We start from the raw sequence: 56,739 nt of genomic DNA, 5'->3' as shown, positions 1-56,739 counted from the left end.
CGCGCTCGGGCTACACGCTGACCGACTTCAAGCTGACCCAGTACGGCACCGACGGCCTGCCCAGTTTCCTGATCCAGGCGCCGCAGCTGGAGCGGCGCGAGGGCGACGAGTCGCTTTATATCAACGCCCCCGAGTTCCGCCTGCCTTCCAATCAGCCGGCCGTGCCCGACTGGCTCGGCCACTCGCTGTACGGCTGGGTCAACAACGAAGGGAGCCTGCTCAAACTGCAGGGCCCGGTGCATCTGGAACGTGCGGCGTTCGACGATACGCCAAGGACCACGATCGACACCGCCGAAGTCACCGCCTGGCCCAAGCAGAACCGCCTCGAGACCGCCGCCCCGGCGCAGCTGGTGCAGGGCGGCACTAGAATCCACGGCGTCGGCATGCGTGCCGACCTCAACGACAAACACCTGGAGCTGCTCGATGACGTCCATGCCACGTTCCCGCCCCGCCAGCATGCGCGCTAGCGCGGCGTTGGTCCTGCTGGGCCTGACGGTGCTGGCACCGGTGCAGGCCAAGCGCACCGACCGCGACCAGCCGATGGACGTGCAGGCCTCGCACTTCGATGGCTTCCGCAAGCCCAACAGCACCACCACGCTCAAGGGCAACGTGGTGATCACCCAGGGCTCGCTGAAAGCCACCGGCGACCTGGCCAAGGTGCACTTCGACGCCAACGCCGAGATCGACAGCGTGGTGCTGACCGGCAGCCCTGCGCACCTCCAGCAGCTGGACGACAACGGCAACCTGATGCAGGGCGACGCGGCCACCATCGACTACAAGGTGGCCAAGGACTACGCCGTGCTGCAGGGCCATGCCTCGATCACCCAGCAGGGCCGCGGCGAGGCGCACGGCGATCGACTCACGTACAACACGCAGACCAGCGAAATGACCGGCGACAGCGGCGGCGACGGTCGCGTGCACATGATCTTCAAGCCCCAGCCCAAGTCGGGAACCGCCGCGCCTGCCGCGGCGCCGGCACCGGCACCGGCACCGGCCACCAGTGCACCCGCGCCCGCCACCAGCAGCGGGCAGCCCTGACCGATGCTCGCTGCCGAAGGCCTGCAGAAACGCTACCGCTCGCGCCAGGTCGTGCGCGATTTCGGTTTTTCGATCCGCCAGGGTGAAGTGGTCGGCCTGCTCGGCCCCAACGGCGCCGGCAAGACCACCTGCTTCTACATGGTGGTGGGCCTGGTCGAAGCCGACGGCGGCACCATCCGGCTGGACCGCCAGGACATCACCGGCCTGCCCATGCACTCGCGCGCACGACTGGGCATCGGTTACCTGCCGCAGGAAGCCTCGGTATTCCGCCGGCTGTCGGTGGCCGACAACATCATGGCCGTGCTGGAGCTGCGCGAGGGCCTCACCGCCCGCCAGCGCAACGAACAGCTCGAAGGGCTGATGGACGAGCTCAAGATCGCCCATATCGCCGGCCAGAAAGGCATCAGCCTCTCCGGTGGCGAGCGCCGCCGCGTCGAAATCGCCCGCGCGCTGGCCGCGCAGCCGCGCTACATGTTGCTGGACGAGCCGTTCGCCGGCGTCGACCCGATTTCGGTGGGCGAGATCCAGCGCATCGTGCGGCACCTGAAGGAACGCGGCATCGGCGTCCTGATCACCGACCACAACGTGCGCGAGACGCTGGGCATCTGCGATCGCGCCTACATCCTGAACGACGGCGAGGTGCTCTCGCGCGGCACGCCGGCGCACATCCTCGCCGACGAAAAGGTGCGCGAGGTCTACCTGGGACGCGAATTCAAGCTCTGAAGCGGTGATGTGACGCACGGCCCGTCGAAGCCTGCCATCGCTATGGTCGCGTCACACCCACCGGGGTAGGATGACCGCAAGTCTCTCCGCAACGGCTGGCATGAAACCCGGGCTCCAGTTCCGACTCAACCAACAGCTCACCCTGACGCCGCAGTTGCAGCAGGCGATCCGGCTGTTGCAGCTGTCGCAGCTGGAGCTGGAAGCGGAACTGCGCCAGATCGCCGAGGGCAACCCGCTGCTGGAGTTCGAGGAGGAATCGGCGCCGGGCGAAACCGAGGAAGAGAGTTTCTCCGCCGCCCCGGCCGAAGCGCCGACCGTCGACCACAACGCGGACGACGTCGCGGACTGGGGCGAAACCGACACGCCAGCCGAGGCGCCGATCGATTTCTCGCTCGGCAGCAGCGCGCCCTCCGGCAGCCGCGGCGATGAGGATTTCGAACCGCAGAACGCCGCGCCCGAGACCTTGCAGGAACACCTGCTGTGGCAGTTGAACCTCTCGCCGTTCAACACGCGCCAGCGGCTGATCGCGACGGTCATCATCGATGCGCTCAACGCCGACGGCTACCTTGCCGAAGGCATCGAAGGCGTGCTCGCCGCGCTGCCGGCGGACCTCGACGCGACGATCGATGAAATCGAGACGGTGCGTCGCCAGTTGCAGCGTTTCGATCCCACCGGGATCGCCAGCCTGGACCTGCGCGACTGCCTGCGCGTGCAGCTGGAGCAGTTCGATGCCGATACGCCGCATCGCGGGCTCGCTCTGCAGATCGTCGCCGGCGAGCTCGAACTGCTCGCACGCAACGACGTCGCCAAGCTCGCGCGCAAGCTGCGCGCGAGCGAGGAAGACGTCGCAGCCGCGGCGCTGCTGATCCGCAGCCTGGACCCGCGTCCCGGCGCCGCGCTGGACGCGACGCCGGTCGAGTACGTGGCGCCGGACGTCTACGCCTACAAGGAAGGCAACCGCTGGAAGGTCAGCCTCAATCCCGACTGCCAGCCGCGGCTGGGCCTCAACCAGCACTACTGCAGCCTGATCGCGCAGGCGCGCGGCGAGGACGCCAGCTGGATGCGCGGCCAATTGCAGGAGGCGCGCTGGCTGATCAAGAGCCTGGAGTCGCGCGCCGAAACGTTGCTGAAGGTTGCCGATGCGATCGTGCGCCGCCAGAGCGCCTTCCTCGACTACGGCCCGGAAGCGATGCACCCGCTGGTCCTGCGCGAAGTCGCTGAAGAGGTCGGCATGCACGAATCGACCATCTCGCGCGTGACCACGCGCAAGTACATCCACACGCCGCGCGGCACTTTCGAACTGAAGTACTTCTTCTCCAGTGGCGTCTCCACCGAAGATGGCGGCGGCGCTTCGGCCACGGCCATCCAGGCGATGATCAAGAAGCTCATCGACGGCGAGGACACACGCAAGCCCTTGTCCGACCAGGCCCTGGCCGAGGAGCTCAACCGCAAGGGCATCCAGGTCGCGCGTCGCACCGTGGCCAAGTACCGCGAGGCTCTGCGCATCCCCAGCTCGAGCGAGCGACAACGCGCCGGCTGACCGGCGCCTGAAACCCACCACTTGGAACCGGCCCGAACGATCCCATACCGAATGAAGACCGGCATGCCGGCACCAATCACCGGCATGCGAACCCGCCGCCCCACGGCGGCCTGTACCAGAGGAGGCGCCCCATGCAGTTCCAACTCACCGGCCAGCAGATCGAAGTCACCCCCGCCCTGCGTGCGCATGCCGAATCCCGGCTCGATCGCCTGACCCGCCTCGACGAAAGGTGCCTGGGCCTGAGCATGGTGCTGTCGATCGACAAGCTGCAGCACTGCGCCGACGCCACTCTCAGCACCACGGGCGCCGCCCTGCATGCGGCGGCCTGCGGCGCCGACATGTATGCCTCCATCGACATGGTGTTCGACAAACTCGCCGCGCAACTGCGCCGCCACCGCGACAAGGTGACCGACAAGCATCAGCAGGAAGCGCGCGAAGCGCGCCAGATCGGCTGATTCGTCCGGCTCCTGCGAAAGAGACCCGCCCCGGTGGCGGGTCTTTTTTTGCTCGAAGCTTGATGCCGCAAGCCGAGCCTTCCCCGCGAGCGCGGGGAAGATACCAAGCCACGGGCGGATGGCCGGCCTCGCGACACCCTCCCGGCCCGCCCTCCCCGGCATAGCTGGCACAATGGCGCCCATTGCCACCCGGCAGGGACACTCCTTGGAACGCCTGACTGCACGACAACTCTTCGACGGCGTCCACGAGCGCATGGGCCTGCGCTGGGTGGCGGGCATGCGTGGCGAGGGGCGCGTGCTCGAACCCGGCGCCACCGCCACGCGCCGCCCGTCGCTGATCGGCTACCTCAACGTGATCTACCCGAACAAGGTGCAGATCATCGGTACCGAGGAGCTCAACTGGCTGGACAGCCTGGATTCGCGCCAGCGCTGGGAAGCGATGCACAAGATCGCTGCCTACCAGCCGGTGGCGCTGATCGTGACCAAGGACCAGACCATCCCATCGGACCTGCGCGAGGTGGCCGAGGAAACCCACACCCCGCTGTGGATCAGCGCCAAGCGCGGCCACGAGCTCCTGACCTGGATGCAGTACCACCTCGCGCGCCTGCTCGCGCCGCGGATCACCCTGCACGGCGTGTTCCTGGAGGTGTTTTCGATCGGCGTGCTGATTACCGGCGAGTCCGGTTCGGGCAAGAGCGAGCTGGCGCTGGAACTGATCAGCCGCGGCCACCGCCTGGTCGCCGACGACGCCACCGAGTTCACCCTGATCGCCCCTGACGTGATCGACGGCACGTGTCCGGAACTGTTGCAGGATCTTCTGGAAGTGCGCGGCCTGGGCGTGCTCAACGTGCGCGAGATGTTCGGCCACACCGCGGTCAAGCATTCGAAATACCTGCGCCTGGTGGTGCACCTCAAGCCCCTGCGCGAGGGCGAAGACATCGACGCGGCGACGCGCCTGACCGGCGACACCAGCCACCGCGAGATCCTGGAGGTCTCCGTGCCGATGATCACCATCCCGGTGGCCCCCGGCCGCAACCTGGCGGTACTGGTGGAAGCGGCGGTGCGCCACCATATGCTCAAGAGCAAGGGCATCGATCCCGCGCAGACATTCATCGACCGCCAGGCGCACCAGATGCGCCGGCTTCCGCCGTGGTGAACCCATGAGTACGAACGATCCCGCGCCCTCGAACGGCCTCAACGATCCCAACGCCGTGCACCTGGTGGTGCTGACCGGCATGTCCGGCGGCGGCAAGACGGTCGCGCTGCGCGCGCTGGAGGACCTGGAGTTCTACTGCGTCGACAACCTGCCCAGCGGGCTGCTGCCGCAACTGGTGCAGTCGGTGCGCCGCGATGGCGGCGGCCGCCGCCGGCGCATCGCCGTGGGCGTGGACGTGCGCAACCGCGGCGAGGATTTCGAGCACATGCCTCTGGTGCTCTCCGAACTGGCGGCCGCCGGCGTGCACGTCCACCTGGTTTTCATCGACTGCAGCGACGAAGTACTGATCAAGCGGTACTCGGAAACCCGCCGCCGCCATCCGCTGGCCATCCGCGGCGTGTCGCTGGCCGACGCGATCGCCGAGGAACGCCGCCTGTTGCGGCCGCTGATCGGTATTGCCGAAAAGGTGATCGATTCGAGCGACCTCAACGTCCACCAGCTGCGCCGGCTGATCGCCACCGGCTACGCGGCGGCCACCGAAGGCCTGACGCTGATGTTCCAGTCGTTCGCCTTCCGCCGCGGCCTGCCACTGGACTCGGATTTCGTCTTCGACGCCCGCTGCCTGCCCAATCCGCATTGGCAGCCCAAGCTGCGCCCACTCTCGGGCAAGGACGCGCCGGTGCGCGAATTCCTCGAGGCCGATCCGATGGTCGGCGAATACTTCGCCGACACCGCGCGCTGGCTCGACGCCTGGCTGCCGCGCTTCGAGCAGGACGACCGCAGCTACGTCACCATTTCCGTCGGCTGCACTGGCGGGCGGCATCGATCGGTCTACCTGGTCGAGTGCCTGGCCGCGCATTACCGTGCGAAGCGCGAAGGCGTTCTCACCTTTCACCGTGAACTCGAATGAACGCGCCCGCATCCCCGCGCGCACGAAACACTCGCTGCAGGAGCGCACTACGATGATCACCGGCCATGCGGCAGGAGCAGGCCCATGAGCGTCGGCGTCCTCCTGATGACGCACGAGGCAGTCGGCAGAGCGCTGATCTCCGCCGCGCATCACGTCATGCCCAAGCTGCCGCTGAAGGTCGATGCGGTCGAGGTGCCGGCGCACGCCGATCCGGACGTGATGCGTACGCTCACCGCCCACCACGCCCGCGAGCTCGACCAGGGCGACGGCGTGCTGGTGCTGGCCGACCTGTACGGCGCCACGCCGTGCAACATCGGCCTTTCGCTCACGTCGCTAGGCGTACGGTTGCGTTGTGTGTCCGGGCTCAACCTACCGATGCTGCTGCGCGTGCTCAACTACGCCGAGAAACCGCTGGACGAACTGGCACAGGTGGCAGCCCATGGCGGCCGCGGGGGAATTTTCATCGATCATGCTTGAACAGGATCTCGTCGTTTCCAACAAGCTCGGACTGCACGCGCGCGCCTCGGCAAAGCTGGTGCAACTGGTGCAGGGCTTCAAATCCACGGTGTGGCTGGTCAGCAAGGGCCGCGAGGTCAATGCGCAAAGCATCATGGGCGTGATGATGCTCTCGGCCGGCCTGGGCACCCCGCTCACCGTGCGTGCCGACGGCCCCGACGAGGCGCAGGCCCTCGCCGGCGTCGTGGCGCTGTTCGAGCGCAAGTTCGACGAGGGCGCATGAGGCAGTTGCTGCCCGGCACCGCCGCCTCCAAGGGCATGGCCCTGGGTCGCGCGCGCCTCGTGCAGCCGAGCCGCTACCTGGTCGACACCCGCCCGCTGGCGGAGGACGAAGTCGAGGGCGAGCTGGAAAACCTGCATCGCGCGCTCGACACCGCGCGGCAGGAACTGCACGAATTGCGCGGTCGCCTGCACGGCGCGCTGGCGCGCGAAGTCAACGAGTTCATCGACGCGCACAGCCTCCTGCTCGACGACAAGGAACTGCTGCGCGGCCTCGACGACCTGGTCCGCGTCGGCCACTACCGCGCCGGCGTGGCGCTCAAGAAGCAGCGCGACCGCCTGGCCAAGGTGTTCGAGGCCATGGACGATCCGTACCTGCGCAGCCGCCGCGAGGACGTCGACCAGGTCATCAACCGGGTGATCTCCGCCCTGCAGCGCCAAACCAGCCGCGAGGAGCGCAAGCTCGCCGCGCGCGTGGGCGAGATCCTGGTCGCCGACACCATCGCACCGGCCGACATGGCGCACCTGGTCGGCAACGGCCTGCTCGGCGTGGTGGCAAGCTCTGGCAGCGTCTACTCGCACAGCGCGATCCTGGCGCGCAGCCTGGATCTGCCGATGCTGGTGGGCACGCGCGACGCGCTGGCCACCATTCACGATGACGATCTGATCCTGCTCGACGCCGAGCGCAGCGAGACCATTGTCCACCCCACCGCGCAGGACCTGGCCCGCTACCGCGCCTGGCAGCGCGAAGCGGCAGCCGAAGGGCGACGCCTGGCCAAGCTCGCGAACGCACCCACGCGCACCCGCGACGGCGTGGCGTTGAAGCTGTTCGCCAACGCGGAAACCGCCACCGACATCGCCATGGCGCGCGCCCGCGGCGCCGACGGCGTGGGCCTTTACCGCACCGAATTCCTGTTCCTCAAGCACAAGGGCCTGCCCTCCGAAGACGAGCAGTTCAACGCCTACCGCGACCTGGTGCTGGGCATGGGCGGCCTGCCGGTCACCATCCGCACACTGGACCTTGGCGCCGACAAGGCCGACGCCGCCGGCCTGGCATTGCGCGGCGAGGACAACCCGGCGCTGGGCGTGCGCGGCGTGCGCCTTTCGCTGCGCTACCCGGCCGTGTTCACCACGCAGATCCGCGCGATCCTGCGCGCCGCCTGCTACGGCCCGGTGCGCGTGCTGGTGCCGATGATCACCCAGCCTGACGAACTGATCGCCGTGCGCACGCTGTTCAAGCTCGCGCGCCAGGACCTCAAGCGCGAGAACATCGACCTGCCGGAAAAACTGCCGTTGGGGGCCATGGTCGAAGTCCCCGCCGCCGCGCTCAACGTGCGCGCGCTGCTGGAGCATGCCGACTTCCTCGCCATAGGCACCAACGACCTGGCGCAATACGTGCTCGCCGCCGACCGCGGCAACGACGGCCTGGAAAACATCTACAACCCGCTGCAACCGGCGCTGCTGCGCCTGATCGCCTACGTCATCTCCGCCGGCCGCCGCGCCAACAAGCCGGTGAGCCTGTGCGGCGAGATCGGCGGCGACGTGAGCTTCACCGCCCTGCTGCTGGCGCTGGGCCTATGCGAATACAGCATGCACCCCAGCCAGATCCTGCACGTCCGCGACCGCCTGGCCACCCTCGACCACGCTGCCATGCGCCGCGAGGCGCCGCGCCTGCTTCGCGCGCACACCCACGAAGATGTCGAGGCGCTCCTCGCGCAACTTGCCGGTTGAGGGCTGTCCCAACGAAAGAGGCCCGCATCGCTGCGGGCCTCTTCCGGACGCGACATAGCGCTCAGAACGGAATGTCGTCGTCGTCGAAGCCGCTGCTGCTTTCGGCCGGCGCCGGCGCGTTCTGGCGCGGGGCGTTGCCGTAGTCGTTGCCGCCGCGGGACTGGCCACCGCCGTAGTTGCCGCCTCCCTGGCGCTGGCCGCCGCCCTGCGGACGCTCGCGGAAGCCGCCACCGCCGCCGCCGCCACCACCTTCACCACCCATGCCGCCGAGCATCTGCATGTCGTTGGCGATGATGTCGGTGGAATACTTCTCCACGCCGCTCTTGTCGGTGTACTTGTCGGTGCGCAGCGAACCCTCGATGTAGACCTGGCGGCCCTTCTTCAGGTACTCGCCGGCGATCTCGGCGAGCTTGCCGAACAGCTTCACGCGGTGCCACTCGGTGCGTTCCTGCTTTTCGCCGGACTGCTTGTCGGTCCACTGCTCGGAGGTGGCCACGCTGAGGCTGCACACCGCGGTGCCGCCGCCGGTGTAACGCACCTCCGGATCGGCGCCCAGGTTGCCGACGATGATGACCTTGTTGATGCCGCGTGCCATGGGTTTTCCTCGCTTTGCTGGCGGCCGGCGCGCGCGCCCGCCTCGTCAAGAGATTCCACCGGCGGGGCCGGCGGGTCAGTCCCTATCATACCGACCCGCCCCCCCTCCGCGCGCCGGGGCCGCGTGCGCTTTTGCCGGCCGGTGCGGAAAGGGCATCCCCATCCGCCTGTCGGCTCCTTCCCTGCGTTCGCGCGGAAGCCCGGCGCCGATTGCCAGGGCACATGGGCCGCGTGTGCCTTCACACCGCCGGCGACGCCCTGGAGGGGGCCGGCGAGGCGACGTGCGCGCGTTCGACCGCATGGCCGGCCGCCGCCCAGGCATCCAGTCCGCCGCGCAACGGGCGGACCTGGCGGTAACCCTGCGCCTTCAGCAATTGCGCGGCGCGGGCGGCAGAAAACTCGTTGGGGCAATTGCAGTAGAGGACCAGTTCACGCTCGCGCGGCACGCCAGCCAGCAGCGCGTCGAGGGCGAGCGGGTCGAAATCGAGCGCGCCGGGGATCGCGCGATCGTCGAGCTCGCGCGAACCGGCGGCGCGCACGTCGAACACCAGCGGCGGGCGCGCCGATCGCAACGCCTGCGCCAGCTCATCCACTTCGATCCGGGCCATGCGAAGCGCCACCAGCAGTCGCCGGCGCTGCCACCATTTGTAGAGGATGTAGAGCGCCAGCAGCGCGCCCAGCAGTTGGACTGCGACGGTACCCGTGCCCTCGAACGCCGCCAGCGCACGCTCCACCCCGTCGGCGAAGACGTAGCCCAATGCCACCGCCACCCCGGCCCACAGCAGCGAGCCGAGCGCGTCGAACAGCAGGAACGACCGCGCTTCGAGCCCCATGGCGCCGACCAGCGGCGGCGCCACGGTCGACAGGCCCGGCACGAACTTGGCCACCAGCAGCACCGGTGCCCGCCAGCGCTGGAAGCGCAGTTCCGACTGCTTGACGCAGGAATCGGGCGAAAGCGAGATGCGGCAAAGCGTGCGCATCACTCCCGCGCCATAGCGACGCCCGGCGGCGTACCAGGCGAAATCACTGAGCAGGCAACCGGCCAGCGCCACCAGCAGCACGCCCCACAAGGGCAGCTGGCCACCGGCGGACAACGCGCCGGCCACCACCAGCGTGGGCACGGCCGGCAGCGGCAGCCCGGCCTGCTCGACCAGCACGTTGAGGAAGACCAGCAGCAGGCCGTATTCGGCGATCAGCGCGACGATCTGGTGGGCCACGGGCAGGCTCTCGTGGGGTGATGCCGCCGCAGATGGGGGCGGCAGCCGCGCAACGCAATCCCGTCAGGCCGCCTGTTCTGCCACGGCGCGCGCGGCGATGCGCCGGGCACCGAACGCCACCAGCGGCAGCCACAGCAGCGTGGTCGCCGCCGCGCACAGGAACACCCCGCTCACGCCCAGACGGCCCAACGCGATGCCGCCGATGGCGCCGCCGACGAAGGCGCCGATGAACTGGCTGGTCGAGTACGCGCCCATCGCAGCGCCACGCAGGTGCGCCGGCGCGAGCCGGGACACCAGGCTGGGAAGCGCGGCCTCCAGCAGGTTGAAGGCCGAGAAGAACGCCGCCGCCGACACGCCCAGCCAGGCCAGGTGGCCGCCCGACTGCGCGAAACCTAGCAACGCCAGCCCGATCGCCGCCACGCACACCAGCACGATGCGCAGGCTCTGGCCAATCTCCTTCATGCGATGCAGCGAAGCCCCCATCACCAATGCGGCGATCGTCATCACCGGCAGGTAGAGCTCCCAGTGGCGCTCCACCGGCAGGTGCAGCCGCTCGGCCAGCAGCAGCGGCAGGCCGACGAAGCTCGCCGTCAGCAGCAGGTGCAGGAAGAACACCGACCCGTTGAGGACCAGCAACCGGCCATCGCGCAGCATCGCCATCACACCGCCGAAACTCGCCGCGGCCGGCGCCTTCGCCCGCTCGGGCGTGGGCACGATCAGCCACAACAGCACCAGCGAGGCGAGCGCCAGCAGCGAGGTGGCGCCGAACAGGCCGGGCAACCCGGCCACCGCTTCCAGCGGCGGCCCCAGGATCAGCGCCAGCAGGAACGCCACGCCGATCGACACGCCGATGACGCCCATCACCTTGCTGCGCTGGTCCTCGCGGGTGAGGTCGGCGGCCAGCGCGGTGCCGGCGCCGGCCACCGCGCCCATGCCCTGCAGCGCGCGGCCTGCCACGATCCCCATCAGCGTGTGCGACATCGCCGCCACCAGGCCGCCGACGGCAAAGATCAGCAGCCCGATGGTGATCGCCGGCTTGCGCCCGATCCGGTCGGACAACAGGCCCAGCGGGATCTGCAGCAGCACCTGGCCCAGCCCGTACACGCCCAGCGCCAGGCCGATCAGCAGGCCGCTGGCGTCGGGCATCTGCTTCGCGTACAGCGAGAACACCGGCATGATCAGGAACAGCCCGAACAGGCGCAGGCTGATGACGCAGGCCAGGGTCAGCGCGCTACGGCGCTCGAGGGGCGAGAGCTTGCTCACCGGGAGGGGCACGGACGGGAAGTCATCCGTCCATTATAGGGAGCGCCTCCGGAACCCGATTGCGGCGCCATGTCGCGCCGCCGCACATGGCAGAGCTGGCCCTATAATCGCCCGTCTTGCCACCCGGACACCCATGCAACCGATGCCCGCCGACGCCAGCCGAACCGCCGACTTCGCCGCCGTGCGCGAGCTGGCCGCCGCCGACATGCAGCGCGTGGACGCGCTGATCCGCGCGCGGCTGGCCTCCGACGTGGTGCTGATCAACCAGATCGCCGACCACATCATCGCCAGCGGCGGCAAGCGCCTGCGCCCGATGTTGCACGTGCTGGCCGCCGGCGCCGCCGGGTACGCGGGCGCGCAGCACATCAAGCTGGCCGCGGTGATCGAATTCATCCACACCTCGACCCTGCTGCACGACGACGTGGTCGACGAGTCCGACCTGCGTCGTGGCCGCAAGACCGCCAACGCGCTGTGGGGCAACGCCGCCAGCGTGCTGGTCGGCGACTTCCTGTACTCGCGCTCGTTCCAGCTGATGGTCGAGCTGGACGACATGCGCGTGATGCGCATCCTGGCCGACACCACCAACACCATCGCCGAGGGCGAGGTGCTGCAATTGCTCAACATCGGCAACGCCGACGTGGACGAGGCGGCCTACCTGGCGGTGATCGAGCGCAAGACCGCGGTACTGTTCGCCGCCGCCACCGAGCTGGGCGGTTTGCTTGGCGGGTTGCCCGATACCCAGGTCGCGGCGCTGCGCCGCTACGGCATGGAGCTGGGCTACGCCTTCCAGATCGCCGACGACCTGCTGGACTACACCAGCGACGCCGACACGCTGGGGAAGAACATCGGCGACGACCTGGCCGAGGGCAAGCCGACCCTGCCGGTGATCTACGCGCTGCAGCAGGCCACGGCGGACGAGACCCAGGCGATGCGCCAGGCCATCGAGCATGGCGATCTCACATCGCTGGATCGCGTGCTGGCGACGATCCGCCGCAGCGGCGCGCTGGAGCGCACGCATGCCCGCGCCGTGGCGCACGCGGACGCGGCCCGAGCCGCGCTCGCCGTCCTGCCCGCCTCGCCCTATCGCGAGGCGCTGGACGCGCTGGCCGCCTACGCAGTCGAGCGCAGCGCCTGAGACGCATGCACCGCGCGCGGCCGACCGTTTCACCGGACCGCGCCCGATGCCTTCGGTCAAGCTGTTCGCACATCGGCCGATGACGGGCCGGATGCGCTCCTTCCCATCCATCCGTTGGCTGGCCCTGGTACTGCTGGGGCTGGCGTTGCTGCTGCCCTCGACGACCGTTGCCGCCGCGCCCGCCATCGACTGGTCGCGCTGGGACCACCTGGCCTTCGAGCACCTGACCGTGCGCGCCGGCCTGCCGCACGCCACGACCACTGCCTTCGCGCAGGATCGCGATGGATTGATGTGGATCGGCACCTTCGGCGGGCTGGTGCGTTATGACGGCTACCGCGTGCAGGTGTTCCGCCAGGCCGACGGTTTGCCCGACAACTACATCCGCGCGCTGCAGGCGGCCCCCGACGGCAGCCTGATCGTCGGCACGTCGGCCGGCGGGCTGGCCCGCTTCGATCCGCGCGACAACCGGTTCTCGACCTACGACGCCTCGCCCGACCACGGCACGGGCCCGCACATCCTTGCCTTGGCGCCCGACGGTGCCGGCGGCTTCTGGGTCGGCGGGCAGAACGGGCTCAGCCACCTGCGTGCCGGCCTGCGAACGATCGAGCGCCCGGTCGGCACCGGGCTGCCCGCAAACCTGGCCGTATTCGCCGTGCGCGCGGACCGGCACGGCAACCTGTGGGTCGGCAGCGGCGAAGGCCTTTACCTGCGCCGCGCCGGAGCCGCACGGTTCGTCCGCTTCCATGGTGACGATGCCGCCGCCGGACCCGTGCTGGATGAGGACGTCTGGGCCTTGCGCGAGGACGCGGCCGGCAACCTCTGGGTCGGCAGTGGCACGCGCGGCGTGGCGGTGATCGATCGACAGGGCCATGCGCGCGTGCCGCCCGGGCTGGACGGCGACGCGCCTGCAATCCAGCACCGCACCGTCCGCGACGTGCTGGCAAGTCCCGATGGCCGGCTGTGGATCGCCACCGACGGCGTGGGCGTCGCGATATACGACCCCAAGGTCCGCACGCTTGAAACCCTGCGGCACGACAACGCCCGCGCCACCTCGCTCGGCGGCAACATCGTGCGTGCGTTGTTCCTGGACCGCTCCAGCGGCCTGTGGGCCGCCACCGAGATCGACGCCTCGCGCTGCGACACGCGCCCGACGATCGTGCACACGCTGGACGCACTGGTGCTGTCCGACCGCCACGACGCCACGTTCGACGAGAACGTGCGCAGTGTTTACACCGACCGCCACGGCACGATCTGGCTGGGCTTCAACCGTGGTCGCCTTGCCCGCGTCGAGCCGGCCAGCGGCCAGATCCGGCTGCTGACGCTCGGCGGCGCGCAGCAGGACCAGGACGTGCGCGCGATCGACGCGCTGCCCGACGGGCGCATCGTGGCCGGCGCGCGCGGTCTGGTCACGATCGACCCGGTGTCGCTGGCGATCCGCCCCTGGTCGGTCGACGGCCTCGACGCGCGCCCGATCCTGGCCCTGCGTGCCTGGCGCGACGAACTGCTGGTCGGGACTTACGACGGCGTTTATCGCATCGATGGCGCCGGTCATGTCACGCATGACCGGCACGATCCGGACGATCCGCGCAGCCTGGTCGATGACCAGGTGCGCAACATCGCCGAGCTGTCCGACGGCAGCGTGTGGATCGCTACCAGTGGTGGCATCAGCATCCTTCGCCCGGGTGCGCGTGGCTTCGAAAACCTCGTGCACGAGGACGGCGACCCGGGCAGCCTGCCGCAGAACTACGCCGGCTCCGTGGTCGAGCTCGGCGGGCGTATCTGGGTCGGCACCTATGGCGGGCTGGCCTCCACGCCGGCGGTACCGCCCGGCCCGCACGGCTACCGCTTCACCGTGCTGCGCGGCCACGACGGCCTGGGCAGCGACAACGTCGCCAGCGTGCTGGCCGACCGCCTGGGCCGGCTATGGATCGCGACCGCGAGCGGGCTGGCGGTGTACGAGCCGGCGTCCGGCCGCATCCGCTCGCTGGGCGAGCGCGACGGACTCGGCGCGCGCTTCTACAACCATCGCACCGCGGCGCTGGGCCCTTCCGGCGAACTGCTGTTCGGCGGGCTCACCGGCCTGACCGTGATCGAACCCGCGCCACAGGCGCGCCCGCGCCAGCCGGATGCCCCACTGGCAGTGACCATGGCGGCACGCGACGGCACGCCGCTACCCTATGCCGCGCTGCCAACCGCGCGACGGTCGCTGTTGCTGGACGACGTGCACGCGCTGCGGCTGGGCTTCTCCCTGCTCGACTACACCGCCACCGATGACGTGCGCTACCGCTACCGGCTGGAGGGTTTCGACGCGCAGTGGACCGAGCTCGACCCCGGCGTGCCGCCCGCCGCCGCCTTCACCAATTTGCCCGGCGGCAGCTACCGCCTGTGGTTGCAGGCGGACATCCCCGGCCTGCACGCGCGCACGGTGCGGAGCGTGATTCCACTGGAAGTCCGCGGACGCTGGTACGAACGGGCCTGGGTGCGCACGGGACTGGCACTGCTGGCCGCCGCCCTGGTCTATTTGCTGGTGCGCCTGCGCACCCGCTACCTGCTCGCCCGCGCCGACCGTCTGACACAACTCGTGCGCGAGCGCACGCGCGAGCTGCAGGAGGCCAACGAGCGGTTGAACCGGCTGGCCAGCGTCGACGAGTTGACCGGCCTGCTCAACCGGCGCGAGCTGATGCACCAGCTCGAACTCGCGCACGACGCCGCGCAGCGCACCGGTGCGCCGCTGTCGATCCTGATGCTCGACCTGGACGCGTTCAAGGCACTCAACGACACCCACGGCCACCAGGCCGGCGACGCGGTACTCCGCAGCGCGGCGCAGCAGGTTGCGTCCCTGTGCCGCAAGGACGACCGGCTCGGACGCTACGGCGGCGAGGAATTGATGGTGGTGATGCCGGGTGCCGACCTCGCCACGGCCGCGCAACGCGCCGAGGTGATCCGCTCGGCGATCGAAGCCATGGAAGTCGGCCATGGCGAACATTGCCTGCGGCTGACCGCCAGCTTCGGCGCCGCTCAGCTCAAGTCGGGCGAACGCACGCACGAGCTGATCGCGCGTGCCGATGCGCGGCTGTACCGAGCCAAGCGCGACGGCCGCAACCGGGTCGCGGCCTCCTAGGCCGGGTGGAACATCGCAGGGTGGATCCAGCCCACCCTGCGGGGCGGCTCCGGCGACCCGGCTACGGCCGACCGGCGAATGCCGCGTCCAGCCAGTCGTGCATCATGCGGTAGCTGCGCGCCGCGGCACGGGCGTCGTACTTGCAGCCGGGCGAGTCCTCGCCGGTCTCGGTGAAGCAATGCACCGCGTTGCCGAGCACCACGAACTGCCAATCCGCGTCGCTGGCGCGCATCTCGTCCATGAACGCGTCCGCGTCGGGCATGGTGCCCTTGTCGTCGGCGCCGTTGAGCGCCAGTACGCGCGCCTTGAAGTGATCGGGCAACGCCGGCTTGCCGGCCGCCAGGGCGCCATGGAAGGACACCACCGCGGCCACGTCCGCGCCGCTGCGGGCCAGGTCCAGCACCGCCGAGCCGCCGAAGCAGAAACCGATCGCGGCGAGCTTGCCGGTATCCAGCGGCGCGGCGCCGGCCTGCGCTTTCAGTTGCGCCAGCGCCGTGTTCACGCGATGGCGCATCAAAGCGCGATCGGCGTATAGCGGCTGGACCGCGGCCTTGGCTTCGTCGTTGCTGGTCGGGCGCACGTTCTGGCCGTACATGTCGGTCAGCAGGATCACGTACTGCTTGCCGGCGATCATCTCGGCCTTCTTGATGGCCGCGTCATTCACGCCGTACCAGTTGGGCACCATCACCAGGCCGGGCCGCTTGGCGGCGCCGGCATCGTCGTAGACCAGCACGCTGTGGAAGCGGGTGCCGCCATCGGTCCACTCGACCGACCGGTGGACCATCTTCGCCGAGGCGGCGAAGGCCAGGGGGAGCGAGAGCAGGGCAAACAGGATGCGACGCATGGCGACGACTCCGGTGGTGGGATGGCGCTCCGCGCCGGGTTCCGCGGCGTCCGGCCGCGGCGTGGGATCAGCGGCCCGCGGCGTGCGCGGCGAGGCGGCGCTTGAGCGGCGCCAACCGGTCGACCAGGCGCACGCCCAGCGCCCGCGCCGCCACCAGCGGCGGCGCCTGCCATGCGTAGATGCGACCCAGCGCATCGAAGCTCCACGCATCCAGCGTGTCGGCGCTGCGCCGGCGTCGCGCGTAGCGGCGCAGCACGTGCGGCGCGGCGATGTCGCGTCCTGCCTCGCGGGCAGCCACCAGCGTGTCGCGCAGCTCGGCGACGTCGCGCAAGCCCAGGTTCACGCCCTGCCCTGCCAGCGGATGCACCGCGTGCGCCGCATCGCCCAGCAGCACCAGGCGCTCGGCCTGATAGTGATCGGCCAGCTGCAACTTGAGGGGGAAGGCCGCGCGGCGGGTGGTCGCGAGCACCGGACCGAGGCGGAAATCGCTGGCCACGCCGAGTTCGGCGCAGAATGCCGCGTCGTCCAGCGCCAGCACGCGTTGCGCTTCGGACTCGGGCAACGACCACACGATCGAACTGCGCCCGTCGGCCAGCGGCAGCAGCGCCAGCGGGCCACCGGGCAGGAAACGCTGCCACGCGGTGTGCTGGTGCGGGCGCTCGGTGGTGACGTGCGCGACTACGCCGCGCTGGCCGTAGTCATGGCCATGCGTGTCCAGCCCGGCCAGTCGGCGCAGTGGCGACCCAGCACCGTCGGCCGCGACCAGCAGACGTGCGGACAACGTCCCCGCATCCTCATGTCCCGGAGCAGGAGCATCGCCCACAAGGTGACTCCTGCGGACATCGAGCGTGATGCGGTCGGCCTGCGCCTGGAAGCCGGTCACTTCCGCGGGGCAAAGCCGCTGCACGCCTGCCGATTCGAGCGCCTGCCACAGCGTCCATTGCACCAGGCTGTTCTCGACGATCCAGCCCAGCCAGGCGCGCCCCTCGGTGGTGGCGTCGAAGTCGACCGCGGCTCCGGTGCGCGCATCCCACACGTGCATCCGTGCGTAGGACGCCGCGCGATGGTCGCGTATGGACGTCCAGACGCCGATGTCGCCAAGCAGCGCGATCGACGAGGAGGCCAACCCGACCACGCGAAGGTCGACCTCGTCCTCCGCGCGCCATGGCGCCGGCGGGCGGGCTTCCAGCAGGGCAGTGGCGAAACCCGCACGCGCCAGCGCCAGCGCGGCCGCGGCGCCGACCATGCCGCCGCCGACCACCGCCACGTCGAGCAGCGGCGCGCGACGGCGCGATTCGGAACGGAGCGTGCTCACGGCGCGCGCTCCAGCACCGCCCGCGGCGGTTGCCCGCGGAAGCCCATGCCGCGGCGGAGCACTGCATGCTTCAGTGGTGGCACGCGGTCGCAGGCGAGCAGCGCCAGCGAACGCAGCGGGGCGAGCCAGGGCTGCGGCAGGCAGGCCAGTTGCACCAGTCCATGGCTCATCGCCATGGTCCCTTCGCGGTCGGGCGCGCGCCGGGCCGCGTAGGTGGCGAGCAGGCGCTCGGCCCCCGGGTCGGCCGCGGCGGCGACGAGTTCGGCCAGCGTCAGCGCGTCGCGCAGGCCCAGGTTGAAGCCCTGCGCGCCGATCGGGTGCACCGTCTGCGCGGCGTTGCCGACCAGCACCGCGCGCGGTGCGATCAGGCGGTTGGCCGCCACGCGCTGGATCGCGTACGGAAAGCGCTTGCCGGGCCGCGCCAGTCGTCCCAGCCGCCAGCCGAAGCGACGCTGGGCCAGAGCGAGGTACTGCGCATCGTCCATCGCCGCCACCGCCTCGGCCTGCGACCCCGGCACCGTGAGCACCAGGCCGCAACGACGGCCGGCCAGCGGCAACAGGGCGACCGGACCCTCGTCGCTGAAGCGCTCGTACGCGCGATGGCCGTGCTCGCGTTCGGGGGTGACGGTGCAGACGAACAGCGTCTGCCCGTAATCGAAAGTTTCAGCGCCGATGCCCAGTCGCCCGCGCACGAAGGAACCGGTGCCGTCGGCGCCGACCAGCAGCGGCGTGTCGATTTGGCGCACGCCTTCGCCGGTACGCACCTGCGCGCGCCAGCCTTCTGCGAACGGCTCGATTGCCTCCAGGGTCGCGGGCGCCAGCCGCTGCAGGCGGGTGCATTCGTCCAGGCGGCGCAGCAAGGCCGCGCCCAGTTCGCGCGCGGGCAAGGTCCAGCCCAGTGCATCCACGCCGGCCTCGCGCGCCTGCAGCCGCACGCTGCCGAATTCGCCGGCACGGCTGACGTGGATGCGCTCGATCGCGGTGGCGCCCTCGCGCGCGTGGGTCCACACGCCGATCGCCTCCAGCCCGTTGACGGTGGCGCGGGCCAGCGCCAGGTTGCGCTCGTCGTAGCTGGGCTGCGCATCGGTGCGCGGCGCGGCAGCCTCGACCAGCATCGTGTCGACGCCGGCCACGTCCAGCGCGATCGCCAGGCTGGCGCCGACCAGGCCGCCGCCGACGATCAGCACGGGCCCGCGTGGGGAAGGGGGAACAGTCATGCGGCGGATGATACGGCCGAACACGCAGGCGTCGCATGAGCCGGACGGGCTTCGGCTAAACTAGCCGTCTACCTTCTCCCTTCACGCCGCCTGCTTACGGAGCACCTCATGGCTATGACGCGAAACCAGCGCCTCGGCATCTTCCTGGCACTTGCCCTGGTGATGGCCATTACCCGTGGCGCCGTGCACACCCATCATTTCGAGGCGTTCCCGGACGCGTCCTGGGGCGTGTTCTTCCTCGCCGGCTTCTGGCTGCGCGGCGCCGGGCGCTGGGCGTTCCCGCTGCTGATGGCCGAGGCCGTGCTGGTCGACTACCTGGTGATCAGCGGCCAGGGCCTGAACTTCTGGAGCCACTACTGCGTCTCGCCGGCCTACTGGTTCCTGGTCGCCGCCTACGGCGCGCTGTGGCTGGGTGGCAGCTGGCTGGCCCGCCGCCAGGCCGGCCTGAAGCTTTCCACCGCGGGCCTTGCCGTGGCCGCGCTGCTGGTCAGCGAGGCGGTCTGTTTCGTGGTTTCCAACGGCAGCTTCTACTGGCTAAGCGACAGCGTGCCGGCGCCGCGCAGCATGGCTGCCTGGTTCCAGAACATGGGCGACTGGTATCTGCCGTTCCTGCAGGTGACCGCGCTGTACGTCGGACTGGGCGCGGCGGTGCACGTGCTGGCGACCCAACTGACCCGCGCTCTCGCGCACGAAGGCCAGACGCGCTGATGGGCAACCGCCTGTCGAAGATCTACACGCGCACGGGCGACGATGGCAGCACCGGCCTGGGCGATGGTTCACGCGTGCCGAAGGACTCGGCCCGCGTGGCCGCCTACGGCACAGTGGACGAACTCAACAGCACGATCGGGATGGTGCTCGCCTGCCCGGACGTGCCGGCCGAGGTGCACGAGGCGCTGACCCAGGTCCAGCACGAGCTGTTCGACCTTGGCGGCGAGCTGTGCATCCCCGGCATGGCCATGGTCCAGGACGCCGACATCACGCGGCTGGAATCGGTACTGGACGGCTTCAACGAACCGCTGCCGCCGCTGAAGGAGTTCATCCTGCCCGGCGGCGGCATGGCGGCGGCCTGTTGCCATCTGGCGCGCACGGTGTGCCGCCGCGCCGAGCGCGAGGTGATCTCGCTCGCGCGCAACGAAGGAGTGCGGCCGCAGGCACAGCGCTACCTCAATCGGCTGTCGGACCTGCTGTTCGTGATCTGCCGCGTGCTGGCGCGTGCCGGCGGCCACGGCGAGGTGATCTGGCAGCACGAGCGCCGCCCGCGCGGCTGACCCACCCCGATGCTGCGGCTCTATACCCATCCTGCCTGCCTGCAGCACGACCCCGGTCCTGGCCATCCCGAATCTCCCGCGCGCCTGCACGCCATCCTGGCGGCGCTCGACCGCGACCGTTTTGCCACGCTGGACCGCATCGAGGCGCCACGCGCCAGCATCGATGCGCTCGAGCGCGTGCACGATCCGGCGTACGTGGCGCGCATCCTCGCCAGCGCGCCGGTCGATGGCGTCGTGCGGCTGGACGAAGACACGCTGATGTCGCCCGCCTCGGCCGAAGCCGCGCTGCGCGCTGCCGGCGCCGTGGCCGCCGCGGTCGATGCCGTGCTCAACGAACGTGCCAGCCGAGCGTTCTGCGCTGTGCGCCCGCCCGGCCATCACGCCACGGCCGACCAGGCGATGGGCTTCTGCCTGTTCAACAACGTCGCGGTCGGCGCCGCGCACGCGTTGGCGGAACATGGCCTGGAGCGCGTGGCGATCGCCGACTTCGACGTGCACCACGGCAACGGCACCCAGGACATCTTCGCGCGCGAGCCGCGCGTGCTCTTCGTCTCCAGCCACCAGTCGCCGCTCTACCCCGGAACCGGCGGGGCGGATGAAACCGGCGTAGGCAACCTGCTCAATGTCCCCCTGCCGCCGCAGACCGGCTCGCGGGCTTTCCGGGAAACCTGGGAGGAACGGCTGCTGCCGCGGCTGGACGCCTTCCGCCCGCAACTGCTGCTGGTCTCGGCCGGCTTCGACGCCCACCGCGCCGACCCGCTCGCGCAGTTGCAGCTGGACGCCGACGACTATGCGTGGCTGACCGCGCAACTGGTGGACATCGCCCGTCTGCACGCGGGCGGCCGCGTCGTTTCCACCCTCGAGGGCGGCTACGACCTCGACGCCCTGACCACCAGCGCCGCCGCGCACGTCGCGGCGTTGATGAGCTGAGTGCAGCGCCCCGTCGGGTGGGTTTTCCAGCCAACCTCCTCGGGGGAAAGCGGTGGACTGAAGCCCACCCTACGGGGCGTCAGGCCCGGGGCGCTCCTGCCGGCCATGCACCCTTTCTGCTAGTTTTACGCGTCCTGACGAACGCCGACAGCCCACCGTGACGCTGAGCCACACGATCCCGCGCGCTTTGCCCCCACGCCGCCTGCTGGCGGTCGCCGCAGCCCTCGCCCTGTTCGGCGGCCCGGTCGAGGCCCAGACCGCGGCGCCCGAGGCGGCGGCTCCCGCCGCGCCAACCAGCGCCGCCGGGGTATCGAGCTGCCCGCTGGGTGCGTTCCACTGTCCGGCGCGCCCGGAAAGCTTCGCGCTGTGCCGGCCCAACGCCCTGCTGGAGTTCTACGATCCAACGCTCCCGCGCGACGCCGCGCTGCGCGAGACCTCCGACACGGTCGTCGACGCCGCCCACGTGGACAGCTCCAACCGCGCGGTTTACCGGCTTTCGGGCAACGTGCGCATCGAGCGCGCCGACCAGCTGCTGCGTGGCGACCGGATCGACTACAACGACACCACCACCGACTACGACGCGCAGGGCAACGTGCGCTACCAGGAAGCCGGTGAGCTGCTCAGCGCCGACCGCCTGCGCGGCAACACCCAGGCCAACCGCGGCGTGGCCGAGAACGTGCGCTACCAGCTGCTGCAGTCGCGCGGCAATGGCACCGCCGCGCGCGGTGAACTGCTCGACGCCCAGCGCAGCCGCTACAACCTGGTGAGCTATTCGACCTGCGATGTCGGCCACCATCTTTGGGAAGTGCGCGCAAAGAGCCTGGAGATCGACAAGTCCACCGGCGTGGGCAAGGCGCACGGCGCGACCATGCGCTTCGCCGACGTGCCGTTCCTGTACCTGCCCTACTTCACCTTTCCGGTCGACAACCGGCGCAAGAGCGGCTTCCTGTACCCGACCTTCGGCAGTTCGAACCGGTCGGGGACGATGTTCGCCATCCCCTACTACCTGAACCTGGCGCCGAACTACGACGCCACGATCGAGCCGCGCATCTATACCCAGCGCGGTGCGATGCTGGCCGGCGAGTTCCGCTACCTGGTTCCTGGCACCCGCGGCCAGCTGAACTTCGAATACTTGCCTAACGACCACGGTGATAACAGTTCTGATGCGGACCCGACCAAGGGCAATGATCGCTGGCTGCTCAAATATGGCGACGCTACGCGCCTCTGGGGACCATGGTCGTTTACCACTAGCATCAATCGGGCCTCCGACCGCAGTTACCTGCGCGATTTCGGCAATGACCTGTATACCTCCTCGATTGGTACGCTTGCCTCGAATGCCTACATCCGCGGGCGTGGAAACTGGTGGAGCGCGACATTTGGCGCCGACAGTTATCAGAACGTAGATCCCTACCTCCCCGATACCGTGGTGCAATACAAACGGTGGCCCCGGGCGACGCTGGGAATGGACGTGCCGATCACCCGCTGGCTCAAGTTCGGGATGGACAGCGAGGCGGTAGCGTTCCGCAAAGAGAACGCCATCGAAGGCAACCGGCTTGATCTGTACCCCTACGTGGATGCCGACTTCCGTGGCGCCGCCTGGTTCGTGCGACCGAAGCTGGCCTACCGATACACCGCCTACGAACTGAGCGGCAATTACGCGACCTACGGCTACCGCGGTCCGCTGAGCACCACGCAGGTGTCGCCCTTCGGTGACCGCACGCCGAGCCGCGCGCTCCCGATCGCGAGCCTAGATACCGGTTTGGTATTCGAGCGTGCGACATCCCTGTTCGGCACCACGTACACGCAGACGCTCGAACCGCGGCTCTACTACCTGTACGTGCCCTACCGCAACCAGGACGACTTGCCGCTGTTCGACACGCGACGCATGTCGTTCGACTACTGGCAACTGTTCTCACCCAACCAGTTCTCGGGCGCCGATCGCCAGATGAACGCCAACGATCTCACTGCGGCGCTCACCACGCGTTTGCTGGACGACGATGGCGTGGAGCGGCTTTCCGCCAGCATCGGCCAGATCCACTACTTCGCGCCGCAACGTGTTCAGCTTCCCAATAGCGCGACCACCGCTGCTGCGCCGACGGACTGGACGCGTTCTGACTATGTGGCCGAGCTGGGCGTGCAGTTGACCGAGCGTTGGCGCCTGAACAGCGCTTACCAGTGGAGCCCGAACACCCGCCAAACTGACCTGGGCACGCTGGGATTGCAGCGGCGCATCGGAGCGGACGGCATCTTCAACTTTTCTTACCGCTACCGGCGAAATTATGTAGAGCAGTATGACGCGTCAGCAATTTATCCGATTTCCGAGCGCTGGCGCCTGCTTGGGCGATGGGTTTATTCGGTGCGTGACCAACGCACGGTGGAAGCGCTTGCCGGTGTGGAATACGACAGTTGTTGCGTCGCTCTGAGGGTGGTTGGGCGCCACTATGTCGTCGCCAGCGGACCGGTCGCCGAGCGGGGCCGTACGAACAACGCGCTGATGTTCGAGCTGGTCTTCAAGGGCCTGGGCGCCTTCAACGGCCAGACGGAAGACGTGCTGCGGCGTGGTATTCTTGGCTATCAGTAACGGCCTGGCCGCGAACTTTCCGCTGCCGTTGCGATCCACGGTTGTCGACCGGCACGACTAGCCCCCTGGCACCGCCTCCTCAACCATCGCCGCGCAGGCGATTGAAGGTTCCGACCGATGAAGCAACCCACCGCGCTGCTCCTCCTCGCGCTCGCCGCGGCCACCGTCCTGCCCGTCCAGGCCCAGCTGCTGCCCCAGGCCCAGGGCCAGGGCGACGCCTCGGCCTCGGGCACGCAGCCGCTCGACCGCATCATCGCGGTGGTCGACGACAGCGTGATCCTGCAGAGCGAACTGGATGAGGCCATGCGCTCGGTCAAGCAGCAGTACGCCAGCAACCCCGGCCAGCTCCCGCCGGAGGACGTGCTCAAGCGCCAGGTGCTCGACCGCCTGGTGCTGATGAAACTGCAGGTGGCCAAGGCCGCCGACCAGGGCATCCGCGTGTCGGATTCGGACATCGACCAGGCCGTCGCCGCGGTCGCCCAGCAGAACCACCTGACGCCAGAGCAGTTGCAGCAGGCGGTCGAGCAGAGCGGGCAGGGTTTTGCCGCCTTCCGCACCCAGCTGGGCGACCAGCTCATGGTCCAGCGCCTGCACGAGAGCGTGGTGCGCGATTCGGTCAACATCACCGACAGTGAAATCAACAACCTGCTCAACAGCCCCACCTACAAGGCGGGTGAAGTGCATCTGGCGCACATCCAGGTCTCGATTCCGGCCGGCGGCAGTGCGGACGACATCGCCGCGGCGCAGGCCAAGGCACAGGAGGCGCTCGATGCGATCAAGGGCGGCATGGACTTCAACGCCGCGGCGATCCGCTACTCCGACGCTCAGGACGCGCTCGAAGGCGGCGACCTCGGCTGGCGCAAGATGGACGAGATCCCGCCGGCTTTCGCCGACACCATCTCCGGCATGAAGCCTGGCCAGGTCAGCGCGGCGCTGCGCGGCCCCACCGGCTTCCACATCCTCAAGCTGGTCGACCAGCGCGAGCCCAGCCGGCAGGTGGTCACCGAGTACCACGCCCGCCAGATCCTGATCCGCCCGAGCGAGCTGGTGACGCCCGAGCAGGCGCAGCAGAAGGCGCAGGACCTGTACAACCGCATCGTCAACAAGCATGAGGACTTCGCCAAGCTGGCGAAGGAGAACTCCAAGGACCCGACCACCGCCAATGCCGGCGGCGACATGGGCTGGTTCCAGCGCGACCAGTGGGGCGGCACGATCGCCCAGCAGCTCTCCCAGCTCAAGGACGGCGAGGTTTCCCAACCATTCCAGAGCGAGGCCGGCTGGCACATCCTGCAGCTGGAAGGCACGCGCAAGAGCGACGTGACCGAGGAGAGCGAGCGCAACCAGGCGCGCCAGGCGATCGGCAACCGCAAGGCCGAGCAGGCCTATGAGGATTTCCTGCGGCAGCTGCGCTCGGATGCCTACGTCAACATCCTGGTGCCGGAGCTCAAGGATCCCGACGCGCGGGACAAGAGCTGAGTCGTGCCTTGAACGCCGGCCTGCCCCGACTGGCGCTGACCGCCGGGGAACCGGCCGGCGTCGGCCCCGAACTGCTTGTCCGGCTCGCATCGACGCCGCTCGCGGCCGGACTGGTCGCCATCACCGACCGCGACCTGTTGCGCCGCGCTGCAGCGCGTTGCGGCGTACCGCTGGAACTGCATGAAGACGACGGCCAATTGCATGCGCACGTGCCGGGCAGCCTGCGCGTCCAGCATGTGCCGCTGGTGGTGGAGGAGCACCCCGGCAAGCCCGATCCACGCAATGCGCGCCACGTCCTGACCACGCTGGCGGAGGCCGCGGATGGCTGCCTGGCCGGCAGCTATGCGGCGGTGGTCACGGCGCCGTTGCAGAAGGCGTCGATCAACGACGCCGGCATCCCCTTCAGCGGTCATACCGAGTTCTTCGCCCATCGCGCCGGCGCGGACGTCGTGATGATGCTGGCCAGTCCTGAGCTACGGGTTGCGCTGGCCACCACGCATTTGCCGCTGGGCGCAGTGCCCGCGGCGATCACCGGCCAGACGCTGGCGCGCACGCTGCGCATCATGCACGACGAACTCAAGGCCAGGTTCGGCATTCCCGCTCCACGCATCGCGGTACTCGGTCTCAATCCGCATGCCGGCGAGGGCGGTCACCTCGGCCGCGAGGAGCTGGACGTGATCGAGCCCACGCTGGCGTGGCTTCGCGACCAGGGCATGCACTTGCTTGGTCCGTTGCCCGCGGATACCGCCTTCGTACCGGCGCAGCGGGGACGCTACGACGCCGTGCTGGCGATGTACCACGACCAGGCGCTGCCCGTACTCAAGAGCGAAGCCTTCGATCGCACCGTCAACATTACCCTCGGCCTGCCTTTCATCCGCACCTCGGTCGATCACGGCACCGCGCTCGACCTGGCCGGCACCGGCCGCGCGGATCCGTCCAGCCTGATCGCCGCCGCCCGGATGGCGGTGGAGCTGGCCAGCCGCTCCGGCTCTCCGGGGTAAGCGAGAAATTCCGATGAACGCCCGCCCCAAGAAAAGCTTCGGCCAGCACTTCCTGCACGAAAAGCGCTACATCGAGCGCATCGTCGGCGCGATCGCGCCCAAGACGGGCGATCGCGTCGTTGAGATCGGCCCGGGCGAAGGCGCGCTTACGCTGCCGCTGCTGACCGCCGCGGGCCAGCTCGTCGCGATCGAACTGGACACCGACCTCATTCCCGATCTTCAGGCGCGCGCAAACACCGTGGGCATGCTGGAAATCGTCCATGCCGACGTGCTCAAGGTGGACTTCACCGCACTGGCGCAGCGTCTGGGCGTGCCGCGGGTGCGCCTGGCCGGCAACCTTCCCTACTACATTTCCAGCCCGATCCTGTTCCATTGCGTCGACCACGCCGCCGCGATCCAGGACATGCATTTCATGCTGCAGAAGGAAGTGGTCGACCGCATGGCGGCGGCGCCCGGCAGCAAGGTCTATGGCCGTCTATCGGTGATGCTGCAGCTGGCTTGCCGGGTCGAGCCGCTGTTCACGGTGCCACCGGGCGCGTTCCGCCCGCCGCCGAAGGTGGATTCGGCGGTCGTGCGGCTGGTGCCGCTGGCCGCGCACGAGCGCCACGACGCCGATCCCGATCGCGTGCACGCGATCGTCAAGGCCGCCTTCGCGCAGCGGCGCAAGACCCTCGCCAATGGGTTGAAGAACCTGCTCGACAGCGATGCCATTGCCAGCGCAGGAGTCGATCCGAAGGCGCGCGCCGAGACTCTCGCGCCCGGCGACTTCGTGCGCCTGGCAAAGCTTCCCGCCTGACGCGCCGTCTACACGCGCAGGCTTGCGCGCAGGCCGTACAATCGGCGCATGAATCCCAAAGCTTCCTACACGATCGACGTGCAGGTCGAAACCCGTTTCGTCCCCGACCAGTCCAAGCCGCACGACAACCGCTACGTGTTCGCCTACACCGTGACGCTGCACAACGCCGGCGACATGCCCGCGCGGCTGCTCACCCGCCACTGGGTGATCACCGACGCCAACGGCAAGGTGGAAGAAGTGCGCGGCGAGGGCGTGGTCGGCGACCAGCCGTGGATGCGGCCGGGCGACCGCTACCAGTACAGTTCCGGTGCCGTGCTGGACACCGCCGTCGGCACGATGCGCGGCAGCTACCAGATGCTCGCCGACGACGGCACGCGCTTCGAGACGCCGATTCCCCCGTTCACGCTGTCCATACCGCGCACCCTGCACTGATGGAACGCACACCCGAGGGTTCGCCTGCCATGGATCGGTTCTGGACGGACGAGTTCTGATGGCGACATATGCAATCGGCGACGTGCAAGGCTGTTACCCGGAGCTGTCGCGCCTGCTCGACAAGTTGCGGTTCGACCCTGCCGATGACCAGTTGTGGTTCTGCGGCGATTTGGTCAACCGGGGCGGCGAATCGCTGCAGGTGCTGCGGATGCTTCACGGCCTGCGCGAGAACGTGGTGGTCACGCTGGGCAACCACGACCTGAGCCTGCTGGCGATCGCACAGCGCAAGCCGGACGCGCAGTCGCGGGTCAATCCCGAGCTACGGGAGGTACTGTTCGCCGACGACGCGCCGGTACTTTTCGAGTGGCTGCGCAACCAGAAGTTGATGCACTACGACGAAGTATTGGGATGGGGCATGGTGCACGCCGGGTTGGCCCCGTCGTGGACGCTGCGCCAGGCGTTGCGCGCGGCGCAGGAAGTGGAGCGCGAGCTGTCCAGCCCGCGCCACCCGCGATTGCTGCGCAACCTGTTCGGCAACCGCCCGGCCGCCTGGTCGAGCCGGCTGCAGGGGATCGAGCGTTTCCGCGCGTCGATCAACACCATGACGCGCATGCGCTACTGCGACGTCAACGGACGGATCGACTTCGAGGCCAAGGGCATCCCGGGTTCGCAGAAGCCCGGGCTGTATCCGTGGTTCGCCGTGCCGGGCATGCGCCGGCGCGAAGGCAGGATGGTCTGCGGGCACTGGTCCGCGCTCGGCCGCTTCGCCGGCCTGGGCGTGTACGCGATCGACACCGGCTGCGTATGGGGCGGCCAGCTGACTGCGCTGCGGCTGGACCAGGAAGAACCGCAGTACATCACGGTCAATGCGGAGCCGCATCGCAAGCGGCCGCCTGGCGGCGGGGACTGATCTTCTACACCTCCCTCGGGGGAGAGGGCTAGGGGTGCGGGGCCGTTCTTGCCACGACCTCACCCACGCGTCATCAAGGCCCGCCGTAGTGGCTCATCGCGAGCCCCGGCCACCATCTTGGTCCTCTCCCCGAAGGGGGAGGACGCATCGCGTAATCAGGCCAGCTGGCCGTGGCAGTGCTTGTACTTCTTGCCCGAACCGCACGGGCACGGATCATTGCGGCCGATCTTCGGGCCTTCGTGGTGCACGGTACCCGCGGCGGCCGAGGGCGGAGCATCGTTGCCCAGCGCGTTGACCGGGGCACCACCGCCGCTGGCGAGCATCTGCTGCTGCAGGCGCGCCGCCAGGCGCTGCTGTTCGGCTTCCATCGCGATGACTTCTTCCTCGCTGCGGATGCGCACGCGCGCGAGCATCTGCACGACTTCGGTCTTGATGCGGTTGAGCATCTCGGCGAACAGCTCGAACGACTCGCGCTTGAACGCCTGCTTGGGATCCTGCTGCGCATAACCGCGCAGGTAGATGCCCTGGCGCAGGTAGTCCATGCTCGCCAGGTGCTCCTTCCAGGCATTGTCGACCACGCTCAGCATGATGTGCTTCTCGAGCTGGCGCATGGTCTCGGCGCCGATCTGCGCCTCCTTGGCCTTGAAGGCCTGGTCCATCGCCTCGCGCACGTGGTCGCGGATCTGCGCGGCTTCCAGCTCGTGCTGCTGCTCGACCCAGGCCTTCAGGCCCGTGGCGATGCCGAACTCGCTGTCCAGCGCACGCTCGAGACCGGCGATGTCCCACTGCTCGTCGATGCTGTCCGGCGGCACGTGGGCGTTGACGATCGACTCGACCACATCTTCGCGGATATCCGCGATGGTTGCCGAGACGTCCTCGCCCTCCAGCAATTCGTCGCGCTGGCGGTAGATCACCTTGCGCTGGTCGTTGGCGACGTCGTCGAACTCCAGCAGGTGTTTGCGGATGTCGAAGTTGTGCTGCTCGACCTTGCGCTGCGCCTTCTCGATCTGGCGGCTGATCATGCGCTCCTCGAGCGGATCATCCTCCTTCATGCCGAAGCGCTTCATCCATCGCACCAGGCCCTCGCCGCCGAAGATGCGCAGCAGGTTGTCCTCCAGCGCCAGGTAGAAGCGCGACGAACCCGGATCGCCCTGGCGACCGGAGCGACCACGCAGCTGGTTGTCGATGCGTCGGGATTCGTGCCGCTCGGTGCCGACGATGTGCAGGCCGCCGGCGGCGAGCACCTGCTCGTGGCGCTTCTTCCATTCGCTCTTGACGCGCTGGCGGTCGACCTCGGAGGCGTCCTCCGGCAGAGCGGCGAGCGCGGCTTCCAGGCTGCCGCCGAGCACGATGTCGGTACCGCGGCCGGCCATGTTGGTGGCGATGGTCACCGAGCCGGGCGCGCCGGCCTGCGCCACGATGTGCGCCTCGCGCTCGTGCTGCTTGGCGTTGAGCACTTCGTGCGGGACCTTGGCCTTGGTCAGCATGTCGGACAACAGCTCCGACACCTCGATCGAGGTGGTGCCGACCAGCACCGGCTGGCCACGCTTGTGGCAGTCCTTGATGTCCTCGACCACGGCGCGGTACTTGGCCTGCTGGCTGAGGAACACGATGTCCAGGTTGTCCTTGCGGATCATCGGCTTGTGGGTGGGGATGACCACCACCTCCAGGCCATAGATGGTCTGGAACTCGTACGCCTCGGTATCGGCCGTACCGGTCATGCCGGCCAGCTTCTTGTACATGCGGAACAGGTTCTGGAAGGTCACCGTCGCCAGCGTCTGATTCTCGCGCTGGATCGGCACGCCCTCCTTCGCTTCGACCGCCTGGTGCAGGCCGTCCGACCAGCGCCGGCCAGCCAGGGTGCGGCCTGTGAACTCGTCTACGATGATCACTTCGCCGTCGCGCACGATGTAATCGACGTCGCGCTGGTAGATCGCGTTGGCGCGCAGGGCGGCGTTGAGGTGGTGCACCACCGCCAGGTTGCGCGCGTCATACAGTCCGCTCTCCGGATCAATCACGCCGGCCTTGCGCAGCAGTTCCTCGGCGTGCGCCATGCCTTCTTCGGACAGGTGCACCTGCTTCTGCTTCTCGTCGACCCAGTAGTCGCCAGCGCCATCTTCGGTCGGCTGGCGCTTCATCTGCGGCACGATGCGGTTGACCGCGAGATAGAGCTGCGGGGAGTCCTCGGCCGGGCCGGAGATGATCAGCGGCGTGCGCGCCTCGTCGATCAGGATCGAGTCGACCTCGTCGACGATCGCGTAGTTGAGTCCGCGCTGGTAGCGCTGCTCCTTCGACAACGCCATGTTGTCGCGCAGGTAGTCGAAGCCGAATTCGTTGTTGGTGCCGTAGGTGATGTCGGCGGCGTAGGCGGCATGCTTGTCGCCGTGGTCCATGCCCGGATACACCACACCCACGCTCAGGCCAAGGAAGTTGTAGAGCTTGCCCATCTGTGCCGAGTCGCGGCGGGCGAGGTAGTCGTTCACGGTGACCACGTGCACACCCTTGCCTTCGAGGGCGTTGAGGTAGACCGGCAACGTGCCCACCAGCGTCTTGCCTTCGCCGGTGCGCATCTCGGCGATCTTGCCCTGGTGCAGCACCATGCCGCCGATCATCTGCACGTCGTAGTGGCGCATGCCGAGTACGCGCTTGGCGCCTTCGCGCACCACGGCGAAGGCCTCGGGCAGCAGCCTGTCGAGCGTCTCGCCCTTGGCCACGCGCTCCTTGAACTCGTCGGTCTTGCCGCGCAGCCCCGCGTCGTCCAGCTTCTCGAACTCCGATTCCAGCGCGTTAATCCGCGCAACGGTCTTGGAAAGCTGGCGCAGCACCCGCTCGTTGCGGCTACCGAAAAGGCTGGTCAGGGCGCGATTGAACATCGATCTTCCGTCAGTGAAGGCTGAAGGCCCGCGGCGTCCACGGGCGAAAGGAGACATGTTACTACAGCCGCTCCAGCTGGCCGGGATGGCGGCGGAGGGCGGGGGATTCAAGAGGGTCGAGCGTCGCCCCGCGCGGGAACCCGCAGGAGCTCGCCTGCGGCTAAGGCAATCGGCCAGCGCAAGGCCAGGAGTACCGCCCGAACGCGGGCTCCTGAAGGCCGGCTACGGGCTCAGCGGTGGTTCTTCACGTAGGCCAGCGGATTGACCACGCGACCCTTGTACCAGACCTCGAAATGCACGTGCGGACCGGTCGAACGACCGGTCGAGCCGGCCTGCGAGACCACCTCGCCGACGCGCACGCGCTGGCCCGGATGCACCAGCAACTTGCTGTTGTGGGCATAGCGGGTCATGTAGCCATTGCCGTGGTCGATCTCGACCACCTTGCCGTAGCCGCTGCGCACACCGGTGAAGGTCACCATGCCTTCGGCCACGGCATGGACCGCCGAGCCGAACGGCACAGCGATGTCCAGACCGGTGTGGCGCGCGCTGTGGCCGTCGAACGGATCCGGGCGCACGCCGAAATAGGAGGAGATGTAACCCGAGGCCGGCATGCCGGTGGGCTTGAGGTTGGAATCGATCTTGGCGTCCAGCAGCAGGCTCTGCAGCGCGGACAGCTGCGCCTGCTGGACGTCGAACTGGCCAGCGAGCTGGTCGATGCTCTTGTCCAGCGTCGGCGGCAGGGCGTAGGCGCTGCCGGCGGTGTCTTCCAGACCGCCCATCGCGGGCTGCTGGTCGAAGTTGAATTCATCCGGATCGAGCTTGCCGACCTCGGTCAGCCGTTCGCCCAATGCATTGAGACGGGTGGACTGCGCCTCGAGCTGGCCGAGCTTGACCGCCAGGGCGTCGAGTTCACGCTGGGAGTCCTTGCGCACGCCCGCCAGTTGCGTGTCCTGGTCGCGAATCTGTTGCTTGAGCTGCTGGATTTCGGCCAGCGCGCGGTCGCGAGGGCTGGATACCGTCAGCGCCACCGCGGCGCCCAGTACGCCACACCCGACCACCGCCGCCATCGCCAGCCCCGCCAGCCGCCAGCGCAACCGCCGCTGGCCCAGATCGAGGGTCTTGGGCACTTTCCGGGAGCGGGATACGAGTATGATCTGCATTGCTTTTCTTCACTTCAGATGACGGCCATGCAGCGCGCCGATTCTCCCGCCTCCCGCCGCATCGACCGTGGCCCCAAGCCATTGGCCGAATGCGGTTCGTTCGCCTCGCTGGCCAAGAAGGCCGGTGAGCTGGATGCGTTGGATCGTGCCCTGCGCCAGACGCTGCCGACGCCCTTGCGCGAACAGGTGCGATTCGCCCACCTGCGCAACGGCCGCCTCGTCTTCCTGGCGTCCTCACCGGCCTGGGCAGCTCGCCTGCGCCTGATGCAGGCGCAGATACTCGCTACCGCACGTGCCATCGGCACGAGCGCCGGTTCGGTCACCGTGAAAGTGGCTCCCCCCCGACCGGCCGCAACGGAACCGGATCGGTCAAAACCGCTTTCGCCTGCCGCAGCCATCCATCTCAAAGCCGCCGCAGCATCAATCACAGACCCCGAACTGAAGGGACTGTTCCTCGAGCTGGCGTCCATCGCCGAAACTGCTGGATTCCCGGTCGCCAAGGACTGACTGGCGCGGGGCGCCGTGCCTTCGCGTGTGCCCGGCGGGCACCGTTTTCCCCCTTGCCACCCCGAGGGCGGCAGAAGGTTTATAGCACGGTGGGAGGGCAGGTACACCCCGACATGTCGCCGTAGCGTGAATCCGGACGTGTATTGCGGACGGCCTGCGTCACAGAAACGACGAAGGCCGCCTCTTGCGGGGCGGCCTTCGCGGCAGGCGTCGGTCGGATCAGATCGCCTGGGCCGGATGCGCGTAGGAGATCGGCGAGACGGCCGGATCGTCCTTGTACACCACCTCTTCCCAAGCGGCGGGATCGGCGATCAGGGTACGCAGCAGCTTGTTGTTGAGCTCGTGGCCCGACTTGTGCGCGTGGTAGGCGCCGATCAGGCTGTGGCCGAGCAGATACAGGTCGCCGATGGCGTCCAGGATCTTGTGCTTGACGAACTCGTCCTCGTAACGGAGGCCGTCCTCGTTGAGCACGCGGTAGTCGTCCAGCACCACGGCGTTGTCCATCGAGCCGCCCAGCGCCAGGTTGTGCTCGCGCAGCATCTCGATATCGCGCATGAAGCCGAAGGTACGCGCGCGGCTGACTTCCTTGACGAAGGAGGTCGTGGAGAAGTCGATCTCGGCGCGCGAGGTGCGCTTGGAGATGATCGGGTGGTTGAACTCGATCGAGAAGCCGACCTTGAAGCCCTCGAACGGCTCGAAGCTGGCCCACTTGTCGCCTTCCTGCACCTTGATCGGCTTCTTGATGCGGATGAAGCGCTTGGCGACGCCCTGCTCCTCGATGCCTGCCGACTGCAGCAGGAACACAAAGGGACCGGCGCTGCCGTCCATGATCGGCACTTCCGGCGCGGACAGCTCCACGATGGCGTTGTCGATGCCCAGGCCCGCCATCGCCGAGAGCAGGTGCTCGACGGTGGAGACGCGCACGTCGCCCTTGACCAGCGTGGTGGACAGCCGGGTATCGCCCACGCAATCCGGGCGCGCATGGATGTCGACCGGCGGATTGAGATCCGTACGGCGGAACACGATGCCCGTGTTCGGCGCGGCGGGGCGCAAGGTCATGTAAACCTTGTCGCCGGTGTGCAGGCCGACGCCGGTCGCACGGATGATGTTCTTGAGCGTACGCTGCTTGATCATTTTTATAGGTACCAGTGTAGGCAGCAGCCAATCAGGGGTCGGATGCTAACACAGTCTTAACCTGTGGCAATAGCAAACCGTACCGTACAGTCTGGTCGCCTCTTTAGCTTTCCTTCATACGTGACGCCGGTCACTAAGCCCGGCAATTCCCCGCCGCCTCAACCATTTACCGCGACACACCCCCTTGCGCCGGGAGGACGGGTATCCGGCGCAAAGGGGCGGACAGGCCGGCGGTTCCTTTGCCAGCCGGTGCGCGCACCGGTCCTCGGTGCGCTGCCTTCACCCCAAAATCACCATCGGACGGTCACGGAAATCACACAGGTGATAGACGCCTGGCGGGCCGCGTCATTTACTGACTCGTCGATCTGGTGTTTTGTTCAATTTTCGCAAGGGCCTCCGGTGAGTGCTATTCAGTCGGCCTGACGGCGCAAGAACGCCGGAATATCCAGATAGTCGAAGCTGGGATCGGCACCCTTGGCCGGCGGCTCGGAGCGGGTATGCGACACGACCGCCTCCGGGGCGGCATAGTCCACCACCTCATTGCCGGTGCCGGTGCGCAGCACCACCGGGCGCGGGCGCTGGCGCATCTCCACCTGCTGGGTGGCCACGGCACGCGGGGCCTGGCGGGTGGCCGTCGCGCGATTGAGGCCGGTGGCGACCACGGTCACGCGCACGTCGTCCTGCATTTCCGGGTCGAGCGAGGTGCCGATCACCACGGTGGCATCTTCGCTGGCGAAGTCGTGGATGACCCGGCCGATCTCGTCGAACTCGCGCATGGTCAGGTTCGGACCGGCGGTGACGTTGACCAGGATGCCGCAGGCGCCATTGAGGTTGACGTCTTCCAGCAGCGGGTTGTTGATCGCCGCCTCGGCCGCGGCCTGGGCACGGTCGTCGCCGCGGGCGGTGCCCGAGCCCATCATGGCCATGCCCATCTCGGACATCACGGTGCGCACGTCGGCAAAATCGACGTTGATCAGGCCCGGGGCAGTGATCAGGTCGGCGATGCCCTGCACGGCGCCCTGGAGCACGTCGTTGGCGGCCTTGAAGGCATTGAGCAGCGTCACTTCGCGGCCGAGTACCGACAGCAGTTTCTCGTTCGGCACGGTGATCAGCGAATCGACGTGCTGGGACAGGTCCTCGATGCCCTTCATCGCCACCTGCATGCGGCGGCGACCCTCGAACGGGAACGGCTTGGTCACCACCGCCACGGTGAGGATGCCCTTCTCCTTGGCCAGCTGCGCCACCACCGGTGCCGCGCCGGTACCGGTGCCGCCGCCCATGCCGGCGGTGATGAACACCATGTCGGCGCCGTCGAGCATCTCCTCGATGCGCTCGCGATCCTCCAACGCGGCCTGGCGGCCGACTTCCGGATTGGCGCCCGCGCCCAGGCCCTTGGTGACATTGGCGCCGAGCTGCAGGTGGGTGCGCGAGCCGCAGTTCTTCATCGCCTGCGCGTCGGTGTTGGCGACGACGAACTCGACGCCTTCGATGTTGGCGCTCAGCATGTGTGCCACGGCGTTGCCGCCGCCGCCGCCTACGCCGATGACCTTGATGACCGCGTTGGGTGCCAGTTTTTCGATCAATTCAAACATTTCCCGTCCTCCGTAGAGCTTCGTTGTCGTTGTAACCGCGGGTCCGACGTCCTGCCGGCCTGCGGTGGTGGGCGAACCTCCATTCGCCCGCGATGGCGCTCCGCGCCATCACTTAAAAGTTCTTGGTAATCCAGCCGCGCACCTTGTCCACCAGACCGCCAACGCTGCCGCCGACGGGATGGCTGATCCGCACGCCGCCAGCGCGCGCTCCATGCAGCAACAACCCCACGCCGGTGGAATGCAGCGGGTTGGCGACCACGTCGCCGAGGCCGGTGACGTGCTGCGGCACGCCGATGCGCACCATCTTGTGGAAGATCTCCTCGGCCAGCTCCAGCGCGCCTTCCATGCGGGAGGCGCCGCCGGTCAGCACGACGCCCGCGGCGACCAGGCTGTCGTAGCCGGAGCGGCGCAGCTCGTCCTGCACCATCTCGAAGATCTCCTCGTAGCGCGCCTGCACGCTCTGCGCGAGCGACTGCCGGGCGAGCCGGCGCGGCGGGCGGTCGCCGACGCTGGGCACTTGGATCGTCTCCTCGGCGTGCGCCAGCTGCGCCAGCGCGCAGGCGTACTTGATCTTGATCTCCTCGGCATGCGCGGTCGGCGTGTGCACGCCATAGGCGATGTCGTTGGTGACCTGGTCGCCGCCGACCGGCAGCGACTTGGTGTAGCGGATCGAGCCCTGCGTATAGATGGCGATGTCCGTGGTGCCGGCGCCGATATCGACCAGGCAGACGCCCAGTTCGCGCTCGTCGTCGGTGAGCACCGACTTGGCGCTGGCCACCGCCGACGGCACCAGTTCGTCCACGGAGAGCCCGCAACGCTGGATGCACTTGGAAATGTTCTGAACCGCGGCGGCCGCGCCGGTGACCAGGTGCACGGAGGCTTCCAGGCGCACGCCGCTCATGCCGACCGGCGAACGGATACCGTCCTGGCCGTCGATGCGGTACTCCTGCGACTCCTTATAAAGGACCTTGCGATCGGCAGGGATCGCCACCGCGCTGGCCGCCTCCAGCACCTGCTCCAGGTCGCCGGGGGTGACTTCGCGGTCGCGGATCGCGGCGGTGCCGTGCGAGTTCTTGGTCTCCAGGTGGCTGCCGGAGATCGAGGCGAACACCGAGCGGATGTCGCAGCCGGCCATCAGCTCGGCCTCTTCCACCGCGCGCTGGATCGAGTGCACGGTCGATTCGATGTCCACGACCGAGCCGCGCTTCATGCCGCGCGAGACGTGCGAGCCGATGCCGATCACCTCGATCGGTTCGCCCGGCTCGTACTCGCCCACGATCGCGGTCACCTTGTTGGTGCCGATGTCCAGGCCGACGACCAGCTGCTTGTCGTTGCGCGTCTTCATAGGGTCAGGCTCATGTGCGGGGCGCCCCCGCGGCAGGTGCGGCGGCGTCGGGCCAGCGCACGGCAAATCCGTTGGTGTAGCGAAGGTCGGCGTAGGCAAAGGCGGTCGGGTGGCCGGCCATCACCTGCGGGTAGACGTCGAGGAAGCGGCGCAGACGCTTGCCGGCCTGGGCGCGGTCGCCCAGCACGATCTGCGCGCCCGCTTCGGTGGTCAGGCTCCAGCTGCCGCGCTCGGACAGCGCCACGCCGGACACCTTGAGCGGCGTGCGGGTGACGGCCTTGAGCGCATCGGCATAGAACGCCACCACTTCGGGCATCTGCGCGTCCGGGCCGCGCAGGTCAGGCAGAGGCGCGGCCGGCGCGATCTTGCCGCCGTCGAACAGCACACCCTGGCGGCTGATCAGCCGGGTACCGTTCCAGCGCGCGAACGGCTGGCGTTCGTAGATGCGCAGGATCAGTGTGTCCGGCCAGCGCTTGCGCGCCTCGACCGATTCGACCCAAGGCAGCGCCGCCACTGCCTGCTGCACCGAATCCAGGTCCAGCGCAAAGAAACCGTGCCCCAGGCGCGGCAGCACGGCAGCGCGAATCTCGTCGGTAGTCACGTGCTTGAACTCGGCCTGCACGGTCAGCTGCGTCACCGGCCAGCGGTCGGCAGCGAACCAGCCGCGCAGCACGCCGACGACCGGCAGTACCACCAGTGCGATGGCCAGGCACCAGGCAACGAGGCGGATGGCTCCCCTCACAAGCCCTCCCGGAAGCTGGTTTCCAGCACGCGCCAGCACACGTCCTCGTAGTCGATGCCGGCGGCCTTGGCGGCCTTGGGCACCAGCGAGTGCGACGTCATGCCCGGTGCGGTGTTCACTTCGAGCAGGAAGTTGCGGCCCTGGCGGTCGCGCATCACGTCCACACGGCCCCAGCCATGGCAGCCGAGCGCATCGAAGGCCTCGAGCGCCAGCGCGCGCAGTTCGTCCTCGGCCGCGCCCTCGAGGCCCGGGCAGAGGTACTGGGTGTCTTCGGCCACGTACTTGGCGTTGTAGTCGTAGAACGCGCCCTTGGGCACGATATGGATCGAGGGCATCACCTGGCGGCCGAGGATGGCGACGGTCATCTCGTCGCCCTCGATCAGGGTTTCCATCAGCAGATCGCCCGGGTAGCGGGCGGCCAGTTGCACGGCGCTGTCGAGCTGGCTTTCCTCGAACACGCGGGTGACGCCCACGCTGGAGCCCTCGCAGGCCGGCTTGACGATCAGCGGGAAACCGACCCGTTTCGCCGCCGCGTGCACGGCCTCCGCGTCGGCGCCGCGCGGCAGCGCGACGAAGGTCGGCGTAGGCAAGCCGAGCGATTGCCACACGCGCTTGGACCGCACCTTGTCCATCGACAACGCCGAGCCGAGCACGCCCGAGCCGGTGTAGGGCACGTTGAGCGATTCGAGCGCTCCCTGCAGTACGCCATCCTCGCCACCGCCGTGCTGGCCATGCAGGATGTTGAACACGCGCGCAAAGTGGCCCGCGCGCAGCGCATCGAGCAGCGCCGGGATACCGTCGATCGCATGGGCGTCGACGCCGCGGCTCTTGAGCGCGGCCAGCACGTTGCGGCCGGAATCGAGCGACACCTCGCGCTCGGCGGAGCTGCCGCCCATTACCACGGCCACGCGGCCGAACTGGGCGGGATCGGTGATCCGGGAAGGCGTGGTCCTGTTCGTCGTAGCGTTCACTTCGTAGTCCTCAGGTGACCGACCTGCGCGAGCTCCACCGCCGCCGCGCCGATGTCGCCGGCGCCGAGCAGCAGCAGGAGGTCGCCGTCGCGCAGCAGCGTCGGCAGGGTGTCCTTGAAGTCGCGCGGGTGTTCGATCAGCACCGGATCGACCTTGCCGCGCGCGCGCACGGCGCGAGCCAGCGCGCGGCCATCGGCGCCGGCGATCGGCGCTTCGCCGGCCGGGTACACCTCGGTCAGCACCAGCACGTCGGCCTCGGCCAGCACGTTGGCGAAGTCGTCCAGCAGGTCACGCGTACGGCTGTAGCGGTGCGGCTGGAAGCCGACCACCAGGCGCCGGTCCGGCCAGCCGCCGCGGGCGGCCGCGAACACGGCGGCCAGTTCGCGCGGGTGGTGACCGTAGTCGTCCACCAGCAGCGCACTGCCCTGCTCCAGCTTCAACTCGCCGCGGCGGTGGAAGCGCCGACCGACGCCCTGGAAATTCTCCAGCGCGCGAGCGATCGCCTCGGCTTCGACTCCCAGCTGCCAGCCGATCGTGGCGGCGGCCAGCGCGTTGAGCACGTTGTGCTGGCCCGGCAGGTTGAGCGTGACCGGCAGTGGCTCGGCGCGGCCGGGCAGCTGCAGGTCGAACAGCATCTGGAAGCCGCTCTGGCGCACGTTGATGGCGCGCACGTCGGCGTCGGTCGCGCGGATGCCGTAGGTCATCACGCGGCGCGTGGTGTCCTTCGCCAGTTTCGCCACTTCCTCGTCGTCCACGCACAGCACGGCCAGGCCGTAGAACGGCAGGCGGTGCAGGAAATCGGCGAAGGCCTTCTTCACCTGGGCGAAATCGCCGCCGTAGTTCTCCAGGTGATCGGCGTCGATGTTGGTGACGGCGGCGATCACCGGCGAGAGCAGCAGGAACGAGCCGTCGGACTCGTCGGCCTCGGCGACCAGATACTGGCCGGTGCCCAAGCGCGCGTTGGCGCCGGCGGCGTTGAGCTGGCCGCCGATCACGAACGTCGGATCGTAATTGGCTTCCGCCAGCACACTGGCGACCAGGCTGGTCGTGGTGGTCTTGCCGTGCGTGCCGGCGATGGCGACGCCACGGCGGAAGCGCATCAGCTCGCCCAGCATCTCCGCGCGCGGGATCACCGGGATGCGCGCGGCACGCGCGGCGACCAGTTCCGGGTTGTCCTGGCGGATGGCGCTCGAGGTCACCACTACGTCGGCGTCGCCCACGTGCGCGGCCTCGTGGCCGATGCGCACGTCGATGCCGAGCGCGGCCAGCCGTTGCGCGGTGGGCGAGTTGGCCTTGTCCGAACCGGACACGGCGTAGCCCAGGTTGTGCAGCACCTCGGCGATGCCGCTCATGCCCACGCCGCCGATGCCGATGAAATGCACGCGGCGGAAGGTGGTCATCAGGTCTTCGTGCGCGAGCAGGCGGCGCGGCGTCATGCGGCCACCTCCAGGCAAGCGCGGGCAATCGTTGCGGCCGCGTCGGGCTTGGCTTGCGTGCGCGCAGCTTCCGCCATCGCGGTCAGCTGGCGGCGGTCGGCGAGCAGCGCGGCAAGGCGCTGCGCCAGTTTCTCTACGTCCAAATCACGTTCCTGGATCAATTCGGCGGCGCCCGCTTCCACCAGCGCCTGCGCGTTGCCGGTCTGGTGGTCGTCGACCGCATAGGGGAAAGGCACCAGCACGGCGCCCAGGCCCGCGGCGGTGAGCTCGGCGATCGTCAGCGCGCCGGCACGGCACACGGCGAGGTCGGCCCAGCCGTAGGCGGCGGCCATGTCCTCGATGAATGGCACCACGTCGGCCTCGACTCCCGCCTGTGCATAAGCCGCGCGCGCCTCGTCGAGCCCGCGGCTTCCGCACTGGTGGCGCACGACCGGGCGCTGGTCGATGGGGATCAGAGCCAGCGCCTGCGGCAACGCGAGGTTGAGCGCACGCGCGCCGAGACTGCCGCCCAGCACCAGCAACTGCGATCGGCCGCTGCGTGTGGCGAAACGGTCCGCCGGCGGCGGCAGTGCCGCGATGCTGGCACGCACCGGGTTACCCACCCATTCGCCGTTCGGGAGCGCATCGGCGAAACCGGCCAGCACGCGCTTCGCGAAACCGGCCAGCTTGCGGTTGGTGTAGCCCGCAACGCGGTTCTGCTCGTGGACCAGCAGCGGCGTTGCGGTGATCCGCGCCGCCACCCCGCCGGGACCGGCGACGTAGCCACCCATCGACAACACACTGCGCGGGCGTACCCGACGCAACACGCGAAGAGAGGCGAACAGAGCGCGCGCCAGCATCAGGGGTGCCAGCAGTCGCGTCTTCAAGCCCTTGCCGCGCAGGCCACCGACCGCGACGGTGTGCAACTCGATGCCGTGGGCCGGCACCACGCGCGTCTCCATCCCGCCGGCCGCGCCCAGCCAGGCCACCGGGATGCCCTGCGCGCGCAGCACGTCGGCCACGGCCAGGCCCGGAAAAATGTGGCCGCCGGTTCCCCCGGCCATGATCAGCACGGGACGGTCCGCGCTCATGCGGCCACCGCCTCGCGCTCGCGCGGCGGTGCCACCGCGGCGTTCGCGTCCGCCACCGCCATCGCAGGCATGCGCGTGGCCATCTGCCGCGCGTCCAGCGCGCGGTTGATCTCGAAGGTGGCGCGCAGCAGCACGCCGGCCATGGCGCAGGTCATCAGCACCGACGAGCCGCCCGAGCTGATCAGCGGCAGCGTCAGGCCCTTGGTCGGCAGCGCGCCGAGGTTCACTCCGATCGACACCATCGCCTGCAAGCCCAGCATCAGCGAGATGCCGAAGGCCACGTAGCCGGCGAAGCGCTGGCCTACTTCCACGCCCTTGAGGCCGAGATACAGCCCGCGCCCGACCGCGGTGGCGAACAGCCCGATCACCAGCGCGATGCCCGCCAGGCCGAGTTCCTCGCCGATCACCGCCAGGATGAAGTCGGTGTGCGCCTCGGGCAGGTAGGAAAGCTTGAGCACGCTCGATCCCAGGCCCACGCCGGTCCATTCGCCACGGCCGATCGCCATCAGCGACTGGGTCAACTGGAAACCATCGTTGAACGGGTCCTTCCACGGGTCCATGAACGAGGTCAGCCGCTTCATGCGGTAGCTCTCGCTGGTCGCCGCGACGACGAGCGCCGGCATCAGCGGCAGGCCCATCAGGAACAGGTACAGCGGTCGCGCGCCGCCCAGCCAGACCATGCCGATGGTGACCGCGATCACCAGCGTGGCCGAGCCGAAGTCCGGCTGAGCGAGCAGCAGCAACACGATGACGCCGGCCACGATGATCGGTCGCAGCAGGCCCCAGAACTTCGTTTCGACGCTCTCGCGGTGGCGCACCAGGAAGCTCGCCACGTAGACGACCAGGATCAGCTTCACCGCCTCGACTGGCTGAAAACTGAGCACGATGAAGTTGAGCCAGCGCCGCGCGCCGTTGATGCGCATGCCCAGGTGCGGCACGAACACCGCCAGCAGCATGACGCCGCCGACCAGCAGCAGCGGGAAGGCGTACTTCTCCACCTGCTTCAGCTCGGTGCGCATCGCGATGCCGGCAAGCACCAGTCCGAGGGCCAGATAGAACAGGTGCTTCTTCAGGTAATAGAACGCACCGATGTGCTGGCTGTCGGCCACCGCGATCGAGCTGGAGGTGACCATGACCACGCCCATGCTGGCCAGCCCGACGAGCGCGACCAGCAACGGCAGGTCGAAGCTGCCGCGCGGCCCGTTCCGCTTGATCGCCTGGCTGGTACCGAAGCCGAACATGGGTCAGCGCACCTTCAACGTGGCAAGGCCGATCAGCACCAGCACGACGCTGATGATCCAGAAGCGCACGATCACCCGCGGCTCGGGCCAGCCCTTGAGCTCGAAGTGATGGTGGATCGGCGCCATGCGGAAGATGCGCTTGCCGGTGAGCTTGAAACTCGCCACCTGCAACATCACCGACACCGTCTCCAGCACGAACACGCCCCCCATCACGATCAGCACGATTTCCTGGCGCACGATCACCGCCACGCAGGCCAGCGCCGCACCGATGGCCAGCGCGCCGACGTCGCCCATGAAGACCTGCGCCGGATAGGTGTTGAACCAGAGGAAACCCAGGCCCGCGCCGGCCAAAGCCCCGCAAAAAATGGAGAGCTCGCCCGCGCCGGGAATCGAGGGGATGCCCAGGTATTCGGAGAACACCTTGTTGCCGGCGAGGTAGGCGAACACGCCGAGCGCCCCGGACACCAGCACCGAGGGCATGATCGCCAGGCCATCCAGTCCGTCGGTGAGGTTCACCGCGTTGGAGAAGCCGACCACCATGAAGTAGGCGACCACCACGAACAGCGCGCCCAGCGGCAATGCCACCTGCTTGAACAGCGGCACGTACAGCGCGGTCTCGGCCGGGAGCTGGGCCGTCTTGAAGAGGAACAGCGCCGCCGCCAGCCCGAACACCGACTGCCAGAAATATTTCCAGCGCGAGGCCAGCCCGCGGCTGTCCTTGAGCACCAGTTTCTTGTAGTCGTCATAGAAGCCGATCACGCCGAAGGCGATCAGTACGGCCAGCACGATCCACACGTAGCGGTTGTGCAGGTCGGCCCACAACAGCGTAGCGATCGCGATCGCCAGCAGGATCATCACGCCGCCCATCGTCGGCGTGCCGGCCTTGACCAGGTGCGTCTGCGGGCCATCGCTGCGCACCACCTGCCCGGCCTTGAGGGCGGCCAGCCGCATGATCAGGCCCGGACCCAGCAGCAGCGACATCGCCAGCGCGGTGAGCGCGGCCATGATCGTGCGGAAGGTGATGTACTGGAAAAGGTGCAGGGCGGTGAAGTGCCGTGCCATCCAGTCGGCCAGCTCAAGCAGCATCGACAGGGCCTCCGGAGGCGTGGGTTTGTTCTTTGAGTGAGGACACGACCTGCTCCATGCCGGCCGAGCGTGAACCCTTGACGATGCAGGTCACGCCCGCGTGCAGCTGGCGTGCCAGCGACGCGGCCAGCGCGGCCTTGTCGGCGTGGTGTTCGCTGCCGCTGCCGAAGGCCTTGGCCGCGCCTGCGCTCAGCGGCCCGACCGCGAACAGCCGGTCGATGCCAGCCGCCTTCGCGCGCGCGCCGATGCTTTCGTGCAGTGCGCGCGCATCGGCACCGAGCTCGGCCATGTCGCCGAGCACCAGCCAGCGCTCGCCGGTGGCCAGCGCCAGCGTGTCGATCGCCGCGGCCACGGAGCCGGGGTTGGCGTTGTAACTGTCGTCGATCAACGTCCAGCCACCCGACATCGCCTCGCTGCGCAGCCGCCCAGCCACGCCAGGCACGTGCAGCAGGCCGGCGACGATGGTCGCCAGCGGCACGTCCAGCGCCAGCGCGATCGAGGCGGCCGCCAGCGCATTGGCGATGTTGTGGCGCCCGGCCAGCGGCAGCGCCACCTCGGCCTCGCCCTCGGGCGTGCGCAGCAGGAAGCGCGAACCGTCCACGCGCTGCTCCAGGATGGTCGCGCCCACGTCGACGTGACCGTCCAGGCCGAAATGCAGCGTCGCGCGCGAACCGGCCAGGCCTTCGAAGAAGCCGGCGAAGGCATCGTCGGCATTGATGATCGCCACGCCGTCGGCCGGCAGCGCCTGGTACAGCGCGCCCTTCGTTTCGGCCACGCCCTCCAGACTTCGCATCCGCTCAAGGTGCGCCGGCGCGATGGTGTTGACGAGGCCGATATCGGGCCGCGCGATGGCGGCGAGGTAGGCGATGTCGCCCGGCTTGCCGGCGCCCATTTCGAGCACCGCGTATTCGGTGTCGGCGGGCATCGCCAGCAGCGTCAGCGGCAGTCCCAGTTCGTTGTTGTAGTTGCCCGCGTTGACGTGTGTGCGGCCGTGGCGCGAGAGGATCGAGGCGGTCAGTGTCTTGACCGTCGTCTTGCCGTTGGAACCGGTGATGCCGACCACGCGCACGTCGCGCTGCGCGCGCACCGCGCTGGCGAGGTCGCCGAGCGCAGCCTGGGTGTCGTTGACCAGCACCTGTGGCAGGTCGACGTCCACGCGGCGCGTGACCAGCGCCGCGGCAGCACCGCGCAGCGCGGCCTCGCGCACGAAGTCGTGGCCGTCGACGCGCTCCCCCTTGATCGCCACGAACAGCTCACCCGCCTGCAGTCGGCGGGTATCGATCGCCACCCCATCCACCTGGAGGTCGGCGCCGAGCAGGCGCCCGTGTGTCCATACCGCGATTTCGGAGAGGCGCATCATGCGTGGTTCTCCCTGGCCGGTTGCGCAAGGGCGGCGCGGGCGACAGCGAGATCGTCGAACGGACGCTTGCCGGCAGCACCTTCCTGGTAGGTTTCGTGACCCTTGCCTGCGATCAGCACGACGTCGTCCGCGCCGGCCTGGGCGATGGCCGTGCCGATCGCGGCGGCGCGGTCGCGCTCGATCGCGGCCGGACGCCGCATGCCGGCGCGGATCTGCGCCACGATGGCGTCGCCGTCCTCGCCACGCGGGTTGTCGTCGGTGACGATCGCCACGTCGGCCAGGCGCTCGGCAATCGCGCCCATCTGCGGACGCTTGCCCGCATCACGCTCGCCGCCGCAGCCGAAGACGCAAATGAGGCGGCCGGCGCAATGCGCACGCAGCGCGGTGAGCGCCTGCTCCAGCGCATCGGGCGTGTGCGCGTAGTCGACCACTACCAGCGGGTGCCGGCCATCGCCGCCGAGGCGATTCATGCGGCCGTTGACCGGCATGAGCGTCTGGATTACCTCGACGATGCGTGCGAACGGCTCGCCCAGTGCCCCGAGGCAGGCCACCACGGCGAGCAGGTTGGCCACGTTGAAGCCGCCGAGCAACGCGCTGCGGATTGCCTGCGCGCCCCAGGGCGTAATGAGCTGGAAGGCCAGGCCCTCGGCGGAGGTCACGATGGCCTGGGCACCGACGTCGGCGGCGCCCACGATGCTGGTGCGCAGTACGCGCACGCCGACCGGTAGGCGATCGGCCAGGGCGCAGCCGAACGCGTCGTCCACGTTGATCGCGGCCGCCTTCAAACCAGGGCAGGCGAACAGCTTGGCCTTGGCGGCGCCGTAGGCCTCCATCGTGCCGTGGTAGTCGAGATGGTCGCGGGTCAGGTTGGTGAAAGCCGCGACCTCGAAACCCACCCCACCCACCCGGCCTTGCTCCAGGGCATGCGAGGAGACCTCCATCGCCACGTGCGTCGCACCCCGGTCGCGGAACCGTGCGAGCAGGCGCTGCACGCTGATCGCATCCGGCGTAGTGCGCTCGCCTTCGTCCAGCGCGCCATACAGGCCGGCGCCGAGAGTGCCGATGCTCGCGGCGGTGCAGCCAAGTCGCGACAGAGCCTGGGTAATGAGCTGCACGGTCGAGGTCTTGCCGTTGGTGCCGGTGACGCCGACGATGCGCAACGCGCGCGAGGGGTGGTCGTAGAAGCGCGCGGCGATCTCGCCCAGGCGCGCGTGCAGGTCGTCAATCCACAGCACCGGCACGCCGGGCGTGAAGCCGGGCACCGCCGGCGCCTCCGCGAGCACCAGCGCGGCGCCGCGCGCCACTGCCTCGGCGGCGAAGGCGATGCCATGCGCGCGGGTGCCGGACAACGCGATGAAGGCTTCACCGGGACGCACCTGGCGCGAGTCCAGACTCAGTCCGCAAATACGAAGATCGCCGAGCGCACCCGCGTCGGCGAAACCATCGAGCAGATCAGCGAGGAGGCGCGTGGTCACGGCTCGTCCTCGACAGGTGCGTCGTCGATCGGCGGATCGACCGGCGGTTTGCTGCCGGCCAAGCCATTCGGGCTCATCAACGGCCCGCCGGCGTACCAGCGCCCGATGTTGTCCGGCGGCACGTCGAGCAGGCGCAGCGCCCCTTCCATGACGCGCGCGAACACCGGCGCTGAAACCATGCCGCCGTAGTAACTGCGCTTCTGCGGGTCGTCGATGATCACTACGCCGACCAGCCGGGGGTTGCTCGCCGGCACCAGGCCGGCGAAGGCGGCGGTGTAGTTGTTGCGCGAATAGCCCCCGCCGGCGGCCTTGTGCGCCGTACCGGTCTTGCCGGCCACGATGTAGTTGGCGATGCGTGCGGTGGTGGCGGTGCCGCCGGGAGCGGTAACCGTTTCCATCATCCGCACGATCTCGTCGGCGACCTGCCGCGACACGATCGCCTTGGCTTCGTTGTCGGCGTCCTTGATGAAACTGGGCGAATGCATGACGCCGTGGTCGCCCAGCGTGGCGTACGCGTTGGCCAGTTGCAGCGGCGTCACGTTCAGGCCGTAGCCGTAGCCCATGATCGCCTGTTCCAACGGACGCCAGTCGCGGCCGATGCGCAGCAGGCCCGAGGACTCGCCTGGAAAGCCGCTGCTGGTGCTGTTGCCGAAGCCGAACGCGCGGTACGTGTTGTACATGAGCGCGGTGTCGAGCGTCATGGCGATGCGCGCGGCGCCGACGTTGCTCGATTTGGTGATCACGCCGGTGGGCGTGAGCAGGCCGTAGTTGTGCGTGTCGTGGATGTCGTGACCCTGGAAGTACCAGTGGCCGCCGGTGGTGTCGATCAGCGGGGCGGTCGGCGTGTACTTGCCGCTGGAGAGCGCCGCGGCCATGAGCACCGGCTTGATCGTCGAGCCGGGCTCGATCAGATCCGTGACGGCACGGTTGCGCCGGTCGGAGAACTTGCTGCCGGACAACGAGTTGGGGTTGTAGGTCGGCAGGTTCACCATCGCCAGCACTTCGCCGGTCGGCACGTCCAGGATCACCATCGACCCGGAGGACGCATCGAACTCGGTCAGCGCGTTCTTCAGCTCGTTGTAGGCCAGGAACTGGATGCGCCGGTCGATGCTGAGCATGAAGCTCTTGCCCGGCTTGGGCTCGCGCACCTGCTCGACATCCTCGACCACGTGCCCCATGCGGTCACGGATGACCCGCTTGGCGCCCGGCTTGCCGGAAAGCCAATCGTCGAAGGCAAGCTCGAGCCCTTCCTGGCCATGGTCGTCGATGTTGGTGAAGCCGAGCACGTGCGCGGTTACTTCGCCCGACGGGTAGTAACGGCGGTACTCGCGCTGCGCATTGATGCCCGGGATGTCCAGGTCGAGCACGGCTTCGGCTGCCTCCGGCGGCATCTGCCGGCGCAGGTAGACGAACTCGCGGTCGGCGCGCTGCGCCAGGCGCTCCTTGAGCTCGCCCGCGTCCACGCCGAGCGCGGCGGCCAGGTCGGGAATGCGGTCGGCGCTCTCCAGCACCTGCGGCGGGTTGGCCCAGATCGACATCACCGGGGTGGACACCGCCAGCGGCTCGCCGTTGCGATCGAAGATGGTGCCGCGCGACACCGGGATCTTCACTTCGCGCAGGAAACGCGCGTCGCCCTGGTCCTGGTAGAACTGCTTGCGCATCACCTGCAGGTCGAACGCGCGTGCGACCAGCCCCAGCGAGGCCAGCGACAGCACGCCGACCACCAGCATCATGCGCTTGCGCGCGCTGGGACCGGCGCCACGGCGGCGGCCGGCGGAAGGTTGCGGGAGCGGGCGGCGCAGGCTCATCGGCGCACCAGCTGGATGTCCTGCGGCCTGGGCGTGACCATGCCGAGCTTGCTGCGCGCCTCTTCATCGATGCGTCGCGGTTCGGCCCAGGTCGCCTGCTCCAGTTCGAGCCGACCGTACTCGACGTTGAGTTCGTCGCGCTGGTTCTGCAGGCGGGTCAGGTCGACGAACAGCACGCGGCTCTCGTGGCGCGTCCACACCACGCCGATTGCGCTGGCCAGCACGGCCAGCAGCAGGATCACGAGCGTGACGCCGCCGAGCGCCCTCATGCGAGTTTCTCCGCCACGCGAAGCACCGCCGAGCGGGCCCGTGGGTTGATCGCCAGCTCCTCGTCGGACGGGAAGCGCGCCTTGCCCACCGCTGCCAGCCGCGCTGGCCTGGCAGCCACCGGCGGGCCGCGCCGGCTGCCCTGCACGCGACCGGAGTGGTCGCGGATGAACTGCTTGACCGCGCGGTCCTCCAGCGAGTGGAAGCTGATCACCGAAAGCCGCCCACCGACCTTGAGCCGCTCCAGCGCCGCATCAAGGCCGCGCTGCACGGCATCGAGCTCACCGTTCACGCGGATGCGCAACGCCTGGAAGCTGCGCGTGGCCGGGTGCTTGCCCGGCTCGCGGCGACCGATGGTGCGCTCGATCAGCGCGGCCAGCTCGCCGGTGCGCGCGATCGGCGACTCGGCACGACGCGCCACGATGGCTCGGGCGATCTTGCGGCTGAAGCGCTCCTCGCCGAAGGTCCACAACACGTCGGCGATCTCGTGCTCGTCGGCCCGGGCAAGGAACTCCGCCGCGCTCTCGCCCTGGGTAGTGTCCATGCGCATGTCCAGCGGCGCATCGGCCATGAAGCTGAAGCCGCGCTCGGCTTCGTCCAGCTGCGGCGAGGAGACGCCGAGGTCGAGCAGCACGCCGTCCAGGCCAGCGGCCGTTTCGTCCCACTCGGCCAGCTCGGCGAAGTTGCCGTGGCGGATCGACACGCGCGGATCGCCGGCGAACGCTTCGCGGGCCGCGGCGATCGCGGCGGGGTCGCGGTCCATCAGCAGCAGGCGGCCGTCGGGCCCCAGGCGCGACAGCACCGCGCGTGCGTGACCGCCGCGCCCGAAGGTGCCATCCAGATACCGCCCGCCTGCCTGCACGGCTAGGCCCTCCACCGCTTCGCCCAGCATCACCGGGATGTGCCGCAACTCGGCCACGCCGCACCCTCCCGTCCCGTATTCGTTCCGCACCGAAGCCCGCGCCTTACAGGCGCAGGTCCGCCATGTCGTCAGTGATGTCGTCTTCGCCGAGGGTCTGGCGGATCTTGGCCAGGTGGGCCTGTTCGCTCCACAGCTCGAACTTGTTGCCCATGCCCAGTAGCACCGCCTTCTTCTCGATGCCGGCGGCGCCACGCTGGCTGGCCGGCAGCAGGATGCGCGAGGCGCCATCCGGCTCAACCATGGTCGCCGCACCCACCAGCTTCATCTGCAGGTTGCGGTGGGACGCCTTGACCATCGGCAGCGCATTGACCTGGTCGCGCACCGTTTCCCACTCGGCGTAGGGGTAGATCCACAGGCAGCCCATTTCGAACGGGCTGTAGGTGACCACCAGACGATTGGCGCACTCGCCCGCGACCAGCTCCCGATACGCAGTCGGGATGGCCAGTCGGCCCTTGTCGTCAACGGTGATGGCGGTTTCGCCCTGGAACACCCGTGCAGACTCCACTGATTCCCACGATTTCACACAGGGTCCCACGATACGTCTCGCCTTTTGAGACGTCAAGGGAATTTTGCTTGCGAATCAAAGAGAAAGGCGGAAGTGTGGACGTATTTCCAGCCGTTTCAGAGGAAGGTCTGCAAGGTGGTTGAAAGCAAGGGGTTTTTCCGAACAGGATGTGAGGCACGTCACGGGCGTTTCGCTACCCGGACAGCCTGGACATGAACTGCCGTTCAGGGCCCGGACCGGGGCGCCCGTAGGGGCGGCTGGCATGCATCCACCCGGGCGCCACCGCGTCGCCACCACCGGGTGGAACGAAAAGGGCCAGGGCGGCGCAATCTTCCGCGCCACCCTGGCCCTTCCCTGGCGGCGCGCCCGAAGCGCGCCGCCGCAAGAGGCGGAGCCGGCCTGTAAGCCGGGTTCTGTACGTCTTGCGACGCGACAGTCATTCCTCTCGGCCAGGCGTCACCGCCTGGCTCCAGCGACCTACCCGGGAACAACGCGGGCCGCGTTATCGTTCCCCTATTCGGTCTTGCTCCGGGTGGGGTTTACCGTGCCGTGCGACGTTGTCCCCGCACGCGGTGCGCTCTTACCGCACCCTTTCACCCTTACCTGATCCTCTTGCGAGGCCATCGGCGGTCTGCTCTCTGTTGCACTGGCCGTCAGCTCGCGCTGCCCAGGCGTTACCTGGCACCCTGCCCTGTGGAGCCCGGACTTTCCTCGACGCACTTGCGGTGCGACGCGACTGTCCGGCCGACTCCGCGAGCCATTGTAATGGGCCCGGGCAGGGATTGGGGATTGGGAAAGACAGGCGCGGCAGGGTGGGCTTCAGCCTACCGGTCCCGATGCGCAACGGTGGCCTGAAGCCCACCTACATCTGATAGAGCGCCTTGCGCGGCGCACCGGTGATGGCCGCGGCAAGCCTGGCCGCCTTGGCCGGAGGCAACTCTTCGCGCAGCAGCGCGAACACGCGCTGCCCTTCAGCCAGCCGCGCGTCCGTCTCTTCCCCGCGGCCAGCCACCAGGATCACGCACTCGCCGCGCTGCTGGTCCGGGTCATTTGCCACGCGAGGGGCGAGCTCGTCGAGCGGTTCGCCGATCACCGTCTCGAACAGCTTGGTCAGCTCGCGTGCCAGCACCGCCTCGCGCGCGCCACCGAATGCCTCGCGCATGTCCGCCAGGCTTTCGGCCACGCGATGGGACGACTCATAGAAGATGAGCGTACGGGGCTCGCCGGCCAGCTCCTGAAGGCGGCTGCGCCGTGCCGCAGCCTTCGGTGGCAGGAAACCTTCGAACACGAAGCGGTCGCTCGGGAGCCCTGCTACCGACAGTGCCGCGACCGCCGCGCAGGCACCCGGCACCGGCACGCAGCGGATGCCCGCCGCGCGTGCCGCCCGCACCAGGCGGAATCCCGGATCGCTCACCAGCGGCGTCCCCGCGTCGGAGATGAGCGACACCGCCTGTCCTTCCAGCATCCGCCGCACCAGTCCATCAACGACCTCGCGTTCGTTGTGCTCGTGCAGCGCCACCAGCGGCACGTCGACGTTGTGGTGAAGCAGCAACGGACGGCTGTGGCGGGTGTCCTCCGCGGCGATCACGTCGGCGGCGCGCAGCGTGGCGATCGCGCGCGCCGAAATGTCGTCGCGATTGCCGATCGGCGTGGCGACCACCGACAGGCTGCCGGGCTGGACAGTAGGCATGGGAACTCCAAAAGGCGGCGCGCAAAGGGCTCGCGGCACGATCGGCTATGATCGCTCACCATGTCGATCACGACCAAGGGACACTCCATGCGACTGCTCCGCGCCGCCGGCCTCGGCCTGCTGATCGCCTTGGCCTCAAGCGCCTGCGTGCCGACCAAGGTGACCCGCTCGCCCCAGGAACTTGCCGCCGCGCAGCACGCCGGACAGCTCGCCAACCAGGGGCAATTCGACCAGGCCATCCAGGCCTACCTCGACCTGGGCCGCCAGACCGGCGACACCGACCACTACAACATCCTGGCGGCCGAGGTGTACCGCGAGGAAGGCGCCCTCGAGCAGGCCGCACCGCTGCTCGACCAGGTACGTCGCCCGCGCCTGCAGGACGAGGACGCCGCCCGCTACGACCTGCTCCGCGCGGAGCTGGCGCTGGCCCACCACGACGCGCACACCGCGCTGCAGCTGACCACCCAGCCCTCGCCCGTCCCGCCGACGCTCGAACTGCGCCTGCTCGAACTGCGCGCGCGGGCGATGGAAGCCACCGGCGACCTGTGGGGTGCGGCGCGCACGCGCGTGCAGATGGATCCGCAGCTCGAGGGCCTCGACCACACGCAGAACCGCAAGGAGATCCTGGACTTGCTTGGCCGCCTGGGTGTCGAGCCGCTCAAGCGCCGGGGCGCCGCGATGCAGGCTGGCGATCGCATGCTGCCATGGATCAACGAGGCGCTGACCCAGCTCGGCGTGCCGGTGGCGCAGCCGCAGCCCGATCTGGACCAGCCGGTCGGCACCATGCTTCCCGGCGCGGACGCCAACGTGCGCGAGGGCTACCGCATGCCCGCGAACGTGGCACTGCTGCTGCCGCTGGGTGGAAACTTCGCCGGGGCCAGCGGCGCCATCCGCCAGGGCTTCTTCGCCGGTTACGCCGATGCCGCGCGCACCAAGGCGCCGCGCGCGAACGTGCGGGTGTACGACAGCGGCGGTACCGCAGACGGCGCGATCAAGGCTTACCAGCAGGCCACCAGCGATGGCGCTCAACTGATCGTCGGCCCGCTCACCCGCACCGAAGTGGCCGCCGTATTCGGGCAGCCCCAGCTGCCAGTCCCCTTGCTCGCGCTCAACCATCCGGACGACAGAAGCCTGCCCGCCGCCGGCGCCACCGAGTTCGGCCTGCTGCCCGAGAGCGAAGGCGCACTGGCCGCTGACCACATGGTCGAGCGTGGCATCCATAACGCCTACGTGGTCGTATCCGACGACGACTTCGCCCAGCGTGCCGCCGGCGCGTTCAAGGCCGAACTCGAAGCCCGCGGCGGCCGCGTCGCCGGAATGGCCACGCTGCCGCCCGGCAAGGTGAACTACGCCAACGCCATCGCCGGACTGAACATGCCGACCACGGCCACTCCGCTGGCCGGAACCGAACCGGCGGAGGCCGCCTCGGCGCCAGCCGCGGCCGGTAGCGCGGAGACCCTTCCCGCGCCGGTGCCGACGGGCGACACCGGCATCTTCGTCAGCATGCGACCGGAGCAGGCGCGCCTGCTGCTGCCGCAGTTGCACGTCGCACACGTCGGCCTGCCGGTATTTGCCACGTCGCATATCTATGCCGGCGTGGATGACGCCGCCGCCAATCGCGACCTCGATGGCGTGGAGTTCTCCGATGCGCCGTGGCTGTTCGACGCCCAACCGGGGATGCCCAGCCATGATGCGATCGCCTCCAGACTGCCCGCCGCGCGCGGCACCTCGGCGCGGTTGTTCGCCTTCGGCATGGACGCATGGAACCTGGTGCCCTACCTCGACTGGCTGCGCGACCACCCGGGCAGTTACCTGCCAGGCGCCAGCGGCCAGCTCGCCGCAGACCAGTTCGGGCGCATCCGCCGCGTGCTGATCTGGGCGCGCTTCCAGGACGGGATCGCCCGTCCGCTGACCGGCAGCCTGCAGCTGGATGACGTGCCCTCGGCCGCCCCGCCGGTGGACGAAGGCACGCGCACCCCGATACCGGCGACATCCGCCGGTGTACCGCCGGCCGCCTCGACCACCCTGCCGCCCGCCGGCCACTGATGCGCGCCGCAGGCGCCGCCTTCGAACAGCGCGCCTGCCGCGAGCTGGAGCGTGCCGGACTCAAGGCGCTGGCGCGCAACTACAACACGCGCCACGGCGAGCTGGACCTGGTGATGCGCGATGGCGACACCGTGGTGTTCGTCGAGGTGCGCTACCGCGTGCGGGCCGGCCATGGCGATGCCGCGGCGTCGGTCACGCGGTCCAAGCAGGAGAAGCTGATCCGCACCGCGCAGCTGTGGCTGGCGGCGCACGGCCAGCACGCCAACCGCCCGTGCCGCTTCGACGTGGTCAGTTACGACGGCCCCGCGGCCGACGCATCGATGCATTGGCTGAAGGGTGCCTTCGAAGCGGAATGACCGCTGCTCCGCGAGGCGAGCATCCCGTGCTCCCGGGAGGTCTCAGGAACAACCCGCGCCGCTTGCGCTACTGTCGATCGGCCACTCCGCCCGCTCCTTCCGAAACGCCCAGTGGGAGCCATGCTCCATGCCGTTATCCGACTCGCTGCTCCAAGCGCTCCATTCGATCTTCGGTGACGCCCTCCACACCGGTCCCGCCGAGCGACTGGCCTACGCCTACGACAACTCGCGCCTCAACGCGCAGCCCGACGCGGTGGTGTTTCCCACCGGGCACGCGCAGGTCGAGGCGCTGGTGCGCGCCTGTCGCGACCACCGCGTCCCGCTCACCGCGCGCGGGCGCGGCAGCAACACCACGGGCGCCACGGTGCCGGTCGAGGGCGGCGTGGTCGCCAGCTTCGAGCGCATGAACCGCGTCCTGCGCATCGACCCGGCCAACCGGCTGGCGGTGGTCGAACCGGGCGTGATCAACGGCGACCTGCAACGCGCGCTGGCGCCGCATGGCCTGTTCTGGCCACCGGACCCGAGTTCATCGCCGTGGTGCAGCATCGGCGGCAACCTCGCCTGCAATGCCGCCGGACCGCGCGCGGTCAAGTACGGCACGCCGCGCGAGAACACGCTGGGCCTGCGCGCGGTCGCCGGCACGGGCGAAGGATTCCGCTGCGGCACATACACCAGCAAGGGTTCCACCGGATACGACCTCACGCGCCTCCTGATCGGCTCGGAGGGCACGCTGGCGCTGATCACCGAAGCCACGCTCAAGCTCACGCCCCGCCCTTCCACCATCCGCACGCTGCGCGCGACCTACCGCGACGTCGGCGCCGCCGCGCAGGCCGTGGCGCGCATCATGGGCCAGCCTGTCACGCCGTGCGCGCTGGAGTTCATCGACGAAACGGCGCTGAAGCTCGCCCGTGCGCATGCCGGCGACCACGTACCGCTGGCCGGTGCGCTGCTGATGATCGAGGTCGATGGCGAGCCGGAGACGCTCGACTCCGCCGTTGCTGCCGTTTCCGCTGCCGCCCGCGGCGACGGCCTCCTGTCCCTCGATGCGGCGGCCACCGCCGAAGAGGCACAGCAACTGTGGGCCGCGCGCAAAGCCCTCTCGCCCGCACAACGCACGATCGCGCCGGACAAGATCAACGAAGACGTGGTGGTGCCGGTCAGCCGCCTGCCGGAGCTGGTGCAAGGCATCCAGCGGCTGGCAACAAAGCACGACGTGCTGATCGTCAGCTTCGGCCACGCCGGCAACGGCAACCTGCACGTCAACCTGTTGCCGCGCGATGCCGCCGAACGCGAGCGCGCACACGCCTGCCTCGCCGGGATCTTCGCGCTGGTGATCGAACTCGAAGGCACGCTTTCGGGCGAACACGGCATCGGACGGATCAAGCGTGAGTTCATGCCGCTGGCGCTGGCGCCTGAAACCCTCCATCTGATGCGCGAGGTCAAGCGCGCGTTCGATCCCGACGCCATCCTCAACCCCGGCAAACTGCTGCCTGCCGGTTCTGCGTAGGAGCGTGGGCGATGCGCAGGTGCGAGCGGGAGCTCGCCCACAAGCGTGTTCCTAAAAGATGCGCGCGGTGTGCCACCATTTCGCGATGCCTTCCAAGCTCGATCGCCTTCTCGCCGAAATCCGCGCATGCCAGCTCTGCGCCGCCGACCTCGCACATGGCGTGCGCCCCGTGCTGCAGGCCTCGGCCACCGCGCGGCTGCTGATCGTCAGCCAGGCGCCCGGGCGCAAGGTGCACTTGAGCGGCGTGCCGTTCAACGACGTGAGCGGCGAGCGCCTGCGTGACTGGCTGGGCATCGACAAGGCGACCTTTTACGACGCCCGCCGCGTGGCGATCGTGCCGATGGGTTTCTGCTTTCCGGGCAGCGCGCGCGGCGCCGACCTGCCGCCGCGGCGCGAATGCGCACCGGCCTGGCATCCGCGGCTGATGCCGCTGCTGAAGAAGGTCGATCTGACCCTGGCGATCGGCCGCTACGCACAGGTCGGACTGCTCGGCACGCAGGCGGGCGCCAGCCTCACCGAGACCGTGCGCGACTGGCGCACGCACCTGGCTCGCGGCGTGCTGCCGCTGCCACACCCGAGCCCGCGCAACCAGCCCTGGACCCGGCACAACCCATGGTTCGCGGAGGAGCTGCTGCCGGTGTTGCGTGAGCGCGTAGCGCACGCATTGCGCCCGTAGATGGGTTTCAGCCCATCAGGCCTCGGCGGAGTGGTGGGCTGAGGCCCACTCTACGCGTCCTGATCGATCAGCCGCGGCGGGCGAGGATGAGGTGCAAGCCGAAGGCGACAAACACCGCGCCGGCAAGGCCATCGATCCACCGCGCCAGCCGCAGGTAACCGCGACGCATCGCCGGCAAGGCGAAGAACGCAGCCACCAGCGCGAACCAGCTGAACGTCTCGGCCACGATCAGCGCCCACAAGCCCCAGCGCGTCGCCACATCCACGCCCTGGCCCAGGAAGGCCGAGAACACGCTCCCGAAATAGACCACCACCTTGGGATTGGCCAGGTTGGTCAGCAGTCCGGCGCGCAGCGTGGCCAGTTCGCCGCCCGGCATGGCGGCCGCACCGCCATGCGTCACCGACGCTTGCGTAAACGCACCACGCAGCATGCGCAACCCCATCGAGGCCAGGTACAACCCGCCGGCAATGGCGATCACCTGTTGCAGCCATGCCAGCCTGTGCAGCACCAGCTGCAGGCCGAGCAGTGCCAGCGCCGACCACCACGTGATTCCCAGGGTGATGCCCAGCACGCCGAAAAGCG

The 56,739-nt window shown here is 69.0% G+C and carries 51 protein-coding genes and 1 other RNA gene (2 of these 52 only partly in view); 26 read left to right on the top strand and 26 right to left on the bottom strand.

The features are described 5' to 3' along the window. The 10 genes from lptC to ptsP form a co-directional block, all read left to right on the top strand. A protein-coding gene (lptC, locus tag ACFWZ1_RS03230) for an LPS export ABC transporter periplasmic protein LptC (protein ID WP_439666862.1) crosses the window boundary here: on the top strand, positions 1 to 467 show its 3' portion. Its footprint begins 136 nt before the window's first position; only the last 467 of its 603 coding nucleotides appear in the window; the start codon falls outside the window, past its left edge; the stop codon is at positions 465 to 467. Next, entirely contained in the window at positions 433 to 1,038 is a 606-nt protein-coding gene (gene lptA, locus ACFWZ1_RS03225; protein ID WP_439665428.1) for a lipopolysaccharide transport periplasmic protein LptA, read from the top strand. Before lptC ends, lptA begins: the two co-directional genes overlap by 35 nt. 3 nt (positions 1,039 to 1,041) lie before the next feature. Beyond that, positions 1,042 to 1,761, top strand: coding sequence for an LPS export ABC transporter ATP-binding protein (lptB, locus tag ACFWZ1_RS03220; protein WP_231323604.1), 720 nt, complete (start codon positions 1,042 to 1,044; stop codon positions 1,759 to 1,761). Positions 1,762 to 1,861: 100 nt separating this feature from the next. Beyond that, a complete protein-coding gene (locus tag ACFWZ1_RS03215) occupies positions 1,862 to 3,301 on the top strand; it encodes an RNA polymerase factor sigma-54 (RefSeq protein WP_439665427.1) in 1,440 nt (479 codons plus the stop codon). 131 nt (positions 3,302 to 3,432) lie between these two features. Next, complete coding sequence (gene hpf, locus ACFWZ1_RS03210; RefSeq protein WP_231323600.1) at positions 3,433 to 3,756, top strand: ribosome hibernation-promoting factor, HPF/YfiA family; 324 nt, start codon at positions 3,433 to 3,435, stop codon at positions 3,754 to 3,756. Between the two features lie 205 nt (positions 3,757 to 3,961). Further along, positions 3,962 to 4,912, top strand: coding sequence for an HPr(Ser) kinase/phosphatase (gene hprK, locus ACFWZ1_RS03205; protein WP_439665426.1), 951 nt, complete (start codon positions 3,962 to 3,964; stop codon positions 4,910 to 4,912). A 4-nt stretch (positions 4,913 to 4,916) separates the two neighbouring features. Continuing rightward, on the top strand, positions 4,917 to 5,822 hold the full coding sequence (gene rapZ / locus ACFWZ1_RS03200) for an RNase adapter RapZ (RefSeq protein ID WP_231323598.1): 906 nt from the start codon (positions 4,917 to 4,919) through the stop codon (positions 5,820 to 5,822). 84 nt (positions 5,823 to 5,906) lie between these two features. Then, positions 5,907 to 6,299 (top strand): PTS sugar transporter subunit IIA, encoded by a 393-nt coding sequence (locus ACFWZ1_RS03195; protein WP_231323596.1) that lies wholly within the window; start codon positions 5,907 to 5,909, stop codon positions 6,297 to 6,299. After that, complete coding sequence (locus ACFWZ1_RS03190) at positions 6,292 to 6,561, top strand: HPr family phosphocarrier protein (protein WP_231323594.1); 270 nt, start codon at positions 6,292 to 6,294, stop codon at positions 6,559 to 6,561. Before ACFWZ1_RS03195 ends, ACFWZ1_RS03190 begins: the two co-directional genes overlap by 8 nt. Then, on the top strand, positions 6,558 to 8,288 hold the full coding sequence (ptsP, locus tag ACFWZ1_RS03185) for a phosphoenolpyruvate--protein phosphotransferase (protein WP_231323592.1): 1,731 nt from the start codon (positions 6,558 to 6,560) through the stop codon (positions 8,286 to 8,288). Before ACFWZ1_RS03190 ends, ptsP begins: the two co-directional genes overlap by 4 nt. A gap of 61 nt (positions 8,289 to 8,349) precedes the next feature. Here the strand turns inward: ptsP and ssb are convergent, their stop codons facing one another. The 3 genes from ssb to ACFWZ1_RS03170 form a co-directional block, all read right to left on the bottom strand. Beyond that, complete coding sequence (gene ssb, locus ACFWZ1_RS03180) at positions 8,350 to 8,883, bottom strand: single-stranded DNA-binding protein (protein ID WP_439665425.1); 534 nt, start codon at positions 8,881 to 8,883, stop codon at positions 8,350 to 8,352. A 238-nt stretch (positions 8,884 to 9,121) separates the two neighbouring features. Further along, positions 9,122 to 10,099 (bottom strand): DedA family protein/thiosulfate sulfurtransferase GlpE, encoded by a 978-nt coding sequence (locus ACFWZ1_RS03175; RefSeq protein WP_425600819.1) that lies wholly within the window; start codon positions 10,097 to 10,099, stop codon positions 9,122 to 9,124. Between the two features lie 63 nt (positions 10,100 to 10,162). Then, entirely contained in the window at positions 10,163 to 11,362 is a 1,200-nt protein-coding gene (locus ACFWZ1_RS03170; RefSeq protein ID WP_439666861.1) for an MFS transporter, read from the bottom strand. Between the two features lie 133 nt (positions 11,363 to 11,495). Here ACFWZ1_RS03170 and ACFWZ1_RS03165 point away from each other — a divergent pair, with 133 nt between their 5' ends. Together ACFWZ1_RS03165 and ACFWZ1_RS03160 are read left to right on the top strand one after the other, a co-directional pair. Then, complete coding sequence (locus ACFWZ1_RS03165; protein ID WP_439665424.1) at positions 11,496 to 12,497, top strand: polyprenyl synthetase family protein; 1,002 nt, start codon at positions 11,496 to 11,498, stop codon at positions 12,495 to 12,497. A gap of 46 nt (positions 12,498 to 12,543) precedes the next feature. Further along, positions 12,544 to 15,618 carry a diguanylate cyclase gene (locus ACFWZ1_RS03160; protein WP_439665423.1) on the top strand — a complete coding sequence of 1,025 codons (3,075 nt, stop codon included), beginning with the start codon at positions 12,544 to 12,546 and terminating at the stop codon, positions 15,616 to 15,618. Positions 15,619 to 15,679: 61 nt separating this feature from the next. On the opposite strand, the gene ACFWZ1_RS03155 is transcribed toward ACFWZ1_RS03160, so the two are convergent. From ACFWZ1_RS03155 to ubiH, 3 genes are all read right to left on the bottom strand, one after another. Further along, a complete protein-coding gene (locus ACFWZ1_RS03155) occupies positions 15,680 to 16,462 on the bottom strand; it encodes a dienelactone hydrolase family protein (RefSeq protein ID WP_439665422.1) in 783 nt (260 codons plus the stop codon). A gap of 67 nt (positions 16,463 to 16,529) precedes the next feature. After that, a complete protein-coding gene (locus tag ACFWZ1_RS03150; protein WP_439666860.1) occupies positions 16,530 to 17,708 on the bottom strand; it encodes an FAD-dependent monooxygenase in 1,179 nt (392 codons plus the stop codon). Between the two features lie 65 nt (positions 17,709 to 17,773). Next, complete coding sequence (gene ubiH, locus ACFWZ1_RS03145; protein WP_439665421.1) at positions 17,774 to 18,994, bottom strand: 2-octaprenyl-6-methoxyphenyl hydroxylase; 1,221 nt, start codon at positions 18,992 to 18,994, stop codon at positions 17,774 to 17,776. A 108-nt stretch (positions 18,995 to 19,102) separates the two neighbouring features. Here ubiH and ACFWZ1_RS03140 point away from each other — a divergent pair, with 108 nt between their 5' ends. The 9 genes from ACFWZ1_RS03140 to ACFWZ1_RS03100 all read left to right on the top strand — a co-directional run bounded on the left by ACFWZ1_RS03140 (position 19,103) and on the right by ACFWZ1_RS03100 (position 28,388). Continuing rightward, entirely contained in the window at positions 19,103 to 19,702 is a 600-nt protein-coding gene (locus ACFWZ1_RS03140) for a hypothetical protein (RefSeq protein WP_231323580.1), read from the top strand. Continuing rightward, positions 19,702 to 20,262, top strand: coding sequence for a cob(I)yrinic acid a,c-diamide adenosyltransferase (locus ACFWZ1_RS03135; RefSeq protein ID WP_439665420.1), 561 nt, complete (start codon positions 19,702 to 19,704; stop codon positions 20,260 to 20,262). The genes ACFWZ1_RS03140 and ACFWZ1_RS03135 overlap by 1 nt, the downstream gene beginning before the upstream one ends. Before the next feature lie 12 nt (positions 20,263 to 20,274). Continuing rightward, positions 20,275 to 21,192, top strand: a complete 918-nt coding sequence (locus ACFWZ1_RS03130) for a histone deacetylase family protein (RefSeq protein ID WP_439666859.1) — start codon at positions 20,275 to 20,277, stop codon at positions 21,190 to 21,192. A 157-nt stretch (positions 21,193 to 21,349) separates the two neighbouring features. Then, complete coding sequence (locus ACFWZ1_RS03125; protein WP_439665419.1) at positions 21,350 to 23,773, top strand: LPS-assembly protein LptD; 2,424 nt, start codon at positions 21,350 to 21,352, stop codon at positions 23,771 to 23,773. 117 nt (positions 23,774 to 23,890) lie between these two features. Then, on the top strand, positions 23,891 to 25,249 hold the full coding sequence (locus tag ACFWZ1_RS03120) for a peptidylprolyl isomerase (RefSeq protein WP_231323575.1): 1,359 nt from the start codon (positions 23,891 to 23,893) through the stop codon (positions 25,247 to 25,249). An 8-nt stretch (positions 25,250 to 25,257) separates the two neighbouring features. After that, entirely contained in the window at positions 25,258 to 26,250 is a 993-nt protein-coding gene (pdxA, locus tag ACFWZ1_RS03115; RefSeq protein WP_439665418.1) for a 4-hydroxythreonine-4-phosphate dehydrogenase PdxA, read from the top strand. Positions 26,251 to 26,263: 13 nt separating this feature from the next. Next, positions 26,264 to 27,046, top strand: a complete 783-nt coding sequence (rsmA, locus tag ACFWZ1_RS03110; RefSeq protein ID WP_439665417.1) for a 16S rRNA (adenine(1518)-N(6)/adenine(1519)-N(6))-dimethyltransferase RsmA — start codon at positions 26,264 to 26,266, stop codon at positions 27,044 to 27,046. Between the two features lie 48 nt (positions 27,047 to 27,094). Further along, positions 27,095 to 27,478: a Co2+/Mg2+ efflux protein ApaG gene (apaG, locus tag ACFWZ1_RS03105; protein WP_231323569.1), complete on the top strand. Its 384-nt coding sequence runs from the start codon at positions 27,095 to 27,097 to the stop codon at positions 27,476 to 27,478. A gap of 58 nt (positions 27,479 to 27,536) precedes the next feature. Beyond that, entirely contained in the window at positions 27,537 to 28,388 is an 852-nt protein-coding gene (locus tag ACFWZ1_RS03100) for a symmetrical bis(5'-nucleosyl)-tetraphosphatase (RefSeq protein ID WP_439665416.1), read from the top strand. 155 nt (positions 28,389 to 28,543) lie between these two features. Here ACFWZ1_RS03100 and secA read toward each other — a convergent pair whose 3' ends face one another. Both secA and ACFWZ1_RS03090 read right to left on the bottom strand, forming a co-directional pair. Next, on the bottom strand, positions 28,544 to 31,261 hold the full coding sequence (gene secA / locus ACFWZ1_RS03095) for a preprotein translocase subunit SecA (protein ID WP_439665415.1): 2,718 nt from the start codon (positions 31,259 to 31,261) through the stop codon (positions 28,544 to 28,546). A gap of 230 nt (positions 31,262 to 31,491) precedes the next feature. Further along, entirely contained in the window at positions 31,492 to 32,421 is a 930-nt protein-coding gene (locus tag ACFWZ1_RS03090; protein ID WP_439665414.1) for a peptidoglycan DD-metalloendopeptidase family protein, read from the bottom strand. Positions 32,422 to 32,448: 27 nt separating this feature from the next. Between ACFWZ1_RS03090 and ACFWZ1_RS03085 the strand changes: the two genes are divergently transcribed. Further along, entirely contained in the window at positions 32,449 to 32,928 is a 480-nt protein-coding gene (locus ACFWZ1_RS03085) for a DciA family protein (RefSeq protein WP_439665413.1), read from the top strand. 219 nt (positions 32,929 to 33,147) lie between these two features. On the opposite strand, the gene lpxC is transcribed toward ACFWZ1_RS03085, so the two are convergent. The 17 genes from lpxC to rsmI all read right to left on the bottom strand — a co-directional run bounded on the left by lpxC (position 33,148) and on the right by rsmI (position 51,572). Then, positions 33,148 to 34,062 carry a UDP-3-O-acyl-N-acetylglucosamine deacetylase gene (lpxC, locus tag ACFWZ1_RS03080; RefSeq protein ID WP_231323559.1) on the bottom strand — a complete coding sequence of 305 codons (915 nt, stop codon included), beginning with the start codon at positions 34,060 to 34,062 and terminating at the stop codon, positions 33,148 to 33,150. A 410-nt stretch (positions 34,063 to 34,472) separates the two neighbouring features. Beyond that, positions 34,473 to 35,654 carry a cell division protein FtsZ gene (gene ftsZ / locus ACFWZ1_RS03075; RefSeq protein ID WP_439665412.1) on the bottom strand — a complete coding sequence of 394 codons (1,182 nt, stop codon included), beginning with the start codon at positions 35,652 to 35,654 and terminating at the stop codon, positions 34,473 to 34,475. A 112-nt stretch (positions 35,655 to 35,766) separates the two neighbouring features. Next, positions 35,767 to 36,999: a cell division protein FtsA gene (ftsA, locus tag ACFWZ1_RS03070; protein WP_231323555.1), complete on the bottom strand. Its 1,233-nt coding sequence runs from the start codon at positions 36,997 to 36,999 to the stop codon at positions 35,767 to 35,769. Between the two features lie 10 nt (positions 37,000 to 37,009). Continuing rightward, positions 37,010 to 37,741, bottom strand: a complete 732-nt coding sequence (locus ACFWZ1_RS03065; RefSeq protein WP_439665411.1) for a cell division protein FtsQ/DivIB — start codon at positions 37,739 to 37,741, stop codon at positions 37,010 to 37,012. Continuing rightward, positions 37,738 to 38,712 carry a D-alanine--D-alanine ligase gene (locus ACFWZ1_RS03060; protein ID WP_439665410.1) on the bottom strand — a complete coding sequence of 325 codons (975 nt, stop codon included), beginning with the start codon at positions 38,710 to 38,712 and terminating at the stop codon, positions 37,738 to 37,740. Before ACFWZ1_RS03060 ends, ACFWZ1_RS03065 begins: the two co-directional genes overlap by 4 nt. Further along, a complete protein-coding gene (gene murC / locus ACFWZ1_RS03055; RefSeq protein ID WP_439665409.1) occupies positions 38,709 to 40,148 on the bottom strand; it encodes a UDP-N-acetylmuramate--L-alanine ligase in 1,440 nt (479 codons plus the stop codon). Before murC ends, ACFWZ1_RS03060 begins: the two co-directional genes overlap by 4 nt. Next, positions 40,145 to 41,218, bottom strand: coding sequence for an undecaprenyldiphospho-muramoylpentapeptide beta-N-acetylglucosaminyltransferase (gene murG, locus ACFWZ1_RS03050; RefSeq protein WP_439665408.1), 1,074 nt, complete (start codon positions 41,216 to 41,218; stop codon positions 40,145 to 40,147). Before murG ends, murC begins: the two co-directional genes overlap by 4 nt. Then, on the bottom strand, positions 41,215 to 42,459 hold the full coding sequence (gene ftsW, locus ACFWZ1_RS03045; protein ID WP_439665407.1) for a putative lipid II flippase FtsW: 1,245 nt from the start codon (positions 42,457 to 42,459) through the stop codon (positions 41,215 to 41,217). Before ftsW ends, murG begins: the two co-directional genes overlap by 4 nt. 3 nt (positions 42,460 to 42,462) lie before the next feature. Further along, positions 42,463 to 43,545, bottom strand: coding sequence for a phospho-N-acetylmuramoyl-pentapeptide-transferase (gene mraY / locus ACFWZ1_RS03040; protein ID WP_439665406.1), 1,083 nt, complete (start codon positions 43,543 to 43,545; stop codon positions 42,463 to 42,465). Beyond that, complete coding sequence (locus ACFWZ1_RS03035) at positions 43,535 to 44,905, bottom strand: UDP-N-acetylmuramoyl-tripeptide--D-alanyl-D-alanine ligase (RefSeq protein WP_439665405.1); 1,371 nt, start codon at positions 44,903 to 44,905, stop codon at positions 43,535 to 43,537. The genes mraY and ACFWZ1_RS03035 overlap by 11 nt, the downstream gene beginning before the upstream one ends. Continuing rightward, positions 44,902 to 46,380, bottom strand: coding sequence for a UDP-N-acetylmuramoyl-L-alanyl-D-glutamate--2,6-diaminopimelate ligase (locus ACFWZ1_RS03030; protein WP_439665404.1), 1,479 nt, complete (start codon positions 46,378 to 46,380; stop codon positions 44,902 to 44,904). The genes ACFWZ1_RS03035 and ACFWZ1_RS03030 overlap by 4 nt, the downstream gene beginning before the upstream one ends. Beyond that, positions 46,377 to 48,188: a peptidoglycan D,D-transpeptidase FtsI family protein gene (locus ACFWZ1_RS03025; protein ID WP_439665403.1), complete on the bottom strand. Its 1,812-nt coding sequence runs from the start codon at positions 48,186 to 48,188 to the stop codon at positions 46,377 to 46,379. Before ACFWZ1_RS03025 ends, ACFWZ1_RS03030 begins: the two co-directional genes overlap by 4 nt. Beyond that, a complete protein-coding gene (gene ftsL / locus ACFWZ1_RS03020) occupies positions 48,185 to 48,457 on the bottom strand; it encodes a cell division protein FtsL (RefSeq protein ID WP_231323537.1) in 273 nt (90 codons plus the stop codon). Before ftsL ends, ACFWZ1_RS03025 begins: the two co-directional genes overlap by 4 nt. Next, positions 48,454 to 49,374 (bottom strand): 16S rRNA (cytosine(1402)-N(4))-methyltransferase RsmH, encoded by a 921-nt coding sequence (gene rsmH / locus ACFWZ1_RS03015; RefSeq protein ID WP_439665402.1) that lies wholly within the window; start codon positions 49,372 to 49,374, stop codon positions 48,454 to 48,456. The genes ftsL and rsmH overlap by 4 nt, the downstream gene beginning before the upstream one ends. Positions 49,375 to 49,420: 46 nt before the next feature. Further along, on the bottom strand, positions 49,421 to 49,867 hold the full coding sequence (gene mraZ / locus ACFWZ1_RS03010; RefSeq protein ID WP_439665401.1) for a division/cell wall cluster transcriptional repressor MraZ: 447 nt from the start codon (positions 49,865 to 49,867) through the stop codon (positions 49,421 to 49,423). A 401-nt stretch (positions 49,868 to 50,268) separates the two neighbouring features. Continuing rightward, an RNA gene (gene rnpB, locus ACFWZ1_RS03005) (RNase P RNA component class A) lies at positions 50,269 to 50,634 on the bottom strand. 110 nt (positions 50,635 to 50,744) lie between these two features. After that, positions 50,745 to 51,572 (bottom strand): 16S rRNA (cytidine(1402)-2'-O)-methyltransferase, encoded by an 828-nt coding sequence (gene rsmI, locus ACFWZ1_RS03000; protein ID WP_439665400.1) that lies wholly within the window; start codon positions 51,570 to 51,572, stop codon positions 50,745 to 50,747. 87 nt (positions 51,573 to 51,659) lie between these two features. On the opposite strand from rsmI, the gene ACFWZ1_RS02995 reads away from it, so the two are divergent. The 4 genes from ACFWZ1_RS02995 to ACFWZ1_RS02980 all read left to right on the top strand — a co-directional run bounded on the left by ACFWZ1_RS02995 (position 51,660) and on the right by ACFWZ1_RS02980 (position 56,157). Beyond that, entirely contained in the window at positions 51,660 to 53,618 is a 1,959-nt protein-coding gene (locus tag ACFWZ1_RS02995) for a penicillin-binding protein activator (protein ID WP_439665399.1), read from the top strand. Beyond that, the gene (locus ACFWZ1_RS02990) at positions 53,618 to 53,974 is read left to right on the top strand and encodes a YraN family protein (RefSeq protein ID WP_439665398.1); all 357 of its coding nucleotides are present in this window, start codon (positions 53,618 to 53,620) and stop codon (positions 53,972 to 53,974) included. Before ACFWZ1_RS02995 ends, ACFWZ1_RS02990 begins: the two co-directional genes overlap by 1 nt. 127 nt (positions 53,975 to 54,101) lie before the next feature. Further along, complete coding sequence (locus ACFWZ1_RS02985; RefSeq protein ID WP_439665397.1) at positions 54,102 to 55,481, top strand: FAD-binding oxidoreductase; 1,380 nt, start codon at positions 54,102 to 54,104, stop codon at positions 55,479 to 55,481. 85 nt (positions 55,482 to 55,566) lie between these two features. Further along, entirely contained in the window at positions 55,567 to 56,157 is a 591-nt protein-coding gene (locus ACFWZ1_RS02980) for a uracil-DNA glycosylase family protein (protein WP_231323525.1), read from the top strand. A 67-nt stretch (positions 56,158 to 56,224) separates the two neighbouring features. Here the strand turns inward: ACFWZ1_RS02980 and ACFWZ1_RS02975 are convergent, their stop codons facing one another. Then, positions 56,225 to 56,739, bottom strand: the 3' portion of a protein-coding gene (locus ACFWZ1_RS02975; protein WP_439665396.1) for a LysE family transporter. Its footprint extends 109 nt past the window's final position; 515 of the gene's 624 nt are visible here — the last part of the coding sequence; the start codon falls outside the window, past its right edge; the stop codon is at positions 56,225 to 56,227.

This window comes from Frateuria sp. GZRe14, assembly GCF_051900395.1.
Lineage (GTDB): Bacteria > Pseudomonadota > Gammaproteobacteria > Xanthomonadales > Rhodanobacteraceae > Frateuria_A > Frateuria_A edaphi.
Note: the sequence above shows the minus strand (reverse complement) of the source record. Positions and strands in the feature narration are given on the sequence as shown.

Coding starts and splice junctions, on each gene's coding strand:
- lptA (WP_439665428.1), top strand. CDS start 433: ATGCCACGTTCCCGCCCCGCCAGCATGCGCGCTAGCGCGGCGTTGGTC.
- lptB (WP_231323604.1), top strand. CDS start 1,042: ATGCTCGCTGCCGAAGGCCTGCAGAAACGCTACCGCTCGCGCCAGGTC.
- ACFWZ1_RS03215 (WP_439665427.1), top strand. CDS start 1,862: ATGAAACCCGGGCTCCAGTTCCGACTCAACCAACAGCTCACCCTGACG.
- hpf (WP_231323600.1), top strand. CDS start 3,433: ATGCAGTTCCAACTCACCGGCCAGCAGATCGAAGTCACCCCCGCCCTG.
- rapZ (WP_231323598.1), top strand. CDS start 4,917: ATGAGTACGAACGATCCCGCGCCCTCGAACGGCCTCAACGATCCCAAC.
- ACFWZ1_RS03195 (WP_231323596.1), top strand. CDS start 5,907: ATGAGCGTCGGCGTCCTCCTGATGACGCACGAGGCAGTCGGCAGAGCG.
- ACFWZ1_RS03190 (WP_231323594.1), top strand. CDS start 6,292: ATGCTTGAACAGGATCTCGTCGTTTCCAACAAGCTCGGACTGCACGCG.
- ptsP (WP_231323592.1), top strand. CDS start 6,558: ATGAGGCAGTTGCTGCCCGGCACCGCCGCCTCCAAGGGCATGGCCCTG.
- ssb (WP_439665425.1), bottom strand. CDS start 8,883: ATGGCACGCGGCATCAACAAGGTCATCATCGTCGGCAACCTGGGCGCC.
- ACFWZ1_RS03165 (WP_439665424.1), top strand. CDS start 11,496: ATGCAACCGATGCCCGCCGACGCCAGCCGAACCGCCGACTTCGCCGCC.
- ACFWZ1_RS03160 (WP_439665423.1), top strand. CDS start 12,544: ATGCCTTCGGTCAAGCTGTTCGCACATCGGCCGATGACGGGCCGGATG.
- ACFWZ1_RS03155 (WP_439665422.1), bottom strand. CDS start 16,462: ATGCGTCGCATCCTGTTTGCCCTGCTCTCGCTCCCCCTGGCCTTCGCC.
- ACFWZ1_RS03150 (WP_439666860.1), bottom strand. CDS start 17,708: ATGGTCGGCGCCGCGGCCGCGCTGGCGCTGGCGCGTGCGGGTTTCGCC.
- ubiH (WP_439665421.1), bottom strand. CDS start 18,994: ATGACTGTTCCCCCTTCCCCACGCGGGCCCGTGCTGATCGTCGGCGGC.
- ACFWZ1_RS03140 (WP_231323580.1), top strand. CDS start 19,103: ATGGCTATGACGCGAAACCAGCGCCTCGGCATCTTCCTGGCACTTGCC.
- ACFWZ1_RS03135 (WP_439665420.1), top strand. CDS start 19,702: ATGGGCAACCGCCTGTCGAAGATCTACACGCGCACGGGCGACGATGGC.
- ACFWZ1_RS03120 (WP_231323575.1), top strand. CDS start 23,891: ATGAAGCAACCCACCGCGCTGCTCCTCCTCGCGCTCGCCGCGGCCACC.
- rsmA (WP_439665417.1), top strand. CDS start 26,264: ATGAACGCCCGCCCCAAGAAAAGCTTCGGCCAGCACTTCCTGCACGAA.
- apaG (WP_231323569.1), top strand. CDS start 27,095: ATGAATCCCAAAGCTTCCTACACGATCGACGTGCAGGTCGAAACCCGT.
- ACFWZ1_RS03100 (WP_439665416.1), top strand. CDS start 27,537: ATGGCGACATATGCAATCGGCGACGTGCAAGGCTGTTACCCGGAGCTG.
- secA (WP_439665415.1), bottom strand. CDS start 31,261: ATGTTCAATCGCGCCCTGACCAGCCTTTTCGGTAGCCGCAACGAGCGG.
- ACFWZ1_RS03090 (WP_439665414.1), bottom strand. CDS start 32,421: ATGCAGATCATACTCGTATCCCGCTCCCGGAAAGTGCCCAAGACCCTC.
- ACFWZ1_RS03085 (WP_439665413.1), top strand. CDS start 32,449: ATGCAGCGCGCCGATTCTCCCGCCTCCCGCCGCATCGACCGTGGCCCC.
- lpxC (WP_231323559.1), bottom strand. CDS start 34,062: ATGATCAAGCAGCGTACGCTCAAGAACATCATCCGTGCGACCGGCGTC.
- ftsZ (WP_439665412.1), bottom strand. CDS start 35,654: ATGTTTGAATTGATCGAAAAACTGGCACCCAACGCGGTCATCAAGGTC.
- ftsA (WP_231323555.1), bottom strand. CDS start 36,999: ATGAAGACGCGCAACGACAAGCAGCTGGTCGTCGGCCTGGACATCGGC.
- murC (WP_439665409.1), bottom strand. CDS start 40,148: ATGACGCCGCGCCGCCTGCTCGCGCACGAAGACCTGATGACCACCTTC.
- murG (WP_439665408.1), bottom strand. CDS start 41,218: ATGAGCGCGGACCGTCCCGTGCTGATCATGGCCGGGGGAACCGGCGGC.
- ftsW (WP_439665407.1), bottom strand. CDS start 42,459: ATGTTCGGCTTCGGTACCAGCCAGGCGATCAAGCGGAACGGGCCGCGC.
- mraY (WP_439665406.1), bottom strand. CDS start 43,545: ATGCTGCTTGAGCTGGCCGACTGGATGGCACGGCACTTCACCGCCCTG.
- ACFWZ1_RS03035 (WP_439665405.1), bottom strand. CDS start 44,905: ATGATGCGCCTCTCCGAAATCGCGGTATGGACACACGGGCGCCTGCTC.
- ACFWZ1_RS03025 (WP_439665403.1), bottom strand. CDS start 48,188: ATGAGCCTGCGCCGCCCGCTCCCGCAACCTTCCGCCGGCCGCCGCCGT.
- ftsL (WP_231323537.1), bottom strand. CDS start 48,457: ATGAGGGCGCTCGGCGGCGTCACGCTCGTGATCCTGCTGCTGGCCGTG.
- rsmI (WP_439665400.1), bottom strand. CDS start 51,572: ATGCCTACTGTCCAGCCCGGCAGCCTGTCGGTGGTCGCCACGCCGATC.
- ACFWZ1_RS02995 (WP_439665399.1), top strand. CDS start 51,660: ATGCGACTGCTCCGCGCCGCCGGCCTCGGCCTGCTGATCGCCTTGGCC.
- ACFWZ1_RS02990 (WP_439665398.1), top strand. CDS start 53,618: ATGCGCGCCGCAGGCGCCGCCTTCGAACAGCGCGCCTGCCGCGAGCTG.
- ACFWZ1_RS02985 (WP_439665397.1), top strand. CDS start 54,102: ATGCCGTTATCCGACTCGCTGCTCCAAGCGCTCCATTCGATCTTCGGT.
- ACFWZ1_RS02980 (WP_231323525.1), top strand. CDS start 55,567: ATGCCTTCCAAGCTCGATCGCCTTCTCGCCGAAATCCGCGCATGCCAG.